Annotated in this window: 49 protein-coding genes, 2 tRNA genes, 3 rRNA genes and 1 pseudogene (2 of these 55 only partly in view); 19 read left to right on the top strand and 36 right to left on the bottom strand. The window is 43.5% G+C overall.

Annotation, left to right across the window (positions count from 1 at the left end; genetic code table 11):
* The 3 genes and pseudogenes from rfaC to waaF form a co-directional block, all read right to left on the bottom strand.
* On the bottom strand, positions 1–479 hold the 5' portion of the coding sequence (gene rfaC / locus A4G13_RS08295) for a lipopolysaccharide heptosyltransferase RfaC (RefSeq protein ID WP_090655831.1). Its footprint begins 478 nt before the window's first position; the window shows 479 of its 957 coding nt (coding positions 1–479); the start codon lies at positions 477–479; its stop codon lies off the left edge, out of view.
* Positions 480–487: 8 nt separating this feature from the next.
* Positions 488–577 (bottom strand): annotated as a pseudogene (locus A4G13_RS08300) (phosphate-starvation-inducible protein PsiE); the annotation flags it as partial.
* Positions 578–587: 10 nt separating this feature from the next.
* Positions 588–1628, bottom strand: coding sequence for a lipopolysaccharide heptosyltransferase II (gene waaF / locus A4G13_RS08305; protein WP_090655764.1), 1041 nt, complete (start codon positions 1626–1628; stop codon positions 588–590).
* 156 nt (positions 1629–1784) lie between these two features.
* On the opposite strand from waaF, the gene A4G13_RS08310 reads away from it, so the two are divergent.
* The gene (locus tag A4G13_RS08310; protein ID WP_041640095.1) at positions 1785–2075 is read left to right on the top strand and encodes a YfcZ/YiiS family protein; all 291 of its coding nucleotides are present in this window, start codon (positions 1785–1787) and stop codon (positions 2073–2075) included.
* Positions 2076–2138: 63 nt separating this feature from the next.
* Here A4G13_RS08310 and hslO read toward each other — a convergent pair whose 3' ends face one another.
* The 18 genes from hslO to napF all read right to left on the bottom strand — a co-directional run bounded on the left by hslO (position 2139) and on the right by napF (position 17830).
* A complete protein-coding gene (gene hslO / locus A4G13_RS08315) occupies positions 2139–3026 on the bottom strand; it encodes an Hsp33 family molecular chaperone HslO (protein WP_090655766.1) in 888 nt (295 codons plus the stop codon).
* 119 nt (positions 3027–3145) lie between these two features.
* Entirely contained in the window at positions 3146–3556 is a 411-nt protein-coding gene (hslR, locus tag A4G13_RS08320; protein ID WP_090655769.1) for a ribosome-associated heat shock protein Hsp15, read from the bottom strand.
* 114 nt (positions 3557–3670) lie between these two features.
* Positions 3671–5392, bottom strand: coding sequence for an AMP-dependent synthetase/ligase (locus tag A4G13_RS08325; RefSeq protein ID WP_424945109.1), 1722 nt, complete (start codon positions 5390–5392; stop codon positions 3671–3673).
* Between the two features lie 336 nt (positions 5393–5728).
* On the bottom strand, positions 5729–7024 hold the full coding sequence (gene nlpD / locus A4G13_RS08330) for a murein hydrolase activator NlpD (protein ID WP_041640096.1): 1296 nt from the start codon (positions 7022–7024) through the stop codon (positions 5729–5731).
* Between the two features lie 19 nt (positions 7025–7043).
* Positions 7044–7238 (bottom strand): putative periplasmic lipoprotein, encoded by a 195-nt coding sequence (locus tag A4G13_RS08335; protein WP_011201419.1) that lies wholly within the window; start codon positions 7236–7238, stop codon positions 7044–7046.
* A gap of 9 nt (positions 7239–7247) precedes the next feature.
* Positions 7248–7823 (bottom strand): YqaA family protein, encoded by a 576-nt coding sequence (locus tag A4G13_RS08340; protein WP_090655775.1) that lies wholly within the window; start codon positions 7821–7823, stop codon positions 7248–7250.
* Between the two features lie 39 nt (positions 7824–7862).
* Positions 7863–8603 (bottom strand): 5'/3'-nucleotidase SurE, encoded by a 741-nt coding sequence (surE, locus tag A4G13_RS08345; RefSeq protein ID WP_090655778.1) that lies wholly within the window; start codon positions 8601–8603, stop codon positions 7863–7865.
* A 119-nt stretch (positions 8604–8722) separates the two neighbouring features.
* The gene (gene truD / locus A4G13_RS08350; protein ID WP_090655781.1) at positions 8723–9736 is read right to left on the bottom strand and encodes a tRNA pseudouridine(13) synthase TruD; all 1014 of its coding nucleotides are present in this window, start codon (positions 9734–9736) and stop codon (positions 8723–8725) included.
* Positions 9730–10209, bottom strand: a complete 480-nt coding sequence (ispF, locus tag A4G13_RS08355) for a 2-C-methyl-D-erythritol 2,4-cyclodiphosphate synthase (RefSeq protein ID WP_090655784.1) — start codon at positions 10207–10209, stop codon at positions 9730–9732. Before ispF ends, truD begins: the two co-directional genes overlap by 7 nt.
* 56 nt (positions 10210–10265) lie before the next feature.
* A complete protein-coding gene (gene ispD / locus A4G13_RS08360) occupies positions 10266–10952 on the bottom strand; it encodes a 2-C-methyl-D-erythritol 4-phosphate cytidylyltransferase (RefSeq protein ID WP_090655787.1) in 687 nt (228 codons plus the stop codon).
* The gene (gene ftsB / locus A4G13_RS08365) at positions 10952–11239 is read right to left on the bottom strand and encodes a cell division protein FtsB (RefSeq protein ID WP_011201425.1); all 288 of its coding nucleotides are present in this window, start codon (positions 11237–11239) and stop codon (positions 10952–10954) included. Before ftsB ends, ispD begins: the two co-directional genes overlap by 1 nt.
* A gap of 116 nt (positions 11240–11355) precedes the next feature.
* Complete coding sequence (locus tag A4G13_RS08370) at positions 11356–11967, bottom strand: cytochrome c3 family protein (RefSeq protein ID WP_090655790.1); 612 nt, start codon at positions 11965–11967, stop codon at positions 11356–11358.
* A gap of 11 nt (positions 11968–11978) precedes the next feature.
* The gene (locus A4G13_RS08375; RefSeq protein ID WP_090655794.1) at positions 11979–12407 is read right to left on the bottom strand and encodes a nitrate reductase cytochrome c-type subunit; all 429 of its coding nucleotides are present in this window, start codon (positions 12405–12407) and stop codon (positions 11979–11981) included.
* Between the two features lie 63 nt (positions 12408–12470).
* On the bottom strand, positions 12471–13364 hold the full coding sequence (gene napH / locus A4G13_RS08380; protein ID WP_011201428.1) for a quinol dehydrogenase ferredoxin subunit NapH: 894 nt from the start codon (positions 13362–13364) through the stop codon (positions 12471–12473).
* Positions 13364–14269, bottom strand: a complete 906-nt coding sequence (napG, locus tag A4G13_RS08385) for a ferredoxin-type protein NapG (protein WP_090655798.1) — start codon at positions 14267–14269, stop codon at positions 13364–13366. The genes napH and napG overlap by 1 nt, the downstream gene beginning before the upstream one ends.
* Before the next feature lie 152 nt (positions 14270–14421).
* Complete coding sequence (gene napA, locus A4G13_RS08390) at positions 14422–16914, bottom strand: nitrate reductase catalytic subunit NapA (RefSeq protein ID WP_041640098.1); 2493 nt, start codon at positions 16912–16914, stop codon at positions 14422–14424.
* Positions 16915–16983: 69 nt separating this feature from the next.
* Positions 16984–17247 (bottom strand): chaperone NapD, encoded by a 264-nt coding sequence (locus A4G13_RS08395; RefSeq protein WP_090655803.1) that lies wholly within the window; start codon positions 17245–17247, stop codon positions 16984–16986.
* A gap of 52 nt (positions 17248–17299) precedes the next feature.
* Positions 17300–17830: a ferredoxin-type protein NapF gene (gene napF, locus A4G13_RS08400; RefSeq protein ID WP_090655808.1), complete on the bottom strand. Its 531-nt coding sequence runs from the start codon at positions 17828–17830 to the stop codon at positions 17300–17302.
* A 401-nt stretch (positions 17831–18231) separates the two neighbouring features.
* On the opposite strand from napF, the gene uhpT reads away from it, so the two are divergent.
* From uhpT to A4G13_RS08430, 6 genes are all read left to right on the top strand, one after another.
* Positions 18232–19611, top strand: a complete 1380-nt coding sequence (uhpT, locus tag A4G13_RS08405) for a hexose-6-phosphate:phosphate antiporter (protein WP_090655811.1) — start codon at positions 18232–18234, stop codon at positions 19609–19611.
* Positions 19612–19715: 104 nt separating this feature from the next.
* Positions 19716–20318: a response regulator gene (locus A4G13_RS08410; RefSeq protein ID WP_041640099.1), complete on the top strand. Its 603-nt coding sequence runs from the start codon at positions 19716–19718 to the stop codon at positions 20316–20318.
* Positions 20319–20328: 10 nt separating this feature from the next.
* Positions 20329–21840: a signal transduction histidine-protein kinase/phosphatase UhpB gene (uhpB, locus tag A4G13_RS08415; protein WP_011201435.1), complete on the top strand. Its 1512-nt coding sequence runs from the start codon at positions 20329–20331 to the stop codon at positions 21838–21840.
* Between the two features lie 2 nt (positions 21841–21842).
* Complete coding sequence (gene uhpC, locus A4G13_RS08420) at positions 21843–23117, top strand: MFS transporter (RefSeq protein WP_011201436.1); 1275 nt, start codon at positions 21843–21845, stop codon at positions 23115–23117.
* 29 nt (positions 23118–23146) lie between these two features.
* On the top strand, positions 23147–24874 hold the full coding sequence (gene narQ / locus A4G13_RS08425; RefSeq protein ID WP_090655836.1) for a nitrate/nitrite two-component system sensor histidine kinase NarQ: 1728 nt from the start codon (positions 23147–23149) through the stop codon (positions 24872–24874).
* A gap of 8 nt (positions 24875–24882) precedes the next feature.
* Entirely contained in the window at positions 24883–25413 is a 531-nt protein-coding gene (locus tag A4G13_RS08430) for a GNAT family N-acetyltransferase (RefSeq protein ID WP_011201438.1), read from the top strand.
* A gap of 100 nt (positions 25414–25513) precedes the next feature.
* Here the strand turns inward: A4G13_RS08430 and A4G13_RS08435 are convergent, their stop codons facing one another.
* A complete protein-coding gene (locus A4G13_RS08435) occupies positions 25514–26809 on the bottom strand; it encodes an NAD(P)/FAD-dependent oxidoreductase (protein WP_090655814.1) in 1296 nt (431 codons plus the stop codon).
* Between the two features lie 329 nt (positions 26810–27138).
* Between A4G13_RS08435 and A4G13_RS08440 the strand changes: the two genes are divergently transcribed.
* Positions 27139–28191 carry an ABC transporter substrate-binding protein gene (locus A4G13_RS08440; protein ID WP_041640100.1) on the top strand — a complete coding sequence of 351 codons (1053 nt, stop codon included), beginning with the start codon at positions 27139–27141 and terminating at the stop codon, positions 28189–28191.
* Positions 28192–28468: 277 nt separating this feature from the next.
* On the opposite strand, the gene pckA is transcribed toward A4G13_RS08440, so the two are convergent.
* Positions 28469–30085, bottom strand: coding sequence for a phosphoenolpyruvate carboxykinase (ATP) (gene pckA, locus A4G13_RS08445; protein ID WP_090655817.1), 1617 nt, complete (start codon positions 30083–30085; stop codon positions 28469–28471).
* Between the two features lie 227 nt (positions 30086–30312).
* Here pckA and A4G13_RS08450 point away from each other — a divergent pair, with 227 nt between their 5' ends.
* Positions 30313–30930, top strand: coding sequence for a TetR/AcrR family transcriptional regulator (locus A4G13_RS08450; protein WP_090655819.1), 618 nt, complete (start codon positions 30313–30315; stop codon positions 30928–30930).
* A gap of 14 nt (positions 30931–30944) precedes the next feature.
* The gene (locus tag A4G13_RS08455; protein ID WP_090655822.1) at positions 30945–32087 is read left to right on the top strand and encodes an NADH-dependent flavin oxidoreductase; all 1143 of its coding nucleotides are present in this window, start codon (positions 30945–30947) and stop codon (positions 32085–32087) included.
* A gap of 210 nt (positions 32088–32297) precedes the next feature.
* Here A4G13_RS08455 and A4G13_RS08460 read toward each other — a convergent pair whose 3' ends face one another.
* The 8 genes from A4G13_RS08460 to A4G13_RS08495 form a co-directional block, all read right to left on the bottom strand.
* Positions 32298–32951 (bottom strand): TfoX/Sxy family DNA transformation protein, encoded by a 654-nt coding sequence (locus A4G13_RS08460; protein WP_011201448.1) that lies wholly within the window; start codon positions 32949–32951, stop codon positions 32298–32300.
* 775 nt (positions 32952–33726) lie between these two features.
* A 5S ribosomal RNA gene (rrf, locus tag A4G13_RS08465) occupies positions 33727–33842 on the bottom strand.
* 162 nt (positions 33843–34004) lie between these two features.
* Positions 34005–36902: ribosomal RNA gene (locus tag A4G13_RS08470) — 23S ribosomal RNA — on the bottom strand.
* A gap of 249 nt (positions 36903–37151) precedes the next feature.
* A tRNA-Ala gene (locus tag A4G13_RS08475) sits at positions 37152–37227 on the bottom strand.
* 73 nt (positions 37228–37300) lie between these two features.
* Positions 37301–37377, bottom strand: a tRNA-Ile gene (locus tag A4G13_RS08480).
* Between the two features lie 70 nt (positions 37378–37447).
* Positions 37448–38990: ribosomal RNA gene (locus A4G13_RS08485) — 16S ribosomal RNA — on the bottom strand.
* Together the 16S, 23S and 5S rRNA genes with 2 tRNA genes alongside form the textbook arrangement of a ribosomal RNA operon.
* Positions 38991–39354: 364 nt before the next feature.
* Positions 39355–39447 (bottom strand): methionine/alanine import family NSS transporter small subunit, encoded by a 93-nt coding sequence (locus tag A4G13_RS08490; protein ID WP_011201528.1) that lies wholly within the window; start codon positions 39445–39447, stop codon positions 39355–39357.
* A gap of 1 nt (position 39448) precedes the next feature.
* Positions 39449–40951, bottom strand: coding sequence for a sodium-dependent transporter (locus A4G13_RS08495; RefSeq protein WP_090656136.1), 1503 nt, complete (start codon positions 40949–40951; stop codon positions 39449–39451).
* A gap of 307 nt (positions 40952–41258) precedes the next feature.
* Between A4G13_RS08495 and A4G13_RS08500 the strand changes: the two genes are divergently transcribed.
* The 5 genes from A4G13_RS08500 to A4G13_RS08520 all read left to right on the top strand — a co-directional run bounded on the left by A4G13_RS08500 (position 41259) and on the right by A4G13_RS08520 (position 45218).
* Positions 41259–41816: an RBBP9/YdeN family alpha/beta hydrolase gene (locus tag A4G13_RS08500; RefSeq protein WP_090656133.1), complete on the top strand. Its 558-nt coding sequence runs from the start codon at positions 41259–41261 to the stop codon at positions 41814–41816.
* 275 nt (positions 41817–42091) lie between these two features.
* A complete protein-coding gene (locus A4G13_RS08505) occupies positions 42092–43057 on the top strand; it encodes a mannose/fructose/sorbose PTS transporter subunit IIA (protein ID WP_090656130.1) in 966 nt (321 codons plus the stop codon).
* A 16-nt stretch (positions 43058–43073) separates the two neighbouring features.
* Positions 43074–43874, top strand: a complete 801-nt coding sequence (locus A4G13_RS08510; RefSeq protein ID WP_090656127.1) for a PTS mannose/fructose/sorbose transporter subunit IIC — start codon at positions 43074–43076, stop codon at positions 43872–43874.
* Positions 43875–43888: 14 nt separating this feature from the next.
* The gene (gene manZ / locus A4G13_RS08515) at positions 43889–44722 is read left to right on the top strand and encodes a PTS mannose transporter subunit IID (protein ID WP_011201522.1); all 834 of its coding nucleotides are present in this window, start codon (positions 43889–43891) and stop codon (positions 44720–44722) included.
* Positions 44723–44834: 112 nt separating this feature from the next.
* Complete coding sequence (locus A4G13_RS08520) at positions 44835–45218, top strand: hypothetical protein (RefSeq protein WP_011201521.1); 384 nt, start codon at positions 44835–44837, stop codon at positions 45216–45218.
* Between the two features lie 42 nt (positions 45219–45260).
* Here the strand turns inward: A4G13_RS08520 and A4G13_RS08525 are convergent, their stop codons facing one another.
* The 4 genes from A4G13_RS08525 to xylF form a co-directional block, all read right to left on the bottom strand.
* Positions 45261–46427, bottom strand: a complete 1167-nt coding sequence (locus tag A4G13_RS08525; RefSeq protein WP_090656124.1) for a XylR family transcriptional regulator — start codon at positions 46425–46427, stop codon at positions 45261–45263.
* A 144-nt stretch (positions 46428–46571) separates the two neighbouring features.
* Positions 46572–47699 carry a sugar ABC transporter permease gene (locus A4G13_RS08530; protein WP_090656123.1) on the bottom strand — a complete coding sequence of 376 codons (1128 nt, stop codon included), beginning with the start codon at positions 47697–47699 and terminating at the stop codon, positions 46572–46574.
* Positions 47700–47702: 3 nt separating this feature from the next.
* Entirely contained in the window at positions 47703–49217 is a 1515-nt protein-coding gene (gene xylG, locus A4G13_RS08535) for a D-xylose ABC transporter ATP-binding protein (RefSeq protein WP_090656120.1), read from the bottom strand.
* An 84-nt stretch (positions 49218–49301) separates the two neighbouring features.
* Positions 49302–50300: a D-xylose ABC transporter substrate-binding protein gene (gene xylF / locus A4G13_RS08540; protein WP_090656148.1), complete on the bottom strand. Its 999-nt coding sequence runs from the start codon at positions 50298–50300 to the stop codon at positions 49302–49304.
* A 257-nt stretch (positions 50301–50557) separates the two neighbouring features.
* On the opposite strand from xylF, the gene xylA reads away from it, so the two are divergent.
* Positions 50558–51871 (top strand): xylose isomerase, encoded by a 1314-nt coding sequence (xylA, locus tag A4G13_RS08545; protein ID WP_090656117.1) that lies wholly within the window; start codon positions 50558–50560, stop codon positions 51869–51871.
* 90 nt (positions 51872–51961) lie between these two features.
* The gene (xylB, locus tag A4G13_RS08550) at positions 51962–53407 is read left to right on the top strand and encodes a xylulokinase (RefSeq protein ID WP_090656114.1); all 1446 of its coding nucleotides are present in this window, start codon (positions 51962–51964) and stop codon (positions 53405–53407) included.
* A gap of 64 nt (positions 53408–53471) precedes the next feature.
* On the opposite strand, the gene A4G13_RS08555 is transcribed toward xylB, so the two are convergent.
* Positions 53472–54755, bottom strand: a complete 1284-nt coding sequence (locus A4G13_RS08555) for a citrate synthase (protein WP_011201516.1) — start codon at positions 54753–54755, stop codon at positions 53472–53474.
* A 279-nt stretch (positions 54756–55034) separates the two neighbouring features.
* Here A4G13_RS08555 and icd point away from each other — a divergent pair, with 279 nt between their 5' ends.
* Positions 55035–56282, top strand: a complete 1248-nt coding sequence (icd, locus tag A4G13_RS08560) for an NADP-dependent isocitrate dehydrogenase (RefSeq protein ID WP_090656111.1) — start codon at positions 55035–55037, stop codon at positions 56280–56282.
* A 29-nt stretch (positions 56283–56311) separates the two neighbouring features.
* Positions 56312–57671, top strand: partial view of a bifunctional aconitate hydratase 2/2-methylisocitrate dehydratase gene (acnB, locus tag A4G13_RS08565; protein ID WP_090656108.1) — the 5' portion only. Its footprint extends 1247 nt past the window's final position; only the first 1360 of its 2607 coding nucleotides appear in the window; it begins with the start codon at positions 56312–56314; its stop codon lies off the right edge, out of view.

Below are 57671 nucleotides of genomic sequence, written 5' to 3' on the forward strand. Positions count from 1 at the left end.
TTTTCATCCGGCAAAGCATAACTCAGACTCTGTGCAAACAGGCGGCGAATGCGTTCCACCGCATGCTGTTGGTAAGGAATATTAAATTTATGATCATAAAAAAAAGCGGCAAGCCCTTCTCTTGCACAGGAAAAACTATAACCGTATTTTTCACCCCGGGCCGGGCGGGTAACCAATAGCGCGCTTTTTAATAAACCCTGCGCATCAATCACCGCATCATATTGTTCCGTCTGTAAAAAAGTGCGGTAATTTTTCCATTGATTTTTTGTTTCTGCGGAAAAAGGCTGCTTGCGCCAACGACGAATCGCCACCGGAATCACTTTATCTACTGCGCAATGCCAATGGGGAATTTCGGCAAAATTTTCTTCCACCACCCAATCGAAGCGAACATCGGGCAATGCTTTCTGCGCGTCGGTGAGCGCCGGCAAAGTGTGGAGAACATCTCCCATGGAGGAGGTTTTTACAATGAGGACTTTCATTTTTACCATTAAAAATTCTTTAATTTATCCGAATAACGCACTAAACAAAGGGCGATTTCCATCAACAAAATAGCGCCGACAAATAAAATTCTGTTTACGAAAGTTATCTTAATTTAACAATTGGGCTAATTTTTCCATCACCATTTCCGGCTGAATATCAATCAGGCTTTGATGGTACCCTTCCGCGCTGTCGGCACCTTTACGGATTTTTATCAGCCCGCCTTCAATCAGACGGATAATTACCGCCTTATCCGACAACGGCGGTGTATATTGCGGGCTGGTCGGTCCGTAAAGAGCGACAAGCGGCCGCTTCAGTGCGGCGGCAATATGCATTAATCCGCTGTCATTCGTCACCATCGCCACACAATCGCTAATTAAATCCACCGCTTGGTTTAATTCCGTCTGACCGCTCAAATCCACACAATAGGCTTGCAGCAATTCCGGTAAACCGCCACGGATTTGTTGGCATACTTCATTATCTTTTGCCGATCCGAACAAACGAACGGAATAGCCTTTTTCAATTAACATTTCGGCAAGTTTCGCATAATGATAATGCGGGTATCTTTTAGCCGGCCCAAACTCTGCACCCGGGCAAAATCCGATAGCAGGCCGGTTTTCCGCTAAGGCAAGCTGTGCGCTGAATTTTTCTTTAGTTTTTTCCACCGCACTTTTTTCCACCGTTAAGTAAGGGGTCGGAATCGGTAAATTCTGTGCATCAGGCACCGCACTTTTCTCATAACCCAGGGCTGCGTAGCGTTGTACCATCATCGGATAATCATTTTTATTGGAACGCAAATCGTTCAAAAAGAAATAACGGCTTTCCCCTTTCCAGCCCCGGCGGACGGCAATTTTGGCAAACAACGGAATAAAGGCGGATTTCAGCGAATTAGGTAACACAATCGCCATATCATATTGATTACGCAAAGATTTTCCGATACGAAAACGCTCGGTAAGATTAAACGCACCATGACCGATAGGCATGGTTAACGCCCGGCGCACTTCCGGCATTCTCGCCAATAAAGGCTTGCACCAATTAGGGGCCAGCACATCAATTGCGCAATCGGGATATTGTTTTTTAAGGGTTTGATACAAACTGTGCGACATCATCATATCGCCGACCCAGGAAGGCCCAATAACTAGAATATTCATAATTTTCCTGATAAATATGCACGCAAAGTGCGGTGAAAATTTGTTTAATTTTAACTAAATTTTGTCCTTTTTACACGGGACTTTTCTCCTCAACATTGATCAAAAAGGCATTTAGTATTAAAGTAAAGCCAAATTCAATTAACTTGAGGAACTATGATGAAATCAGACAAACCCATTGAATGCGTAGGTTGCAACACTTTTGACGTCGGTTCAATTTTAAATAACGACGAACTTGAAGCAAAAATTGAAAAAGTATTTGCCGGCAAAGAAGAAGCCGAACAAGGTTTAGCTGCCTTAACCGCAAAAGCACGCGACATAGAAAGCGAACCTTGCAAAATCAGCAGTGAAATTACCCCTGTGGACGGCGGTTATAAATTAACGGCAAGCTTTGAATTCAGCTGCCAGGCTGAAGTGGTTATCTTCCAGTTAGGAACAAGAAGTTTCTAATATAGGTATAGGCAAGCAAAAAGCAAAAAAGTGGAATTAAAAAATTCCACTTTTTTATTACCATTAATGGGTGGTTACCGGTTCTTCGCCGCTTTTTTTCAGTTTTTCAATGGCTTCTTTATTGAAAAAATAATGGGTTCCGCAACATTCGCATTGCATATCAATGCTGCCGTTATGCTCTTCCAGAATCTCATCAATTTCATCGTCATTAATTAATAACAATGCCGAACCGGAACGTTCCTGCGAGCAACCGCAATGGAACTGTATAGCTTGCGGTTCATATAATTCAACGGTTTCTTCATGATATAGACGATAAAGCAGTTCTTCCGCCGGCAAACCGAAAATTTCTTCGTCTTTTACCGTCGCCGTTAAGGTTGCCAAATGGTCGAAATCATCCGGCGAACCTGAACCGTCCGGCATAATCTGCAATAACATACCGGCGGCTACGGGTTTTCCTTTATATTCGCCCACGCGAATTAATAATTGAGTTTGCAACTGTTCGGATCGTTGGAAATATTCTTCCAGGCATTCGGTGACGGTCGGCTTATCCAAAGCAATAATACCTTGATAACGTTCGCCTTCTTGCGGTGCGATAGTAATCACCAATACGCCTTTGCCGATCAATTGATGCAAACTCATATCATCGCGGATTTCGCCGTCGATACGCGCCAACGCACGAATTTGCTGCCGGTGATTGCCGTTTACCAACGCCAAGCGCAGCGGGCCGTCGCCCTGAATCTGTACGGTAATATCGCCGTTAAATTTTAGGGTTGCCGTCAGTAAATTGGTTGCCACCATCATTTCGCCTAACAGGTTACGCACCACATTCGGGTAATGATGCGTATTTAACGTATCGATAAAGGTTTGATTTAAACGAACCCACTCGCCGCGCACCGCTCTGTCCTGGAATAAATAGCGGTAGAGTTTGTCGTTATCTTGCATATAATTCATAATTTTCCTTGTTTGCTCAAGCGAACCGAATTGTCCGCCGTTCGACTATTGTTGCTATATTGGGATAATTATCGGAATTTCAATATATTGCAAAACTCCGAAAAAAATGACCGCACTTTTTAGCCTTGATTTTTAAATTTAATTAAATCCCGTCGCTCTTTTTTATTCGGCCGATGATCAGGATGAGGCATGGCGTTCATTTTCCGCGCTAATGCATTTTTTTCTCTGTTTTCAATGCTTTGTTCGGTTTCCGCATACAGCAATTGCGCCTGCGGCGCGCCCCGGCGTTGAGTGGAAAGTGCGGTCACTTTTATCTCTTTTTCATCATTGCCTTGGCGTAATTTAATGGTAGCGCCGATTTCTACGGTTTTATTCGGTTTGGTACGTTGCCCGTTATAATGCACTTTACCGCCGTCGATCATTTCTTTTGCGATAGTGCGGGTTTTATAAAAACGTGCCGCCCAAAGCCATTTGTCCAAACGGGTGACATCTTCGTCCTTTTCATCCGCTTTGATTGGTTTTTTTGCCATAATCCGTCCTTATGCTACTTGTTAGGTTATATTTTATGGCGAGCCGGTTAAAACGTCCACCGTCGATAATCAAACGCCCGAATATTTAAGCCCGCCAAGGCGGCGGGCTGCTAATTAACTATACATGGCTTCAATCTGCCGGCGATAACGCTCTAAAATCACTTTACGGCGCAATTTTAAGGTCGGCGTAATTTCTTCCATCTTGATACTGAAAGCCTGCGGCAAAAGGGTAAATTTTTTCACCTGCTCAAAATGAGCGAGTTCTTGCTGCAATTCCTCAAGACGTTTTTCAAACAGCTTAATAATTTCGGAATGTTTGATTAATTCCAAACGATCCTGATATTTAATATTCAACTGCTTCGCATAGTCTTCCAACGCTTCAAAAGAAGGGACGATTAACGCAGATACGTATTTTTTGGCATCGGCAATAACGGCGATTTGTTCGATAAATTTATCTTTGCCCAATTTGCCTTCAATATATTGAGGCGCAATATATTTGCCGTTGGAAGTTTTCATTAACTCTTTAATACGATCCGTAATATAAAGGTTGCCATTTTCATCAAATTCGCCGGCATCGCCCGTTTTGAAGAAACCGTCTTCGGTAAAGGCTTTAGCCGTTTCGGCAGAATTATTGTAATAACCTTTCATCACCATGCCGCCACGCACTAAAATCTCATTATTCTCTCCGATTTTTACCTCGGCATTCGGCATAAGTCGCCCGATTGAAGCGGCGTTGAAATGTTTATCCGCCCAGCAGGAAACCGTCGCCGTGGTTTCCGTCATACCGTAACCCAGTTTTACGTTGATGCCGATAGCATGGAAAAATTCCCCGATTTTGCCTTCAAGCTTCGCCCCGCCGCAAGGCATCATTTTTATATTGCCGCCTAACAGATTTCTTAATTTCGATAAGACCAATTTATCGGCAATTTTATGACGCCAAGTGGATTTTTGCGTATGTGCGAATTTTTGCCCCTGCTTGATTGCCCATTGGAACAGCATTCGGCGGTGCAAAGGCGCATGAATGACTTTATCCTGAATGGCGCTATACATTTTTTCATACAAGCGAGGCACCGCACACATTAACGAAGGTTTAAGCTCCGTTAAAGCATTGCGCACTTCATTGGTACTTTCCAGATAACACACCACCGCACCGCGATGCAGCACATAGGCGACCCACGCCCGTTCAAAAATATGCGAAAGCGGCAAAAACGATAGCGAGACGTCTTCACGCCCCACCACATCCGGCAGCGCCAAATCATGGGATTTCAACTGGTGGGCAAGGTTGGAAAAATCAAGCATCACACCTTTAGGATCGCCGGTAGTACCCGAGGTATAGATTAATGTAAATAAATCCGTTAACCGCGCGTCATTTAAACGTTCAAGTAACCGATTAGGATCCGTATCGGCGCTTTTTCCCATAAATGAGTGCCAACTTAATAGAGATTCATTAGGACTGAATTCCGCCGTAGATTTCATCAGGATGATTTTTTCAAGTGTCGGGCAATTATTCTTAATTTCTAAAATAGTATCTAATTGCTCTTGTTCTCCCACAAACAGAATTTTAATTTCCGCATTATTAATAATGAATTCAGCCTGATTAGCCGTATTTGTGGCATAAATAGGTACGGTGACGGCGCGAATTTGCAACGCGCCGAGATCGGCAATCGTCCATTGCGGCATATTGTGCGAAAAAATGCCGATTTTATCTTGTACATCAATACCATGGGCAAGCAAAGCAAGCGAAACCCGATCAATCTGAAATTGAAATTCTTCCCATGAAATATCAACCCAACCGCCATTAACTTTATGGCGCAAAGCAGTGGCTTGTTTCAGCATTTTTGCCTGCTGACGCACTCGATTCACAAAATGAAAGTCTAATTCTGACCGATTCATACAATCCCTTTATTCATTTTTATTTTAGTTTACATTTGTACGCTAATATAATAAAGCATGAGGAATAAAGCTAGATCTTGGCGGGCTAAATTAGCAAAATTTATACGGTATCAGGCTAATATTTTCAGCAAAACGGCTTCAGCTAAAAGGAATAAAAAAAAAAACGGTTTATAAAAATCGTATTTTTTTGACCGCACTTTTATAAAGCAGTGAAAATTTAATTAGTATTGCATTGATAAAAAAAGCCGATCATGTCGATCAGCTTTTTATCAAATTAAATTAACGCCGAGGCAAATAGCTTGTCGGATCGACGGATTTACCTTTGTAACGAATTTCAAAGTGGAGTTTAGTACTGTTTGTACCCGAACTACCCATTTTGGCAATTTGTTGACCGGCTTTGACTTCCTGTTGATCATTAACGGAAATACTGTCGTTATGCGCATAGGCGCTTAGGAAGTCGTCATTATGTTTAATAATGATTAAATTACCGTAACCCCGTAATGCGTTACCCGCATACACAACCCGACCGGCTGCCGCGGCATAAACAGGTTGCCCTTTGGAGCCGCTAATATCGATACCTTTATTACCGCCGTCGGAGTTAGAGAAGCCTTGTACGACTCTGCCCGATGTCGGCCATTTCCAAGAAATATTGGATGCCGGCGTTTGTACGGCTGAACTTGCCGTACCCGCTACAACGCCTGTTGTTGCCGGTGCAACCGTACCGACGCCCGCCGTTACACCGCTGTTATAAGCCGGGCTTGGCGCACTGGTCGCCGCACTCGCTACCACCGGTCCCGCAACTGCGGAGGCTGCCCCCGCTGTGCCGGCTCCCGCTTTCACCGGACCGGTAATTGTGCCGTCCGAGCCGTATTGCGTGCCGTTAGCACCGGCCGTATAGGTAACGGCAGGTTGTTCTACCGGTACTTCTGTACATTGTTGTTCGGTGATAGTTTCCGTTTCCGCTCCGCCGCCTACACGGTTAGCCACTTTTAGGGTTTGTCCGACTTTCAGATTATAAGGCTCGGAAGTCATACCGTTTAATGCGGCCAATTCTTTTACGTCCATACCGGAAATATAGGCAATCAGGAACATAGTATCGCCTTTATTTACCGTATAAGTGCTTCCTTTGTAGAAACCTTTATCGATTTTGCTGTAATCCGGCGCATTGGTGGTAGCATTGCGAGGAATATTGATATTCTGGCTGCCTTGTGCCGCGGTCGGTTTCGGTTTGGTTACCGTTTTACAAACAGTTTTAGTTTGCGGAGCCGCCGGCGTTTGGACTGCAGGCTGTGTATTTACCGCCGGTGTTGTCGCCGTATTTCCCACTGCAGTAGCCGGTGCGGTTGCCGCCGGCATAGTAGGCTGGCTTGCTACCGGATTATCCATCCCCGCAGGCATGGAACTTTGCTGGATTTCAGGCTGCCATGAACCGCTGCTGCCGGTATTATCCACAGGTTGCATAATTCCCGGACTTAACGTACCGTCCGCATTCTCTACCGGTGCGGGAGAAGTGCTTGAACTACAAGCCGATAATACGGCGACGGCAATAGGTAATAATAAAAATGACTTTTTCATTCTGAATTCTCTTAAAAAATTATTTCATACTATCCGGCATACTTTGTTGTTCGATTTCAGGCATAAAACTGCCGCCTGCAATCGCTCCGGTACCTTCCACAGGAATCATAATACCGTCCGCTAATTGGTTTTCATCACGGGGTGTTGGTGTGTCAGCCGATGAACAAGCCGTTAAGGTCGTTATGACGGCTAATAATAAGACAATTTTTTTCATGCCTTTATCCTACTTTAAAATTAAATATGCAATTATCGCCAGAACCACTACCGCCCAGCCGATAACCTCAATAGATTTCCGCAATTTCGCAGCAAATTTTTCGCCGCCCCAGGCCGCCAATTTCGCTACCAGCAGAAAACGTGCGGCACGGGAAATAAAGGCGGTGATGACAAACGGAATAAACGCCATTTGCATCACCCCTGCGGCAATAGTGAATACTTTATAAGGAATAGGAGAAAAACCGGCAACGAATACCACTAAAATTCCCCATTGTTGAAACCAGGAAATTGCCGTATCCCAATGCTGCTGATAACCCCATTGAGTAATATAACCCTGTACAAAATCAAAGGCATAATACCCGACGGCATAACCAATCATGCCGCCGACAACCGATGAAACCGCTGTATAAAGCGCCAATCTAACCGCACTTTTCGGTTTGGACATTGACATTGGAATCAACATTACATCCGGCGGGATTGGGAAGAAGATAGCCTCAATAAAGCTCACTAAACATAACCAAAACGCTGCAAAGCGGTGTTTTGACCACTGCATGGTTTTGTCATACATTGCCCCGAAAATTTTCAAAATACGTGTCCTTAAATAAATTCGAACAGAAATGCGTAATTATTCACTTTCTAACCAATCTTGTAAAGCACTCATTGAATTATAAGAGGTCATATCCACCTGAATCGGGGTAATCGCCACATAACCGTTATTCACCGCGTGAAAATCCGTGCCCTCTTCATCATCTTCCGGTAACGCGGCAGGACCAATCCAATAAATGCTTTCGCCCCGGGGGTCTTGCTGTTTTATCACTTCCGCCGAAGCGGCTCGATGCCCCAGCCGGCAAACCTTAATGCCTTTTATTTGATCATAAGGAATATCCGGCACATTGATATTGATAATTTCCCGCGGATTCAATAAACGGGTGTGCAATTTAGGAATTAAATCGCAAACCACCCGTGCCGCAGTTTCATAATATCGGCGCCCGTCTAATGAGACGGCAATTGAAGGCAGGCCTAAATGGCGCCCTTCCAGCGCCGCCGCAACGGTGCCGGAATAAAGAACATCGTCGCCTAAATTAACACCGGCATTAATGCCCGAAACCACAAGATCCATGCGCCCGGATAAAAAGCCGTTTAACGCCAAATGCACACAGTCCGCCGGCGTGCCGTTTACGCAATAATCGCCATCGTCCAGGTGGCGGGGTCGCAACGGTTCAACCAAAGTTAACGAGCCGGAGGCGGCGCTACGGTTACGATCGGGCGCCACAATGGTCACATCGGCGAATTTACGTAACTCTCTGGCGAGAATTTGAATACCTTCGGCATGATAACCGTCGTCGTTAGAAAGAAGAATGTTCATTATTTTCCTGTTTTTTCTTTTATAATTATTAGTATTTTATGCGGTATATTCTGCATAAACCCCATAAAAAACAGCATAAAATCGACCGCACTTTGAGCAATCGGGCGATTCGTTATTATTTATTCATTTTCATCAATATTTACTAATTCCCGCACCAATGCGGTAGCATAACTGCCGGCGGGTAAATAGAACTTGAGTTTTAAACCGTTTTCCACAAATTCCCAGTGAAAATCCCGTGCCTGCATCAGCAACGGACGCCGCGCCGGCTTCATACGTTCCCGTTTCATCAGGCTGATAAGCGACTGATGCCGCTCAACCAGTTTATTTTCCAGCTCGCAGGCAAGTTGCTGAGTTTCGCCGATTAAAGGGGCGGTAAGCTGTAAATCATGATTCTCTAAACGCGTCTGCAAAAGAGCTAAATCCTCTTTTTCATCCGCCGTAAACCAACTGTGTGTGCCCGCTAACTGAAGAATATCATGGGCTAATACTTGATTTGCCAGGCCTTGACGGATTCGCTCCGAAACCACCAGATTAAACACTTCACTGCGCGCCGCAGACAAATAAAAACTGCGCTTTTTGCGGTCTTTGACCTTAATCTCGCCGTTCGCCCAACGCATTGCCTGCGTAAGATTATGCACGTCTTTACCGAAGCGTTGTTCCATAAAATAATTCGGAAAACCAAAATTTTTGATATTTTCCAACCGCACTTTTAACTCGTCGGTTTCGACGGCATTACGCAATAAAATTTCAAAATGATTACCGTTCAAACTACCCGTGCGAATCTTTCTGCTGTGGCGGGTTACTTGTAAGATTTCTACGCCCGCCATATTAAAGCGGCTGAAATCCGGCATCGCTTTGCCCGGCATTTGCAAGCAGAACCATTGTTCCGTCACGGCTTTACGGTCTTTCAGACCGGCATAACCCATATTGCGAGGGGAAAGTCCGACAAATTTCGCCAACTGTTCACCGACAAACAACGTATTTGCATCGGTTTTGCGCACATATAGCGCAACAAATTCCCCTTCGCCGGTCATGGCATAACCTAAATCTTCTTTCACGATAAAATCGGCATAGTCGGCTTTTAACAGCGCGCGCTGTTGAGGCAACGTTTGCAAGTAAGCAAGTTCTAACATGATTTTACCAACAGAGCCACCGCTTCCGTGGCAATGCCTTCGCTTCGCCCGGTAAAGCCGAGTTTTTCCGTGGTGGTGGCCTTCACGTTCACCTGTTCCACAGAACATTGCAGATCTTCCGCGATTACTGCGCGCATGGCATCAATATGAGGGCGCATTTTGGGCGCCTGAGCGATAATGGTGACATCCACATTACCGATTTTATAACCCTTTTCCTGCACCCGGCGAAAAGCTTCGCGCAACAGAATACGGCTGTCGATATTTTTAAATTGCATATCCGTATCCGGGAACAGCTTGCCGATATCGCCCAACGCCAGGGCGCCTAATAAGGCATCTGTTAACGCATGGAGCGCCACATCACCGTCCGAATGAGCGATAAAGCCCGTATGATAAGGAACTTCAACCCCGCCGATAATCAGCGGGCGGGCTTCGCCAAAAGCATGCACGTCAAAACCATGACCAATACGAATCATATTATTATCCTGTTTATGTAAAAGACTTCGGGTCTGTTTATCTTTTATAAACGACCCTACTTTCGTGACAAATAAAATTCGGCTAATTTTAAGTCTTCCGGGCGGGTGACTTTCAGATTATCGCTTCTTCCGGCAACCAAGTGCGGTCGAAATCCGGCAAATTCCATGGCGGAGGCTTCATCGGTCACAGCTAAGCCGTGTTCAAACGCCTGCTGTAAGGCGCGATATAACAAATCCGCGCGGAAAAATTGCGGCGTTTGCGCCTGCCATAACTGGCTGCGATCTTCCGTTTGTATAATCTGTTTTTCCGCCGAGGCGCGCTTTATGGTATCTACCGCCGGAATAGCTAAAATGCCGCCGTTATCATCTTCAATTTGCAGTAATTTATCCAAATCTTCATGGGTCAGACAAGGACGCGCCGCATCGTGTACCATTACCCAGGCATGAGGCTGGGTAATGGCCTTAAGCCCGTTAAACACCGATCCTGCCCGGTCCTTGCCCCCTTGAACAATTTTGATTTTAGGTTGGCGAATTACATCCAGTCGGTCTAAATAAGGGTCGTTTTCCGCCACCGCCAGAATAATCTGCTGAATAGGCGTATAGCTCAATAAAACCTCTAAGGTATGTTCCAATAAGGTTTTACCCAACAAGGTTAAATATTGTTTCGGTTTATCGGCTTGCATACGGCTACCGACACCGGCTGCCGGCACGACCGCAATGATTGGGCGAGAGTGACGAGTCATTATCTGTTATCTTTATTTTCTTTCGCAATGCGGTAAAAGGTTTCGTTAGGCTTAACCAATTCATATTGTAAACGAGCCCGTTCCTGAATTGCTTCAACCCCGTCTTTTAAATCTCTGATTTCGGCGGCGACCACCTGATTACGCTGCGAAAGTTTTGTATTTTCGGCTTTATGCATGGCAATTTCTTCGGCGGTTTCTTTGTAGTCCAAATAACCGTTTTTACCGAACCATAAATCATATTGGAACAGTAAGAGAATTGCCGAGAGAATTAAAATAAATAAACGCATTTCATTGTTTTCGTTAAATTTGAGAAAGAATCTATAGTGTAGGGGAAAAAGCAGGATAAAAAAAGACCGCGCTTAAAAAAGTGCGGTCGGTTTTTTCATATTTTTCCATTTTACCCTTATTGGGCAGCTGGTTCTTGCGGTTTAATCATATCTTCGGGAATAAAGGTTTTTTGTACTTTTTCCATATGCGGCAGATTATGCGCGATACCTTTGTGACAGTCGATACAGGTTTTACCCTGTTGTTCTGCGGCGGCGTGCATTTCCTGCGCTACCGTTTTCTGTTGGGTAAAGTCCATATCTTCAAAATTATGGCAGTTACGGCATTCCTGTGAATTATTGGCTTTCATACGCGCCCATTCGCGTTCCGCCATTTCCAGGCGATGCGCTTCGAATTTTTCTTTGGTATCCACTTTACCGGTAAAATGGGCGAACACTTCGCGACTTGCCTGAATTTTACGGGTCCATTTCGGAATAAATTCATGAGGTAAGTGACAGTCCGCACAAATGGCTTTCACCCCGCTACGGTTTGAATAGTGAATGGTTTGACGGTATTCGGGCACCACGTCATTCATGTGACAGCTCGAACAGAACTCTTCCGTATTAGTATATTCCAATCCGGCGTTAAATCCGCCCCATGCCAAAATCCCGCCCAGAGCCGACAAAAGCACTACGGCGCCAATCGCAATTTTACTCGGGCTACGGAACCAGTTCCAGAATTTCTTAATCATTGCCTTGCTCCTTATTTACCTTGTCTTGCACGAATGGATTCAAATTTATTTTGAATAATCGGATTTACGTCGGTTTGCTGAACATGACATTGCAGACAGAAATAACGACGCGGCGACGTGCCTTCCGTCGGTTTTCCGTCACGATCTAAGAAATGGCTTTCCGGCACACGAGGCGCCCCCGTAGTCGGCGACACTTCCGGCGAATGGCAGCTTAAACACTGGTTAGCATTTTTTGTTACCTGTAATCCGCGCACGCTATGCGGCACCAATGGCGGTTGGAACGGAAAGGTAGTCGGAATATTGCCCGCATCCTTTTGCGGATTTGTATAAGCCGGCGCAATGTTTTCAGGAATTTGCTCCATCGTTAAGGATGAAGACGGCGCTTCGGCAACCGCAAATCCTGCAAAGGCGGCTAAAATCAGGGTGAGATATTTTCTCATCTTAAGTCACTCCATTAAATTTAGAATTTTTTATTTCCCGTTCTTCAAAGAAGCAAAGGATTTTTAAATATTTTTAACTTGCACCTGTTTCTCAAAACGAGAACCAAAGGCAAAAACATTTTCAGGGCAAACGTCAATACAACGACCGCAAGTTATACAATCTTTATCAAGCACAATCGGGCTGTCGGATTCCGAGCCGTGCAGCGGTAAACGCAATACCTGAGGTTCCGGGCACACATTGTAACAGTCCATACAACGGTCGCAACGTTCTCTATCTACAACATTGATTTTGATTAAACTTTTTGCACCGATTAACCCGTAAGCCGCACCGATCGGACAGAGATGTCCGCACCAGCCGTGTTCTACCACCAATAAATCAAACAAGAACACTACGGCGACTAACCAAAGCGTTGCGCCTAATCCGAATACAAAAACTCTGCCTAATGCGGCAACGGGGTTAATCCATTCCCATAATAAGGTACCGGAAACCGCGCTTCCCAACAGAATCATCACTAAAATCACATAGCGCAGATTACGCGGTAATTTCGCACTTTGACGGATACCTAATTTACGCCGCAACCAGGCCGCCGCATCGGTGACGATATTCATCGGGCAAACCCAGCTACAAAAAGCTTTGCTTGCAAAAACCGCATAAAAAGCAACAATAATTAATGCGCCGACAATCGTCGTCCATTCCGGCAAATAACCTGTTGCTAAACTTTCTGCGGTAATCAGCGGATCCGTCAACGGCACAACGTCAAACAACATACTGGAACTGTAATTGCCTTTTAAAATCCAGACGTTCCAAAGCGGGCCGCTCAGAAACATCAGAATAATGCTTAACTGGCTTAACCGACGTAAAATCAAAAAACGATAGGCATGCCACCAACCGAGTTTTTGACGGGCTTCCAAACCCGCATCTTTTGGTTTATTTGGGGTTGTTTTTACTGTTGCCATTATTTCACCCCTTTAATATTTAAATCCAAATTAGGATAATGTTCGGGCGCGTCCACCGTAGTCGGATTCGGCACATAATCATAAGTTGCGCGGTTCGGGGTCGCCACTTTCACATCCGGTTGAACCTTCATATGCTGATAAACCGGTTCCACCTGACCTTCCGGCATACGCGCGTCAAAGGCAGGACGTAATCCGTCCGGATGTTGTTCCTCAAGTAAGGCTTTACCGGCATTTTGTTTTTCCTGCCAGCCTAAACGATAATGACGTCCCAACAAGCCTTTTGCCAAATCCATCGGCAGCACTTTAATCGCCGCCTCCTCCAATACGCAGGCCTGTTCGCATTTACCGCACCCGGTACAAGCATCCGAATGTACGGTTGGAATAAGTTTTGCGTGAATGCCGGTCCGGTCGTTATGAATGCGGTCCAAGGTAATGGCTTTATCAATTAAAGGGCATACCCGATAACACACATCGCAACGCAAACCTTGCCAGTTCAGACAGGTTTCGTGATCTAATAAAACCGCCAGTCCCATTCTTGCGTCATTAATATCCGTTAATTCCTCACTTAATGCGCCACTCGGGCAGGCATTCATACAAGGAATATCGGGACACATTTCACAAGGTTTGTCACGCGCGACAAAATAAGGCGTACCAGCTTCCATCGGCGATAATAGCGAAGCCAAATGCAGCATATCGTAAGGACAAGCCTGCACGCACTGACCGCAACGGGTACAAGCGGCAAGAAAATCCTTCTCAGCTAGAGCGCCGGGCGGACGCAAAGCCACACCTTCTTTAGCGTTAGCCTGATGTTGCTGTAATCCCAGAATCACACCAATACCGCAAACACCCGCCGCAGTTCTTGTGGCGTTCTTTAAAAATTGACGACGATTCGGATCCAATTTCATGTTATTTTCCTCTATCCTTCGTTCCCTCCACTTGTGAGGGAATTGTCCGTAGGGCTGAGGGGGATAAATTTACAAATTTGGGGAAAAATTCGACCGCTTGCCCCCTCCACCTTCGACACCTCCCCCGCAAGCGGTGGGAGGGAAGGGTTAAATTATGCCTTAACCACTTTAACCGCACATTTTTTGTAATCGGTTTCGCCTGAAATCGGGTCTGTCGCGTCTAAAGTTAATTTATTGGCTAACTGACCGGCATCAAAGAAGGTTGTATAAATCAAACCTTCCGGACATTTGTTTCGACCACGGGTATCTAAGTGAGAAATCATTTCTCCGCGGCGGGTAATTAATTTCACTTTGTCACCGTGACGTAAGCCGCGTTTTTTCGCATCGGTCGGATGCATCCAGCAAAGGTTGTTCGGAAACGCTTTGTGTAACTCGGGAACGCGACGCGTCATGGTACCCGTATGCCAGTGTTCAAGTACACGACCGGTACATAACCATAAATCGTATTCTTCGTCCGGACTTTCCGCCGGCGCCTCATAAGGTACACCCAAGATAATCGCTTTTTTATCCGGATAACCGTAGAAAGACACTTCTTCGCCGGCTTTTACATACGGGTCGTAACCTTCGCGATAACGCCACAGGGTTTCTTTGCCGTCAACCACCGGCCAGCGTAAACCGCGAACCTGATGATAAGTATCGAAATCCGCTAAGTCATGACCATGGCCGCGACCAAAACTCGCATATTCTTCAAATAAACCTTTTTGTAAATAGAAACCGAAATCTTCCGCTTCATCATTGATGTAGCCAGGTACGTTAGTCGGAGTTTGGAATTTATTTACTTCGCCGTTCAGATAAAGCACTTCATATAGGGTTTTACCGCGGTATTCCGGCATTTGAGCCAATAATTCCTCACTCCAGACTTCTTCCGTTTTGAAATATTTAGAGAACTCGACAATCTGCCATAAGTCGGAACGGGACTGACCCGGGCCTTTCACCTGTTGGCGCCAGAATTGAGTGCGACGTTCCGCATTACCGTAAGCGCCTTCTTTTTCCACCCACATACAAGTCGGTAAAATTAAGTCCGCGGCAACCGCAGAAGCCGAAGGATACGGATCGGAAACAACGATTAAGTTGTCCGGATTACGCCAGCCCGGGAAAATTTCTTCATTAATATTCGGACCGCCTTGCATATTATTGGTACATAGTTGCCATAAGAAATTAAGCTTACCGTCTTTCAAGGCACGGCTTTGCTGAACCGCAGGGAATCCCGGTTTATTAGAAATAGTGCCTTTTGGCAATTTCCAGATGTTTTCCGCGATTTCAACGTGTTTCGGATTAGTCACCACCATATCCGCCGGTAAACGGTGGACGAAAGTACCTACTTCACGCGCCGTACCGCAAGCCGAAGGCTGACCGGTTAAGGAGAACGGCCCGCAACCCGGTTTAGAAATTTTACCCGTTAATAAATGCACGTTATAAACCATGTGGTTTACCCACACGCCGCGGGTATGCTGGTTAAAGCCCATAGTCCAGAAAGACACAAGATTTTGTTGTGGATCCGCATACATTTTTGCCAGCGTTTCCAACTGATCTTTCGGTACGCCGGAAATGCGATGCGCTTCTTCCAATGTGTAGGGCGCAACGATTTTCTTAAATTCCTCAAAATCGGAATCATACATTTTGCCAGCTGTTTTACGGTTTTTCGCCGCCACTTCCAGCGGATGCTCCGGACGTAAACCGTAACCGATATCCGTTTCACCACGTTTAAATTTAGTGTGTTTATTAACAAAATCCCAGTTGACTTTATCGTTTTGGATAATGTAGTTAGCGATATAGTTTAAAATAGCCAAATCGGAATGCGGTTTAAAAATAATCGGCGTATCGGCAAGCTCAAAGGAACGGTGTTCAAATGTCGACATTACCACTACTTTTACTTTATCGCTTGAAAGACGCCGATCTGAAATACGGCTCCATAAAATCGGATGCATTTCCGCCATATTTGAGCCCCAAAGCACGAATGCGTCGGTTTTCTCAATATCGTTATAGCAGCCCATAGGTTCGTCCATACCGAAGGTACGTAAAAACGCAACGGCAGCGGACGCCATACAGTGGCGGGCATTCGGGTCGATGGTATTGGAACGAAGACCGGCTTTCCAAAGTTTTACTTTTGCATAACCTTCGAAAATCGTCGTTTGACCGGAAGAGAACATCCCGATTGCATTCGGATCTTTTTTCTCTTTTAAAATGGCTTTGATTTTATCCGCCATCACAGTGAAAGCCTGATCCCAGGAAACCGGCGTGAAATCCCCTTCTTTATGGAATTTACCGTCCTTCATACGCAATAACGGAGTTTGTACACGGTCGGCGCCGTACATAATTTTTGACAGGAAATAACCTTTGATACAATTCAAGCCGCGGTTTACTTCCGCATCCGGGTCGCCTTGGGTTGCCACCACACGGCCGTCTTTTGTACCGACCAGAACACTACAACCCGTACCGCAGTAACGACAAGGCGCTTTATCCCATCTGATACCCATGTCATCATCTGCAGCATGAACGTTTTTTACAGGAATCGTGATTCCTGCCGCCGCGGCTGCTGCAACCGCAGCGTTAGCTTTCATAAAATCTCTACGATTGAGTTCCATAATGTTTCCCACGTTTGAATTAAAAATAAAACCTATTGTTCCCCCCTCTCGGATAAGAGGTAAAACGCACTATTTTTCATCAAGATAATTTGAAATTAAAGACACCACGATCACTCCGCTTATATCTTTAACTTCATCGATTAAATCAGCTAAGGCAAGCTGTCTGCTACTTTCCAAGGTAACCACAAGTTTACCTTCTTCCGGCTTTTCACCGTGAATTTCAGCGGTCGGAATAGCTAAAATATCCGCTTTCACCTGTGAAAGTTTTTCCGGTCTGGCTTGAACTACAAGACTACACACATACCAGTTTTCGTTTAAATTAAAATTACTCATAAACTTCTTTAAATAAGGGGTTGATACGCCCGTTCTTTTGTTTTATCTCAACCTATTCGCCGGCTGACGTCATCAAAACCTTGATTGCCAGTACCGGACAAACACTTAAACAAGCGCCGCAGCCGTTACAAAGCTCTAAATCAATTTGCGGTTTGGCGACCGAGCCGATTTCCCGTTTGAACCGAATGGCGCGACGCTCGCAATTATCCTCACAACTACGGCATTCCACCTGATTATTCGCCAGACAACCGGTTTGAATCTCAACCTTATGCTGCCAGGCAGCTTCTTCCGTCGGCCTGAAAACGGGTTGCCGGCAAACCTCAACACATTTCATACAGAAGGTGCATTCACCGCGACTGAACCGTACTTCGGGAAAATCACCGACGCCTTTTACCAGAATCTGCGTTTCACAGACAGCGATGCAATCGCCGCATCTGGTACAATCCGCCACGAATTGGGCTTCTGCTACCGTCCAAGGCGGTCTCACGCCAAGAAACCCCTGCTGCTTTACCGTTTCGGACTGTAATGACTTTAAAAATCCTCCGCGCAAAAATTGGCGCCGCGGCAATTCCCGATCCATCATTGCATATTATCCTATTAAACTTGCAACACTACTTTTACAGTTTGGAATTATCGGCTCTTGCTTGTCAATTAAGAACAACCCGAAAGGGGTATTTCAGCAAATAAAGTAGAATATTTGACCTAAATCAATTTCAATATTTCCCTTTGCTTACAATCTGTTAACAATTAATGTGAGCCAAATCACATTTTGTGATATATCAGTACTTTCCCCGCAAATAAAATTCGCAAAAAAACAACCGCACTTTTTATTATTTTTTGTGATCAGGCTCACATTTTTATTCTAATTCAAACAGAATAAGAAATATTCCTATAGCTTTCCCGCCGGATTCGCAAGGGATTTAGTTTGTTTTGTTCTAATATTCCCGGCGTAAAATTAATAATCTAATTGGAGCGAAATAAACTATGCTTAGTTTTTTAAATGAAGTGAGAAAACCGACACTTGATTTGCCGGTGGAAGAACGTCGTAAAATGTGGTTTAAACCCTTTATGCAATCTTATTTGGTTGTGTTTTTCGGTTATATGGCGATGTATTTAGTGCGTAAAAATTTCAATATCGCGCAAAACGATATGATTGAAACCTACGGTTTGACCAAAACCCAACTTGGGATGATCGGTCTTGGATTTTCCATCACCTACGGCTTGGGTAAAACTATCGTTTCTTACTATGCCGACGGCAAAAACACCAAACAATTCGTGCCGTTTATGCTGATTCTTTCCGCACTTTGTATGCTTGGTTTTAGCGCAAGCATGGGTGGCAGTAGCATTGCCTTGTTCTTAATGGTGGCGTTCTATGCCTTGAGCGGTTTCTTCCAAAGTACCGGTGGTTCTTCAAGTTATTCCACCATTACCAAATGGACGCCGCGTAAAAAACGCGGTACTTTCCTCGGTTTCTGGAATCTGTCTCATAATGTAGGCGGAGCGGCGGCAGCCGGTGTAGCGCTATTCGGTGCGCACGTATTCTTTAACGGTCATGTTATCGGTATGTTTATTTTCCCTTCTATTATTGCCTTGATTATCGGCTTTATCGGTTTGCGTTACGGCAGCGATTCGCCCGAAGCTTACGGTTTAGGCAAAGCGGAAGAATTATTCGGTGAAGAAATTTCGGAAGAGGACAAAGACGCCGAACAAAATCAATTAACGAAAAAACAAATTTTTGTGCAATATGTTTTGAAAAACAAAGTAATCTGGTTGTTATGTTTTGCCAACATCTTCCTTTACATTGTGCGTATCGGTATCGACCAATGGTCGCCGGTTTATGCCTACCAAGAATTAGGCTTCTCTAAAGATGCGGCAATATCGGGCTTTGCCTTATTTGAAGTGGGCGCCTTAGTGGGAACTTTCCTGTGGGGTTATTTATCCGATCTGGCAAACGGCCGCCGCGGTTTATTAGCTTGTGTGGCATTAGTATTAATCGTCTTCACTCTTGAGTTTTATCAATTTGCCAACAACGAAACCATGTATTTAGTGGCGTTATTCGCTTTAGGTTTCTTAGTGTTCGGTCCGCAATTATTGATTGGTGTGGCGGCAGTAGGTTTCGTGCCAAAAAAAGCCATCGCCGTAGCGGACGGTGTGAAAGGCACCTTCGCTTACTTAATCGGTGACAGCTTTGCTAAACTCGGTTTAGGTATGATTGCTGACGGTACGCCGATTTTCGGTTTGACAGGTTGGGACGGCACCTTCGCGGCCTTAAACTCATCCGCCTTAATCTGCATGGGATTACTTGCTTTTGTTGCGATTGCCGAAGAGAAAAAAATCCGTCGCTTAAAAAAAGCGGAAGCTTAATAATTTAAAATTTAAAAGTGCGGTAGAAATTGCGAAAGTTTTACCGCGCTTTTTTTCAAAATGCTACAATTCGTCGTTCAAAAGCATATCCGGGAGAAATAACAATGATAAAAGTTGCTCTTATTGACGATCATGTAATTGTACGTTCGGGATTCGCACAATTACTCTCATTAGAAGAAGACATTGAAGTGGTGGGGGAATTCGGTTCCGCAAAAGAAACCCGTCAAAACCTGCCTCGCATAAAAGCGGATGTATGTATTATCGACATTTCCATGCCTGACGAAAGCGGTCTGGATTTGCTGAAAAGCATTCCTTCCGGCATTCATTGCATTATGCTAAGCGTAAATGACAGCGAAATGATTGTAAAAAAAGCGCTGGAACTTGGTGCAAAAGGCTATTTAAGCAAACGTTGCAGCCCGGAAGAACTGGTTCAGGCGGTGCGAACCGTCTATACAGGCGGCGTCTATTTAATGCCGGAATTAACCGTAAAACTGGTAACCAACAAAAACAACAATCCGATTCAACAATTAACTAAACGGGAGCTGGAAATCTGTGAATTGCTAATCCGGGGTTTGGGGGCGAAAGAAATCGGCGAACAGCTTGGCTTGAGTTTCAAAACCGTTCATGCCCACCGCGCGAATGCTATGAGTAAATTAGACGTCAAAAATAACGTAGAATTAGCCAATTTATTCCATCAATACAGCTAAATTAATCCTTATGAATGCGATAATCACGTTAATTTATAGCTGGTTTATCATGCTTTGCGCATATTTTTCCGTATGGGCGATTTCCGATTATCTGCTCGGTAATTCCTTACTCGCTTTGCTATTTCTCCCTTTTGCCCTAAGGTTAGGCATTAACCTTCATACGCCGAAGATTTTTTGGCTGGTGAGTTATTGCGCGGAATTCTGCATTCTAAGTTTGCTAATGTACGCCTCGCCCAACGAATATTATTTGCCGGCGATTATTTTGAGTATCGCAAGCCTTCCCGTTACCTTTATCGGGCAAAAATATTATCAGGGCAATGAAGCGAGAAAGCTTGCCGTTCAAGGTGTTATCGCCGTTTTTGTCAGTCTGCTTAACGGCATTGTCAGTTTTAGCTTATCCATTTCGTTTTTTTATACGTTTTTAACCAGCTTAACGGGTATGTTGCTTATTATGCCTGCCTGTTTTTTGGGCTACGATTATCTTTTCAAACGTAAATGGATTCCCCTTACCGCAAGTTTGGTACACAAACCCATTTCGTTGCGGGCAAAACACATTTTAATTTATATCCTATTGTTTTTATTGAATATTTTTATTCAAGTTGATATTCCCGAGGAATTCCACCGCTTTGCCTTATTCTTTTTAGCAATTCCCATCATTCTGCTCGCTTACCATTACGGCTGGCAAGGGGCTTTATTGGGCACTTTACTAAACAGTATCGCCTTAATCGCTTCTACCGGCAGTTTCTCACGGGGCGAATTAACCGACCTGTTTCTTTCTATTTCCGCCCAAACAGTCACCGGAATTTTCCTAGGGCTTGCCATTCAGCGGCAACGGGATTTAAACAACAGTTTAATGGTGGAATTAAACCGCAACCGCACGCTAACCCGACAATTAATTAATACGGAGGAATCGATCCGTAAAGAAATTTCCCGTGAATTGCATGACGAAATCGGGCAAAACATTACCGCAATCCGTACTCAGGCTTCAATAATGAAAAGGTTGGAAACTTCGCCTAAGATCGAGAAAGTCGGCAGTATGATTGAGCAATTGTCGTTAAATATTTACGATACCACCAAAGGGCTGCTAAACCGGATCCGCCCTAAAATGCTGGATGATTTAGAGCTTCAGCAGGCATTACAGAATCTGTTTCTTGAACTGGATTTAGAAAATCACGGAATTTCCACCGCACTTTTTTGGGAAAACAAACAAAACGAGCCCCTGGATCATATTCAGGAAATCACCCTTTATCGTCTATGTCAGGAAGGATTAAACAATATTGTCAAATACTCTCATGCAAGCCAAGTGATTATTTCCGTTTTAATTCGTAAAGACATTGAGCTTATTATTCAGGACAACGGTGACGGATTTAATCCGGAAACGGTGAAAAGCGGATTTGGCTTGCAGGGAATGAAAGAACGCGTCGATATTCTGTGCGGTAAATTTCAACTGATTTCCAAAGAGCGGTCGGTTTCGCCGCAACAACACGGCACAACCATCAAAATCACTTTACCTAGATTATAATTATGAATACAACATTTTCGCCCGAAATTAACCGCACTTATCGCTATTGGCGTATTCACCTGATGATCGCTATGTATATCGGCTATGCCGGTTTTTACTTAACCCGTAAAAGCTTTAACTTTGCCGTGCCGGAAATGATCAATAATCTCGGCATTGATAAAAATGACATCGGTATGATGGCGACGCTGTTTTATATCACCTATGGAGTGTCAAAATTCTTTTCGGGAATTTTTTCCGACAAATCCAATCCGCGCCATTTTATGGCTGTCGGGCTGATTATGACCGGGGTGGCGAATATTTTCTTCGGTTTATCCAGCTCCGTATTGATATTTACCGCCGTGTGGATTATCAATGCCTGGTTCCAAGGTTGGGGCTGGCCCGCTTGTTCAAAATTATTAACCACCTGGTATTCCCGTAACGAGCGCGGACGTTGGTGGTCTATTTGGAACACCGCCCATAATGCGGGCGGGGCGCTGATTCCGCTGCTTATAGGTTATGTAACTATTCATTACAGCTGGCGTTACGGCTTTGCTATTGCCGGCATTGTGGCCATTTCTATCGGTTTGTTTTTATTCTGGCGATTGCGTAATACGCCCGAATCCCTCGGTTTACCCAGCATCGGGCATTGGCGAAATGACGAATTAGAGCTTGCTCAAGAGGCGGAAGCACCAAATTTAAGCTGGCGTGAAACCTTAAACCGTTATGTATTCTTAAATAAATATATCTGGTTACTCGCATTAAGCTATACCTTGGTTTATATTGTACGTACCGCCATTAATGACTGGGGTAATATTTATCTCACCGAAAAATATCATTATGATTTGGTGTCCGCCAACAGTGCTTTAGCGGTTTTTGAAATCGGCGGTTTCTTTGGCTCTCTGGTTGCGGGTTGGGGCTCCGATCGTCTTTTCTCCAGCAATCGCGGGCCGATGGCGCTAATTTTCGCTATTGGGATTTTCTTTTCAATTACCGCTCTTTGGCTGTTACCGACAGAAAATTACATTTTGCAGACCGCACTTTTTTTCGTAGTCGGTTTTTTCGTATTCGGTCCGCAAATGTTAATAGGTATGGCGGCGGCAGAATGTTCCCATAAAAAAACACCGGGTTCAGCAACCGGCTTTGTTGGTCTGTTCGCCTATTTAGGCGCTGCCATTGCAGGCTATCCGCTGGCGCTTATTATGCAGCATTTCCACTGGACGGGCTTTTTTGTCTTCATTGCCTGTTCGGCTTCCGGTATTGCTCTGTTGCTGCTTCCGTTTTTAAAGGCGCAAAACTAATGAAAAGCTCAAGCAAGAAAGGTTTACTCATGAAAAGTTTACTGAGTTTTAAACGACTGACAAAACATTCGGTAACCACATTTATCGCCCATTATCTCTCGTTGATCATTATCTTAGCGGGCATTATTACGACCTTTTCTTTCGCTATTATGGGAAGCAACAAATCTGATGCGGAGCTAATTAATGTTGCCGGCTCCTTGCGTATGCAAAGTTACCGTTTAATCTATACGATGGAATATGAGCCGGAAAAAGTGGATATCGGTCTTCGCCAATATCGAATAAGTTTGCATTCCAATCCACTCGTGACCATTCACCATCATCTTTTAACTCCCGGCGATGTAAAACAGAGTTATTCGGATTTAGTGCGCCGTTGGCAGGAAATGGAAAATCTTGCCCGTACTAACCAACAGGAACAATATCGTAATCAAATTACCAGTTATGTGAATCAGCTGGATCAATTCGTTTACAGCCTGCAGCGTTTTGCCGAAAAGAAAGTGATTATTGCCGTGTTGGTAATTATTCTTTCTATGCTGCTGATTGTGGGGATCGCTTCTTATTTAATCTGGCATACCCATCAGGAAATTGTCAAACCGCTGAATCAACTTATGCGTGCCAGCACACAGATTGAAATGCGCCAGTTTCAGCATATTCTTTTAGATACCAAGCGTGACGACGAGCTAGGACGTCTGGCGAAATCCTTTACCCACATGTCTAACGAGTTACATAAACTCTATGCCAACTTAGAAGAAAAGGTTACGGAAAAAACGCAAAAAATCAATCAGGTCAATCGATCGCTAGCCATGCTTTATTATTGTTCGCAGGAATTAAGTGCCAGCGACCTTAACCGTAACAAACTGCTGCATGTTTTAAAACACGTAATGGCGACGGAACATTTGCGCGCTTTTGAGTTGGATCTGATTGAATTGCGCCAATGGAATATTACTTTAGGCGAACCTTCAGCGGCGCTAAGTTGGCAGGAACAAACCATTGGTTCGGAAGATAACAAGCTAGGCAGTCTTCGTTGGCAGGCAGGCTTGCCTTGTCCGGATACGAGAACCATGGAAAACATCGCACAACTTTTAGGCAGAACCCTTTATTTCAACCAAACACAACGCCAGCAACAACAATTATTACTGATGGAAGAACGTTCCATTATTGCCCGGGAACTGCATGATTCGCTGGCGCAAGTATTGGCTTTTTTACAAATTCAGCTGACCCTGTTAAAACACAACTTAAATAAAGACGACGATAAAGCAAAACGGCAAAGCTTACTGATTATTAAAGACTTCGAACAGGCGTTAAGCGACGGTTACATTCAGTTACGCGAATTATTAGCCACTTTTCGCTTGACGGTACAAGAAGCTAATTTAAAATTAGCTCTTGAGCAAGTTGTTGACTCTTTACGTAATCAAACCGATATTCAAATGACCGTCGATTGTTCATTACCGTCGCAGACCTTTAATCCTCAGCAACTCATTCATGCATTGCAAATTGTTCGCGAATCAACCCTCAATGCAATTAAACACTCAAAAGCCGATTTGATTGAAGTGATCGCCCATACAAATGAAGAAGGGGAGCAGGAATTAATAGTGCGTGATAACGGCGTGGGTATCGCCAGTCTGAACGAACCGGACGGCCATTACGGTTTGAATATCATGCAAGAACGCAGCCAGCAATTAAATGCCAAATTAACCATTAGTAACCGGGCGACCGGTGGTACTGAAGTCAAAATTACACTACCAAATACTTTAGCCTAACGAATAACATGATTATCAGAATAGCAAAAAAACAGGATTATCCGCAAATCATTGATATTTATAACCAAGCCATCCCGAGTCGCAGAATTACGGCGGATTTAGAGCCGGTAACAATGGAAAGCCGCAAAGACTGGTTTGAATTTCATCTGCATAGCGAACGGCACCCGATTTGGGTACTGGAAAACAGCATTATTAAAAATAATCAGGAAGAAAAGCAAATTTTAGGCTGGTGCACGTTTTCGCCATTTTATCCCCGTGCGGCGTTCGATAACACGGTAGAAATCAGTATCTATTTAGATAATAAAGCGAAAGGAAACGGATACGGCTCCAAAATTCTACAATTCATGAAAGAGCAAATGATGTGCCGTGACATCAATACTTTAATGGCTTATGTGATCGAAGAAAACAATATAAGCAGAAAAGCTTTTGAAAAACAAGGGTTTAAACTTTGGGGGCGTTATCCTAATATTGCCAACATGGGCGATTGTTATCAAACCTTTTTGATGTATGGTTACCAAAGCGGAATTAAAAATTCATAACTTTTTTATGTTTAACCCGTATTCGGAAAAATTTTCCAAATTTTGACCACACTTTTAAGCCCGATACCCCCAAAGTAAAGGGCTTAAATTTTAAGGATAATTAACGGTATTTATCCAGCCATTTGTAATATTTTACGCCGATTTTGGTGGCGAGATTTTTCACAATTCGACCGCCATAAACCGACGGGCTTTTGAGACTCTCGAAAATGGCGAATCGTTCGTCATCGCCTTCAATGACTTCCGCAATCAAGCGACCCGCCAAACCGGTTAACGCCACTCCATGCCCCGAATAACCGTGGGCATAAAAAACATTGGAGGCAATACGCCCTAAACAAGGCTTCGCATTAATGGTCATGTCGATAGGCCCCGCCCAGCCATAATCAATTTTCACATTCTCCAATTGAGGAAAAACATGCAGCATATTGTTACGCATTACCTGCACCATATCTTTATTGGAACTCGAATCGCTACCGAATAACAGGCGGTTATCCGCACTTAAACGATAATAATCCAATAATAAATTGTTGTCGCAAACGGACATTCCATTGTTAATCACCGCATTTGCCGTTTCCTGATCCAAGGGTTCCGTGACGATAATAAAGCTGTCTATCGGCAAAATTTTACGCGCCGTGCCGCGCTGAATACGTTTAGGCAGACTCGTCACATAAGCATTGGTGGCTAATACCACATTTTCTGCAGTCACCGAACCTTCGGCGGTTTCCGCTATAACTTTGCTTTTTCCTACATCTAAATCTATTACCGGTGATTGTTCAAAAATCCGTACGCCTAAGTCCAGACAGGCTTTTGCCAAACCTAAACAATAGTTTAACGGGTGAAGATGGCCGGAATTACCGTCATATAAACCGCCTACATAAATATCACTACCTAGATATTGTTTGAGTTCCGCTTTATTCCATAATTGCATATAGTCGTAAGCAAAAATCTCGCGACTTGTTTGTTCAATTGTGACGAGATCATCCATGCGACGATGATTCAACGCAAGGGTAGCGTAACCTTTTCGCCAATCGCACTGAATATTGTATTTGGCTATACGCTGCTCAATGATATCAATGGCTTCCAGGGACATTTCCCATAATTTACGCGCCTTTTCCAACCCCATATCATCAATGTATGCGTCCATACCGTCTTCGAAACCGTTAATTGCCTGCCCGCCGTTACGCCCCGAGGCACCAAACCCAATTCGCGCTCCTTCCAGTACAATCACGCTTTTTCCCCGTTCAGCCAGTTCAAGCGCTGCGGAAAGACCGCCGAATCCGGCTCCCACCACACATACATCGGCGGATTGGCTGCCCGTTAGCGTCGGTTGGGTAAAATCCTGGTTTCGAGTGTCGTAATAATAAGTTTTGATATGTTCTTGATAAGAAAATTTCAGCATAACCGGTTCTTTTAATAACAGCCGCCGTTTATTTTCATCAACAACGGCAACGAAATTTAATTGAAGGAAATCTTACTCCGCCGTACTAAGATGTCAACGGATAAGCGGAAAACGGAACATAACCGGTTAAAATGTGATATAGTTTAAAGAGGTTTTACTCTGGGTCGGTAAAAATCCGATACATCCATGTTTTAGAGAACAGAGAGTAGGAGAAATTTTCGATTTTATTATGCTCAATCCCTAAAAAGATTGTTCTCCCTTTCGGGTTGTTGGAAAACGCCAACATTCAAAAAGTAGCACTTTTGTAACCGCACTTTTGAGGTATTTAAATGAAAAAACATTTCACCCGCTCCATCCAAACATTGCTTGTAACGGCAACCGCATTCTTCTCAACCGCTTCATTTGCAGCGCCCAAACAGTTGTATATCTACAACTGGACCGATTACATTCCTTCGGATTTAATTTCTAAATTTACTAGAGAAACCGGCATTAAGGTGAATTATTCCACCTTCGAAAGCAATGAAGAAATGTTTTCCAAATTGAAATTAACCATTAATAAACCGGGCTATGACCTTGTTTTTCCGTCGAGTTATTACATCAGCAAGATGGTGAAAGAAAATATGCTAACCCCCATCAATCACAGTAAATTGACGAATTTAAAACAAATCCCGTCTAATTTATTGAATAAAGATTTTGACCCGGCAAATAAATTTTCTTTGCCTTATGTTTACGGTTTAACAGGAATTGGCATTAATACCTCTTTCGTAAATCCTGACGAAGTCACCGGTTGGGGCGATTTATGGAAAGAAAAATTCAAAGGCAAAGTGTTATTAACCGCCGATTCCCGGGAAGTATTCCATATTGCACTATTATTAGACGGAAAATCACCAAACACTCAAAATGAAGAAGAAATCCGTAACGCCTACCAACGTTTAACAAAAATACTGCCAAATGTAGCGGCATTTAACTCCGATACACCGGAACTACCATACATTCAGGGCGAAGTAGAACTCGGTATGATTTGGAACGGTTCGGCTTATATGGCGGAAAAAGAAAATCCGGCTATTAAATTTATTTATCCGAAAGAAGGCGCCATTTTCTGGATGGATAATTATGCGATTCCTAAAAATGCCCGCAACATAGAGGGAGCCCATAAATTTATCGACTTTATGCTTCGTCCGGAACACGCCAAAATCATTATCGAACGCATGGGATTTTCCATGCCTAATGAAGGTGTGAAAGTATTGCTAAAACCTGAAGACCGCGTAAACCCATTACTGTTCCCGCCGGAAGATGAAGTGAAAAAAGGCGTATTTCAGGCAGACGTAGGCGATGCAACCGACATTTATGAAAAATATTGGAATAAACTGAAAACCAACTAAACGCTTACTCACTTTAAAGCCTGATAACTTCACCAACCTTCAAAAATAACTATTTTTTTACCGCACTTTTACTTTAAAAAGAGCGGTGAAAAACAACAAGTTTTTTATTTAAATCCGTATAAGTAAAAGGTGAAGTCAACCGTCCTAAAGTAGAAAACAATTTGTTATACAGATTAAATAATTTTTGCCGATTTTCCCACGGTCTTTTCGGCTATTATTTCCGACATAAAAATAAGCCCTCTGAAAAGAGGGCTTAGGATTGAATCAAATTAACCGATTATGCTTTAGGACCGGCAGCAACTAATGCCTGACCTTCCGCCGTACCGGTATATTTTTCAAAGTTTTTCACAAAGCGACCTGCAAGATCTTGAGCTTTTTCTTCCCATTGCGCTTTATCCGCATAAGTATCGCGCGGGTCTAAGATTGCAGGGTTAACACCAGGTAATGCTTTAGGAATTGAGAAATCGAAGATTGGTAATGAACCCATTTCCGCTTTATCAATTGAGCCGTCTAAAATTGCATCAATAATACCACGCGTATCTTTAATTGAAACACGTTTGCCGGTGCCGTTCCAACCTGTATTAACAAGATACGCTTCCGCACCTGATTCTTGCATACGTTTTACTAACACTTCGGCATATTGTGTCGGATGCAAGCTTAAGAAAGCCGCACCAAAACATGCAGAGAATGTTGGTGTAGGCTCTGTAATACCGCGTTCCGTACCCGCTAATTTCGCAGTGAAACCGGATAAGAAATAGTATTTGGTTTGTTCCGGAGTTAATTTAGACACCGGCGGTAATACACCGAATGCATCGGCAGACAAGAAGATAACTTTAGTTGCCGGACCAGCTTTAGAAACAGGTTTAACGATATTTTGAATGTGATAAATCGGATAAGAAACACGTGTATTTTCTGTTTTGGAACCGTCTGCATAGTCAACGTCACCGTTATCTAAAACAACCACGTTTTCCAATAATGCGTCACGTTTGATAGCGCCATAGATATCCGGCTCGTTTTCAGCGGATAAGTTAATGGTTTTCGCGTAGCAACCACCTTCGAAGTTAAATACGCCTTCATCGTCCCAACCGTGTTCGTCATCACCGATTAGTTGACGTTTAGGATCTGTTGATAATGTCGTTTTACCTGTGCCTGACAAACCGAAGAAAATTGCGGTATCGCCGTCTTTACCAACGTTTGCGGAACAGTGCATTGATGCAATACCACGAAGCGGTAAGAAGTAGTTCATCATTGAGAACATACCTTTTTTCATTTCACCGCCGTACCAAGTACCGCCGATTAATTGAACGCCTTCTGTAATGTTGAACGCAACGAAGTTTTCGGAATTTAACCCTTGTTCTTTCCAGTTAGGATTTGTACATTTTGCACCGTTCATTACCACGAAATCAGGTTTGAAACCTTTTAATTCTTCCGCTGAAGGACGGATAAACATATTTGTTACAAAATGCGCCTGCCATGCAACTTCAGTAACCACACGAACAGCTAAACGCGTATCTTTATTCGCGCCGCAGAATGCGTCAACAACAAATAAACGTTTACCGGAAAGTTGATCGGCAACCAAACCTTTCAAACTGTTCCAGGTATCTTGGCTCATTGGTTTGTTATCGTTTTTAACTTTTTCGCTGGTCCACCATACGGTATCTTTAGTTTTGTCGTCTAAAACGATATATTTATCTTTCGGAGAACGACCGGTGAAAATACCGGTATTTACAGCAACCGCTCCTTGATTAGTCACAGTACCTTTTTCATAACCTTCTAAACCTGGTTTGGTTTCTTCCGCAAAAAGAAGTTCATAACTCGGGTTATACACAACTTCTTGTACATCATGAATACCTAAAGCACCAAGTTCTTGAGTTAATTGATTAAGATCTGTCATACATCACCTCATAAAATAAATTAAAAATAATAAAAACTAATGTTTCGCATTATAGGACAAAAGATACCTAAAAAATGTTATCTAGATCAAATTATTGGAAAATATATGAAAATAATTTTTGTTTAAAAAGTGAACGATATTGGTATTTTTCATAAAAATCAATATATTGTTATCCGTCACTATTTATGTAATAATTAATACATAAATAATTAAGATAACTCTAAAACATGGAACAGAAATTATCACCGAAGCAAAAAGGTAGACCTAGAACTTTTGATAGAGAAAAAGCGTTAGAATCGGCGCTTTTTGTTTTTTGGAATCAAGGTTATACAAATACCTCGATTGCGGATTTATGTAATGCAATTAACATAAATCCGCCAAGTTTATATGCTGCCTTTGGTAATAAATCACAATTTTTTATTGAAATATTAGATTACTATCGTCGGGTTTATTGGGATGTTATCTATGCCAAAATGGATGTTGAAAAAGATATTCATCGGGCGATTCATATATTCTTCCGGGACTCTGTTAACGTAGTGACAGTAGCAAATACGCCCGGCGGCTGTTTAAGTGCTGTTGCTACATTAAATTTATCGGCGGAAGAAACTAAAATTCAACAACACATGAAACAGTTAAAGTCCGATATTTTAAAACGTTTTGAGAACCGCTTGAAACGAGCGATTGTGGATAAACAATTACCGTCGCAAACCGATATTCCAGCATTAGCGCTAGCTTTACAAACTTATTTATATGGTATTGCCATACAAGCTCAAGCCGGTACAAGTAAAGATGATTTATTAAAAGTGGCATCGAAAGCCGGCTTATTACTCCCTAAATTAATTTAACAAGGAAATCCTTTATGAATCCTATTTTCAGTCCATTATTTCAACCTTACACCTTAAATAACGGTGTAGAAATTAAAAACCGCTTAGTGGTTGCCCCGATGACCCACTTCGGTTCAAATACGGACGGTACATTGGGCGAGCAAGAACATCGCTTTATATCAAATCGTGCCGGTGACATGGGAATGTTTATTCTTGCCGCAACCTTAGTCCAAAATGGCGGTAAAGCATTCCACGGTCAACCGGAAGCTATTCACACAAGCCAATTACCAAGTTTGAAAGCCACTGCGGATATTATTAAAGCGCAAGGTGCAAAAGCAATTTTACAAATTCATCACGGTGGTAAACAGGCAATTACCGAATTATTAAACGGCAAAGATAAAATTTCAGCCAGCGCCGACGAAGAATCCGGTACTCGAGCCGCAACTATTGAAGAAATCCACACTTTAATTGACGCTTTCGGCAATGCTGCAGATCTTGCCATTCAAGCAGGTTTTGACGGTGTAGAAATTCACGGCGCAAACAATTACCTAATTCAGCAATTCTACTCGGGTCATTCAAATCGCCGTACCGATGAATGGGGCGGTTCGCGTGAAAATCGTATGCGTTTCCCGTTAGCGGTAATTGATGCGGTAATTGCGGCTAAAATAAAGCATCAACGTGACGATTTTATTATCGGCTATCGTTTTTCTCCGGAAGAACCTGAAGAATTAGGTTTAACTATGGAAGATACCCTTGCATTAGTTGATGTCTTAAAAGAAAAACCGTTACAATATTTACACATATCACTTTGGGATTTCTACAAAAAAGCCCGTCGAGGTGCAGATTCCAACACGGCTCGTTTACAGTTGGTACATGAACGTATCGGCGGAAAATTGCCGCTAATTGGTGTGGGTAACTTATTTACCGCCCAGCAAATTTTAGAAGCTTATCAAACCGGTTGGGCTGAATTCATTGCCTTGGGTAAAACCGTAATGGTTAACCCGAAAATCGCTACTATGATCTTAAACGGACAGGAAAATCAATTAATTACAGAAGTGGATGAAAATCAAGTGGATCATTATGGTTTCCCGGACTTCCTATGGAATGCAACCATGAGTGCCACACAGGCATGGTTGCCACCGGTAAAAGGAAAACCTTGGAGTCCATTAGATATTTAATTAAATAAAAGTGCGGTAAAATTTTCGGATTTTTCATCTGATCACAGATCTACAGGAATAAACTTGTATAAACGAGCATAGTTATATAATTACTGTATGCTAAACTTTATATCTGGTTGTAATAAAAATGAGAGTTCCCTAGCGGAAACTCTCATTTTTTACAACAAGTTGTTAGTTAGTTGTAACCAAATTTATGGTCTTATTAAATACTTAAATTAAACATTCATGTTTAATTTCTCTAAAACCGGCTTCAACTAATTTTCTGTTCAAAACTAATAAAGCACTCTTTTTTTCGGATTTAGTTAATAAACTTACATGCTTATTTTTCAATGCCGCTTGAAATAGCCAAAATAACTCAACATTAACCGAAAACCCGTGAACTTTTAATTTTACAAAACAATTAGAAATTCCTGCTGATTTAAATTCTTTGACATTATTAATCCCTATTTTTGCCAATAACCTTTCATGCTTAATGGATAAATTGGGTAACTCCTTTATTCTTTCTTTTTTAGCAATATTTAAATCTAAAATTTTTCTTTGCTGCTGTTTAATAGATAAAATTACTAAAGTTTTAAATTCTTCTTCATTATCAACCAAAGCTCTAGGTAAACGATAATAACTTGAAATTGCTAAATTGGTATTTTTGTTGAATATATCCCAGGATACAGCTCCAAGCTTCTCCACATATTCTACAAGCTGGTTTTCAGCTTTTAAAAAGAAATTGTCATCTATAACAATACCAAACATTACTTTTCTATAAAACAGACCATATCCTACAAACAGATGTTTAGCGGTCACTTCATTTTCAAGAAAACTATTCAGAATGGTTCTTATCCATTGTGTATCTTTGTTTGTTCTATTCATAACTCGATTATTTCCTTTAATCTGTTGATAAAAAAGATAAAAAAGATAGTGATTTTGATTTAGGTTTATTACCTGAATAGAGTTATACCATAAACTTATAAAAATAGTGTAGTTTTACGTTTAATTTTGCGATCCGTATCGCAAAATTAAAATTTATTTAGGTAAATCCTGAAAAAAATTGATCATAAAATGATCAATTAATACATTAAATTTTTTAGCGTTTTGGTATCTTGCATAAAAGGCAGGAAATATTTTTTATATTTTTTTAAACACATTGACTATTTTATAAAAATTCTGCGCGGAATATTAGTCTCCCGAGAAAATTTTAAACCGTTTGAAATAAGAGAAAAAGCAATATTTTATTGGTACTGTTATCTATCGGGAAATTTATGCGGGACTAGCAGAATTATTTGATGAAAAAGGGCTTATCACATAGCTCAACAAAAGTAATGCGAAAATTGCGGCATCATAAGTTAGAGAGAAGTGGAAAGATTTCGATTAATCACTACTTACGAATATCACTCATAAAGTGATGCTCAAGAACATTTAGATGATTGGAAAGCGGACAGGATAGCAGGTATACCTATTGCTTACCTTAATTAAGTTGTTTTTTGATAGCCAAAATTACATAAAAAGTGCGGTAAATTTTCCTACAGTTTTGCGCCTACGCGCGTCAATGGCGGTGATGACGCGCCGGTTCAGTTAGTAGGTATGGGTGTGAGCACAAGCACAAAAAAAAGCCCTCATCTCTCGATGGGGGCCTCTCTTCATAACAACCTGGCGGTGACCTACTCTCACATGGGGATACCCCACACTACCATCGGCATAACAGCGTTTCACTTCTGAGTTCGGCATGGATTCAGGTGGGACCACTGCACTATCGCCGCCAGGATAATTCCGTTTCAGATACTGACCGCGGATTCTTCTCTCCGCTATCACTAGCCTACTTCTAGTCTTCTACTCTTCTATTCTCTAAAATTAAAAACAAGCCGATTCCCTGACTACTTACTTATTCCGTAATAACTTTCACTACCAAAAACACTTGAGCGTTGTATGGCTAAGCCTCTCGGGCAATTAGTACCGGTTAGCTCAACGTCTCGCAACGCTTACACACCCGGCCTATCTACGTCGTCGTCTCCAACAACCCTTACAGTATTAAATACTGGGAGAACTCATCTCGAGGCAAGTTTCGTGCTTAGATGCTTTCAGCACTTATCTCTTCCGCATGTAGCTACCCGGCAATGCGTCTGGCGACACAACCGGAACACCAGTGATGCGTCCACTCCGGTCCTCTCGTACTAGGAGCAGTCCCTCTCAATTCTCCAACGCCCACGGCAGATAGGGACCAAACTGTCTCACGACGTTTTAAACCCAGCTCGCGTACCACTTTAAATGGCGAACAGCCATACCCTTGGGACCTACTTCAGCCCCAGGATGTGATGAGCCGACATCGAGGTGCCAAACACCGCCGTCGATATGAACTCTTGGGCGGTATCAGCCTGTTATCCCCGGAGTACCTTTTATCCGTTGAGCGATGGCCCTTCCATTCAGAACCACCGGATCACTATGACCTGCTTTCGCACCTGCTCGACTTGTCCGTCTCGCAGTTAAGCTTGCTTATACCATTGCACTAACCTGACGATGTCCGACCGTCATTAGCAAACCTTCGTGCTCCTCCGTTACTCTTTGGGAGGAGACCGCCCCAGTCAAACTACCCACCAGACACTGTCCGAGTACCCGTTCCAGGCACTTCGTTAGAACATCAAACGTTAAAGGGTGGTATTTCAAGGATGGCTCCACGATAACTGGCGTTACCGCTTCAAAGCCTCCCACCTATCCTACACATCAAAATTCAAGGTTCAGTGTCAAGCTATAGTAAAGGTTCACGGGGTCTTTCCGTCTAGCCGCGGGTACACCGCATCTTCACGGCGATTTCAATTTCACTGAGTCTCGGGTGGAGACAGCCTGGCCATCATTATGCCATTCGTGCAGGTCGGAACTTACCCGACAAGGAATTTCGCTACCTTAGGACCGTTATAGTTACGGCCGCCGTTTACTGGGGCTTCGATCAGGCGCTTCTCTTGCGATAACGCCATCAATTAACCTTCCAGCACCGGGCAGGCATCACACCCTATACGTCCACTTTCGTGTTTGCAGAGTGCTGTGTTTTTAATAAACAGTTGCAGCCAGCTGGTATCTTCGACCGGTTCAACCTTCAAGGGTATACCTCTACAATCTACGCCGGCGCACCTTCTCCCGAAGTTACGGTGCTATTTTGCCTAGTTCCTTCACCCGAGTTCTCTCAAGCGCCTGAGTATTCTCTACCTGACCACCTGTGTCGGTTTATAGTACGGTTTATTATAATCTGACGCTTAGTGGCTTTTCCTGGAAGTGTGGTATCGGTTACTTCGGCACCTTAGCGCCTCGTCATCATCTCTCGGTGTTGATAAGCGTCCGGATTTGCCTAAACGCTCCACCTACCAACTTAAACGACCATTTCCAACAGGTCGATAACCTAACCTACTCCGTCCCCACATCGCAATTATAACAAGTACGGGAATATTAACCCGTTTCCCATCGACTACGCTCTTCAGCCTCGCCTTAGGGGCCGACTCACCCTGCCCCGATTAACGTTGGACAGGAACCCTTGGTCTTCCGGCGAACGGGTTTTTCACCCGTTTTATCGTTACTTATGTCAGCATTCGCACTCGTGATACGTCCAGCAGCCCTCTCGAACCACCTTCTTCCGCTTACACGACGCTCCCCTACCCAACAGTGTTTCCACTGATGCCGCAGCTTCGGTGCTATATTTGAGCCCCGTTACATCTTCCGCGCAGGCCGACTCGACTAGTGAGCTATTACGCTTTCTTTAAATGATGGCTGCTTCTAAGCCAACATCCTAGCTGTCTAAGCCTTCCCACTTCGTTTCCCACTTAATATAAACTTTGGGACCTTAGCTGGCGGTCTGGGTTGTTTCCCTCTCCACGACGAACGTTAGCACCCGCCGTGTGTCTCCTATGCATTACTCTTCGGTATTCGCAGTTTGCATCGGGTTGGTAAGCCGGGATGGCCCCCTAGCCGAAACAGTGCTCTACCCCCGAAGGTATTCACATAAGGCTCTACCTAAATAGATTTCGGGGAGAACCAGCTATCTCCCGGTTTGATTGGCCTTTCACCCCCAGCCACAGGTCATCCGCTAATTTTTCAACATTAGTCGGTTCGGTCCTCCAGTTAGTGTTACCCAACCTTCAACCTGCCCATGGCTAGATCACCGGGTTTCGGGTCTATATCATGCAACTCGACGCCCAGTTAAGACTCGGTTTCCCTTCGGCTCCCCTATTCGGTTAACCTCGCTACATAATATAAGTCGCTGACCCATTATACAAAAGGTACGCAGTCACCCTCGCGGGCTCCCACTGCTTGTACGTACAAGGTTTCAGGTTCTATTTCACTCCCCTCACCGGGGTTCTTTTCGCCTTTCCTTCACAGTACTGGTTCACTATCGGTCAATCAGGAGTATTTAGCCTTGGAGGATGGTCCCCCCTTCTTCAAACAGGATTTCTCGTGTCCCGCCCTACTTCTCGCAAGCTCAGTACCACACAATGATTTTCAAGTACGGGGCTATCACCCTGTGCCGCCCGGCTTCCCAGCCGGTTCCTCTAATCCTCATGCTATCACTTGCAGGCTCTTACGCTTTCGCTCGCCGCTACTTACGTAATCTCGGTTGATTTCTTTTCCTCGGGGTACTTAGATGTTTCAGTTCTCCCGGTTTGCCTCAATAACCTATGGATTCGGTTATTGATAGTAGATTCTTCATCTACTGGGTTTCCCCATTCGGATATCTTGGGTTAGACGCTTCTTATCAACTCACCCAAGCTTTTCGCAGATTAGCACGTCCTTCTTCGCCTCTGATTGCCAAGGCATCCACCTTGTACGCTTAGTCACTTAACCATACAACCTCAAGTATTCTTATACCTGTGTCGTTCGTTATTACTAAACACTTGACCGCTTTTGCTCGGCCAAGATTTTTTTATACTCAGACTTTCTTTTCAGAAAATCTCTCAGTTTTTCAGCTTGTTTCCAATTTTTTAAAGAACAAAAAGATAACGCCTTTCGGCTATCATCATGACTAAATAAACAAAGTCCGGTCAATTCCGGCAAGAACATTGCCTGACCCTCGATTCACTTAGTCATGATGATTGGTGGAGATAAGCGGGATCGAACCGCTGACCTCCTGCGTGCAAGGCAGGCGCTCTCCCAGCTGAGCTATATCCCCAATCCGTTTGCACCTTACAGTGCAACCTTTCCTTTTAGCTTTCACTCGTCCAGCCGGCCTCGCCGCGCTTGAGTGGTGGGTCTGAGTGGACTTGAACCACCGACCTCACCCTTATCAGGGGTGCGCTCTAACCACCTGAGCTACAGACCCAAAAGGATGTTGGTTTGTCTCTTTCTATCAAACAATCTGTGTGAACACTTGCCAGTCGCCTAAAACTTAGTAAGGAGGTGATCCAACCGCAGGTTCCCCTACGGTTACCTTGTTACGACTTCACCCCAGTCATGAATCATACCGTGGTAAACGCCCCCCCGAAGGTTAAGCTATCTACTTCTGGTACAACCCACTCCCATGGTGTGACGGGCGGTGTGTACAAGGCCCGGGAACGTATTCACCGCAACATTCTGATTTGCGATTACTAGCGATTCCGACTTCATGGAGTCGAGTTGCAGACTCCAATCCGGACTACGATGCACTTTCTGAGATTCGCTCTACCTCGCGGTATCGCCGCCCTCTGTATGCACCATTGTAGCACGTGTGTAGCCCTACTCGTAAGGGCCATGATGACTTGACGTCATCCCCACCTTCCTCCGGTTTGTCACCGGCAGTCTCCTTTGAGTTCCCATCTTTACATGCTGGCAACAAAGGATAAGGGTTGCGCTCGTTGCGGGACTTAACCCAACATTTCACAACACGAGCTGACGACAGCCATGCAGCACCTGTCTCAGAGCTCCCGAAGGCACTCCCGTATCTCTACAGGATTCTCTGGATGTCAAGAGTAGGTAAGGTTCTTCGCGTTGCATCGAATTAAACCACATGCTCCACCGCTTGTGCGGGCCCCCGTCAATTCATTTGAGTTTTAACCTTGCGGCCGTACTCCCCAGGCGGTCGATTTATCACGTTAGCTACGAGCACCAGGCCTAAAGCCCAATCCCCAAATCGACAGCGTTTACCGCGTGGACTACCAGGGTATCTAATCCTGTTTGCTCCCCACGCTTTCGCATATGAGCGTCAGTATCTTCCCAAGGGGCTGCCTTCGCCTTCGGTATTCCTCCACATCTCTACGCATTTCACCGCTACACGTGGAATTCTACCCCTCCCTAAAGTACTCTAGACTCCCAGTCTGAAATGCAATTCCCAGGTTAAGCCCGGGGCTTTCACATCTCACTTAAAAGTCCGCCTGCATGCCCTTTACGCCCAGTTATTCCGATTAACGCTCGCACCCTCCGTATTACCGCGGCTGCTGGCACGGAGTTAGCCGGTGCTTCTTCTGTGATTAACGTCAATTGCTTGTCCTATTAAAACAAACACCTTCCTCGTCACCGAAAGAACTTTACAACCCGAAGGCCTTCTTCATTCACGCGGCATGGCTGCATCAGGGTTCCCCCCATTGTGCAATATTCCCCACTGCTGCCTCCCGTAGGAGTCTGGACCGTGTCTCAGTTCCAGTGTGGCTGGTCATCCTCTCAGACCAGCTAGAGATCGTCGGCTTGGTAGGCCTTTACCCCACCAACTACCTAATCCCACTTGGGCTCATCTTATGGCGGGTGGCCCGAAAGTCCCACCCTTTAATCCGAAGATATTACGCGGTATTAGCGACAGTTTCCCGTCGTTATCCCCCTCCATAAGCCAGATCCCCAAGCATTACTCACCCGTCCGCCACTCGTCGGCAAAGAAAGCAAGCTTTCCTCCCGCTACCGTTCGACTTGCATGTGTTAAGCCTGCCGCCAGCGTTCAATCTGAGCCATGATCAAACTCTTCAATTTAAAAAGTTCAATCACTCAAAATACTGACTATAAATCATTAATTAAATTAACTTTGTTCAGCACTCTAAGTCTTGTTTAAATTTTTTGTTTAAACGAATCTTTCAAGTGCCCACACAGATTGTCTGATAAGTTGTTAAAGAGCAAAAAAGAACGACGCACCGGATTGTTGTTAGTTTTCACAACGGTGCGTCGTTGTGTGAGGCGTATTATAGGGATTTCGACTCCCTTTGCAAGCTTTTTTTGTCAAAAAATTTAAATTTTTAACTATTAGCTGAAAACTTCAGCAATTCTTTTATTTTTCAGTCAAAAAAACATCAAAAAACAAACCGCACTTTAAAAGTGCGGTCTGAATTTCCTGATTTTTTTATTCCTTTGGTAAACGCAAAACTGCAAGCGCAAGCCCGCCCCAGATAACGATTAAGGAAATAATCATCATAATAATTGCTGTCGTACTCATTTTATTCCCCCGAAACCTGAACTTCGTTTTTCCATTTTAAGCGTGAAAGCAGCACGGCGACGATAACCAGCATAACAGCCATTCCCCAACCAAAGCTGTTAACAAACCAACTAGGGTAGCCTTCATATCCTTCGGCGAATACTTTCGCGCCTTCGCTGAATAGCATAAATGCCAGAATACCCGTTGTGATAACGATACATAAGCGCCAAATAAAACCGACTTTAAAGGAAGAGGTTTCATTTAGGTGATCGCCCAGTAAACCTAATTTTTCATTGGCAACAATCGCAATTAACGAAACAAAGGCGACCGCGACAATACCGAAATAGTTGACGAATTTATCCATCACATCAAGCATCGGCAGACCTGTTGTTGTGCCGAATAATAGGGTTGAAACGATCATCATCGGTACACCCACAATAAATGTCACTTTAGCCCGACGAATTCGAAGTTTGTCCTGTACTGCCGAAATAATAACTTCGATTACCGAAATAAATGAAGTTAACGCGGCAAAAGTTAAAGAACCGAAGAATAACACGCCAAGAATCTGACCGAACGGCGCTTCGTTAATAATAGTAGGGAAAGCAAAGAACGCTAAACCGATACCGCCTTTCGCCACTTCGCTCACTTCGTGTCCGGATGCCGCAGCCATAAAACCAAGTGCCGCAAATACGCCAATGCCAGCCAATAATTCAAAGCTACTGTTAGCAAAACCGACTACTAAGCCCGAACCGGTCAAATCAAATTCTTTCTTTAAATAAGAAGCATAAGTGATCATAATCCCGAAACAGATTGATAACGAGAAGAAGATTTGCCCGTAAGCCGCAATCCAAACGCTCGGGTTGGAGAGTTTTGACCAGTCCGGTGTAAATAGCGCATCTAAACCTTTTGCCGCGCCCGGTAAAAATAAGGATGAGATCACTAAAATTAAGAACATAATGACTAAAACAGGCATTAAAATCGAGGATGTTCTGGCAATTCCTTTTTGCACGCCTAAAGCCAGCACGCCAAGCGCTACCAGCCATACGGCGATTAACGGACCGACTACCATTCCCACGAATTCTAAACTAACACCTTGTGTAATATCGCCCATTTTCAGAAATTCGCCGATAAAGAAATCGATAGGCTTGTCACCCCACGCCATAGTAAATGAGAAATAGGTGTAAGTTGCCGCCCAACCTAAAACTACTGCGTAATACAGGCCAATGATAACATTCACCATCACCTGCCACCAACCGAAAGCTTCAAAATGTTTACTGAAACGGCGGTAAGATAAAGGCGCACCGCCGCGATGGCGATGACCAATAGCATAATCAAGGAATAATAATGGAATACCCGCTGTTAATAAGGCGATTAAGTAAGGAATAATAAAGGCGCCGCCGCCGTTTTCATAAGTGGTATATGGAAAACGCCAAATGTTTCCAAGACCGACAGCCGAACCGATTGCGGCAAAAATAAAGGCGCGACGCCCCGAAAATGTTTCACGTGTAGAATTTGACTTTGTCATTCTCACAGCCCTTTTAATTTAAAATTTGAATAATATGAAAATGGAAATATAAACCAATCTATCATCTAGTCAATAGCATAATCGGGCTAATTTTTTATAAAATGAATTATTTTTATTTATTTTTTATAATTTTTATAGTTTTTTATTTTAAATAAAACAAAAAATGTAGAGATTAAATCTAATTTAATAAAAACTTTAATTTATAGCTCTAAATCGAACAATAATTACGGAATAAAATACTGGAAAGAAATTTTATTGGAATTTCACCGTCCTCCGCCTAAAATAACAGCAAAAAAGGAACATTTTTATGCGGAAACAACTTTATATTACCCATGGTTACACGGCAAATTCGCAGTCCCACTGGTTTCAATGGTTAAAAAATCAGCTTATTCCTCATCAAATCCATACGAATATTTTTGATATGCCAGATTCATCTAAGCCGAATCTGCAAATTTGGTTGGCTCACCATCAAACGTATATCAACCAATGTGATGAAAATACGGTGTTTATCGGGCACAGCTTAGGCTGTATCGCTACCTTGCGCTATTTGCAGCGGCAAAAAAAGAAAATTAAAGGTTTGATCCTGGTGGCCGGTTTTGATGAGCCTTTAGACAATCTGCCCGAGCTCACATCTTTTACCCTGCAACGGATTTATTACCCGGAATTAATCGCCAATATTCCGCAACGTATTGTGATTGGCTCCTCCAATGATGAAGTGGTCGCCCCCAAATACACGCAAAAATTAGCGGCAAATTTACAAGCCTCTTATTTAACTGTAGAAAATGCCGGGCATTTTCTGGCCCGCCAGGGTTTTACAGAATTTCCTTTGCTATTAAAAGAATGCTTAAATATATTTAACGGCTAATTTTTACAAAGTGCGGTCGAAAATCGGGAATTTTTATTAAGAATATCAGGCAATCTTCCTCATTATAAAAATTTTCATTTTTTAACCGCACTTTTTTGCTTAATTTTCTACCTCAAAAGCGTGATCAAGATCATGTTTTTATATTATTCCAATTGCTAATAATTTTAATCAGAATAAACTTAGTTCTACCAGCAAACGTTTGCTTTTTTTTGAAATGCAAGCTGAAACGTTTTACCTAAAAAATTCCTCATGATTAATCGAATGGAGATGCAAAAATGACCCATCTTATCGTTGCGACGCATGGTAAATTTTCACAAGAAATCGTCAACTCAGCGGCGATGGTTTTCGGTGAAGATGAAAACACCCATGTCGTTACTTTCCTTCCCGGTGAAGGCGGTGACGATTTAGTCGCGAAATATAAAGCTATTATCGCTACTTTGCCTGAAAACGAACCCGTACTATTCCTTGTGGATTTATTCGGCGGCAGCCCTTATAACGCCGCCGCCCGCGTTGCCGCAGAATATGAAAATTCGGATATCGTAACCGGTATCAGCTTACCGATGTTATTAGAAGTATTGGATGCTAAAGACGGCGCAAGCCTGCCGGAATTAGTCGAAACGGCGAAAGAAGTGGGCTTGGCTGCGGTAAAATCTTTTCGTCAGCCAAAAGAAGAGACGAAACCGGCGGTAAAAGCCGAAGTCGCACCGGCGGCGGCACCCGCACCTCGAGATCCGAACTTAAAAGGCAATATGAATATTTCATTATTGCGTATCGACAGCCGTCTGATCCACGGACAGGTAATGACCTCATGGGCGAAAGCGGTGAAATGCGAGGCTATTTTTGCCATTAGCGACGAAGTTGCCAATGACGCTATCCGCCGCGAATTACTGCTGCAAATCGTGCCTGAACATTTGAAAGGCTATGTCATCACCGTAGATAAAGCGATCAAAGTATGGCACAACCCAAAATATGCGGGCAAAAACATCATTTGGTTGGTTACCAATCCTTCCGATATCGTGCGCTTGATTGAAGGCGGTGTAAAAATTCGAAATGTGAATGTGGGCGGGATGACCTTTAATGAAGGGGATCAATTAATCTCACAAGCCGTCGCAATTAACCAAACCGACCTGGCTGCATTCTACAAATTATTGGAGTTAGGCGTGGATATGTCGCTTCAACAAGTTGCGGCGAATAAAAAGGAACCACTTGATAAAAAACGTCTTGATGAAATTAAGTTCTAATTAAAAGGAAAACACTATGACTACAATGGAAATTATCCTTGTAACCCTTGTCGCCGCAATTTGCGGTATGGGTTCCGTTCTTGACGAACGTCAAACGCACCGTCCGTTAGTGGCTTGTACATTAATCGGTTTGGTTTTAGGCGACCTGCAAACCGGTATTATTGTAGGCGGTACGCTTGAAATGCTGGCGCTGGGCTGGATGAACGTAGGTGCGGCAATGGCACCTGATGCGGCACTTGCCTCCGTTATCGCTGCAATTCTTGTAATTAAAGGTGGTCAGGATAAAGGTACGGCGATTGCCATCGCGATTCCTGTTGCGGCAGCCGGTCAGGTATTGACCATTTTCGTCCGTACATTAACCATCTTCCTACAACACAAAGCCGATGATTATGCCGCACAGGCAAACTTCCGCGGCATTGAACTTTGCCATTTTGCCGGTCTTTCATTACAAGCGCTACGTGTTGCCATTCCGACTTTAGCCGTAGCTTTAGTTGCAGGTACGGATACGGTTACCGCCGCATTACATGCTATTCCGGAAGTGGTTACCCGCGGTTTACAAATTGCCGGTGGTTTCATCGTTGTTGTTGGTTATGCGATGGTTATCAATATGATGCGTGCGGGTGCGTTAATGCCGTTCTTCTTTATCGGTTTCGTTATCGCTTCATTCTCTAACTACAACTTAGTGGGTCTTGGTATGCTAGGTGCGTGTCTCGCCTTAATTTATATCCAATTAAATCCGCGTTTCAACCAAGCGCAATTGCCGGCTTCAAGCACCTCACAAAAACAGCTTGCCGATGATGAACTTGAAGGTCTATAAGAAGGAATAACATTATGTCAGAAAATAAAAAACAATTAACCGCACGTGATATTCGCGCAACTTACTGGCGTTCAACCTTCTTATTAGGTTCATTTAACTTCGAACGTATGCAAGCTATGGGTTTCTGCGTATCCATGATCCCGACAATCAAACGTTTATACAGCCAAAAAGAAGACCAGGCGGCGGCATTAAAACGCCATCTGGAATTCTTCAATACTCAACCTTGGGTGGGTTCCGCCATTATGGGTGTGACCGCCGCTATGGAACAGGAACGAGCCAACGGTGCCACAGACATTGACGATGCGGCAATCAGCGGGGTTAAAGTCGGTCTTATGGGGCCGTTAGCCGGTGTGGGCGACCCGATTTTCTGGGGTACGTTACGTCCGGTTCTTGCCGCTCTTGGTGCGGGTCTTGCTATTAGCGGCAGCCTTCTCGGTCCATTATTATTCTTTATCGGTATCAATATCTGCCGTGCATTAACCCGTTGGTACGGTTTTAAATACGGCTACGCAAAAGGGACTGAAATTGTTTCCGATATGGGCGGCGGTCGTTTACAAAAACTGACTCAGGGAGCGTCAATCCTCGGTCTCTTTGTTATGGGGTCTTTAGTTTCCAAATGGACGAGTATTAATATTCCGTTGGAATTGTCCCGTTACCACAATGCCATGGGCGAAGAAGTAGTCACTACCGTACAAAGCGTATTAAACGATTTGTTGCCGGGCCTTGCCGCTTTGCTTCTCACTTTCTTCTGTATGTATCTATTACGTAAAAAAGTGAACGCTATGTACATTATCTTCGCGTTATTCGGCGTAGGTATTTTAGGTTATTGGTTAGGCATTTTAGCTTAATCGCAAACAACCGCATTATTAAGGGCAATCTATTCTCCAAAGATTGCCCTGTTTTTTGCCTATACTTTTTGTTAAAGTGCGGTCAAATTTTGTTAAATTTTAAGGAATATTTATGAACTTCAAAGATTTCATCAAAGCGCCGCCGGCGGAAGGCTACCTCAAAAATTCGTCTAAATTAGTGACCGCACTTTTTATTATCGCCGGCCTTTGTTATTACTTTTCCAAACAATACGGTGGTTATGCCGCGGTGATTTGTTTAGTAATTGCGTTCATGGTAATGTTCGGGCAAAAGCTTATGCTTTCTCAAATTACCAAAGATTTCAATGAGATGTATTTCGCCAAAAAGCAATTTGAAGAAACGCAAAATTTAGATTACATTCGATTCATCCAAGCTCGCGCCACACAGATTTTAGTGGATAACAAAGTATTGTCGGAAAAAGCTAAAAGGGAATTAGGTTTTTTATTGCAATATGCGGAAGGAAAGTTAAAAAAATAAAAATTCAATAAAATTTGACCGCACTTTTTCTCTAAACAGACCTTAGCGTTCCCTGAATTCTTTGGGGGTTTGACCGTATTCTTTTTTGAATACCGCATAAAAATATTGCAATGAGGGATAACCGCAAATATCCGAAATCTCCTGGATCGGCACATCTGTAAATTTCAGCATATTTTTTGCTCGATCCAGTTTCTCCTCATGAATAACCTGATGAATGGTTTTATTCATCTCGGCTTTAAAATGTTGCTCAAGGTTAGAACGGGAAATACGTAAGTGATCCAGCACCTGTTCCGTTTTTATACCCTGGGTCGCATAATGACGAATATAGTGCATAGCTTGAATAACCAATGGGTCATGAAGAGAACGGTAATCCGTGGAACGGCGTTGTTCCACCCGCAACGGCGGTACTAAAATCGGGGTTTGGCTGACCGGGCGCCCTTTTAGTAACTGATCTAATAATTTTGCCGCCTGATAACCGATTTGGTTGGTACCCTGTACCACCGAAGAAAGCGAAACCCGGGATAAATACTGGATAAGCTCCTCATTATCAATGCCGATAATACAAAGCTCGTCGGGAACCGCAATGTTAAGGTACTCGCAAGCCTGCAATAAGTGTCTGGCTCGCGCATCGGTGACCGCAATAATTCCCGTATGGGGCGGCAAACGGCTAATCCAGTCACAAAGTTTGGATTGCACTTCAAGCCAATTATCGGAATGCGCCTGTTCGCCTAAATAAATATAGGTTTGGTGTCCGTAATCCGCCATTAACTGCATAAAAGCGTTTTTGCGCTCTTCCGACCAATGCTTCGGCATTTCATTCGGCAAACCGTAAAACGCAAATTGATTAATGCCTTTTTGTTTTAAATGCAAAAATGCGGTTTCTACCAGAGCATAATTATCGGTAGCCACATAGGGATAATGAGGATAAAACGCAGGGTTTTGATAAGAACCGCCCACGGCAATCACCGGAATTTCCGTATGTTCCAGCATGGCGACCGTTTCCGGATCGTCAAAATCCGCAATAATGCCGTCAATATCCAGGTTATGTAAACTTTCCTTCCGATAGACGAAATCGTCCTCAATAAAAATATTCCACAAACATTGCGATGCCTGAATATACTGCCCGACGCCTTCAATCACTTCCCTGTCATAGACTTTGTTGGCGTTAAAAAGCAGTGCGATACGATGATACTTATGCTCGTTTGTCATTTGTATTCCCTGAACTAAAACAAGTTAATATCATAGCAAATTAATTTGCAAAAAAACGGGTTTGTTGCCGGGATGTGATTTAGTTCAAAAAAATAACCGCACTTTGGTAAAAGTGCGGTGGAAAAATCAGGATTTTTTTAAACGTTACATTTTTTTCTTACTCATGGTATCCATCCATACGGCGAGTAATAAAATGGTACCTTTTACGATATATTGCCAGAAAGTCGGTACATCCAGCATACTCATACCGTTATCTAATAATGCGATAATCAATGCGCCGATTACCACGCCGAAAACACTACCGACGCCGCCGGCTAAACTTGCACCGCCGATTACACAGGCGGCAATGGCGTCAAGTTCTGCGTTTTGACCCGCTGAAGGGGCGCCGGCGCCTAAACGAGCGCTTAAAATTAAGCCGGCGATAGCCACCATAAAGCCATTGATAGAGAAAATGATTAGTTTTACTTTTTCTACATTAATACCGGATAATCTTGCCGCATCAATGTTGCCGCCGATAGCGTAAATATGGCGACCGAATGCCGTTTTACGGGCAATAAACATGCCCACAACGGCAAGAATGGCGAGCAGCAACACAGGGAAAGGAATACCGCGATAATCATTTAACAGGTAAATTGCGCCTAACACACAAATTGCGAATAAGCCGTATTTCATAGTTTCTTTCCCCATATTCGGCACGGCTAAATTAAGGTTTTGGCGGGCTTTGCGTTGATAAGCGCCCCATAAGAAGAAACAAATCACCGCGACAATACCTAAAATCATACCCGTTGTATCGGATAAATAACCTTGTCCGATGGTAGTCATTTCTTTACTGATTGGTGAAACCGTTGTACCGTTGGTCGCACCGACCAGCATTCCGCGGAAAATCAACATTCCTGCCAAAGTGACAATAAAAGACGGTACTTTGCGGTAAGCTACCCACCAACCGGTGCAAGTACCGAATACCACGCCAGCGGTCAATGTCACGACGATGGTTAAAGGTAACGGCCAGCCCCACCACACATCGGCGATTGCAGCAAAACCGCCCAATAATCCCATCATGGAACCCACGGATAAATCAATTTCAGCGGAGATAATAACGAAAATCATACCGATGGCTAAAATTCCCGTAATGGAAGTTTGCCGCAATAAATTAGAAATATTACGCGCACTAAGATAGGCGCCGTCGGTTGCAACAAAGAAGAATGCCATAATCACCACAATGGCAATAAACATAATATAAACTTGTAAATTTATGGATTTCAACTTAGACATAGATTACTCCTTAAGCGCCGCTTCCATTACTTGTTCCTGGGTCAAATTATCATTGATTAAATCCGCTTTAATCTGTCCTTGATGCATTACCAATACTCGGTCACTAATCCCCAATACTTCAGGTAATTCGGACGAAATCACAATCACTGCCATTCCCTCTTGTGCCAACCTATTGATTAATTTGTAGATTTCATATTTTGCCCCCACATCAATACCCCGGGTCGGCTCGTCTAAAATTAAAATTTTCGGATTTAATAATAATGATTTCGCTAAAATGGCTTTTTGTTGGTTGCCGCCGCTCAAACGGCCAATAGCCAATTCCGGTGAAGAGGTTTTAACTTTTAATTTATCAATTGATTGGTTAATAACGGTTTCTTCCAAAGCTTCATTAATCACCTTTCCGCTAAAACAAAATTGTCTGAGAGAAGATAACGTAATGTTTTTACCCACTCCCATAATAGGCACGATACCGTGTTTTTTACGATCCTCCGGTACCATCACTATTTGATTTTTTATAGCTTCCGCGCAATTGCGAATCTTCACTTTTTGATTATGAATAAAAATATCACCTTGGAATTTGCCTTGATAAGAGCCGAAAATACATTGCGCCATTTCGGTACGCCCGGACCCGACAAGCCCGGCAACGCCTAGAATTTCTCCGCCATGTAATTTAAAATTCGCATTATCGACCCGTTTAATATGGGTATTAATGGGGTGCCAGGCGGATAAGTTTTCAACCCGCAGGATTTCTTCGCCGATTTGATGTTCTTCATGAGGATAAAGCGAGGTAATTTCACGCCCAACCATCATAGTGATAATGTCATCTTCCGACATACCGGCGGCGGGGCGGGTGCCAATATGTTCGCCGTCCCGAATTACACAAATTTTATCCGAGATGGCTTTCACTTCATTTAATTTATGGGAAATATAAACACAAGCGATATTATGTGCGCTTAAATCTTTCACTAAATTCAATAAAATAGCGGTTTCTTTTTCCGTTAAAGAGGCGGTGGGTTCGTCTAAAATTAAAAGACGGACTTGCTTATTAAGGGCTTTAGCAATTTCCACCAACTGTTGCTGACCTAATCCCAGCTCGCCCACTTTTGTGTTCGGGTCGATATCCAACTGTACTTGTTGCAACATGGTTTTGCAGCGTAAATACATTTCGTTGTCATCGGTAATACCGGATTTCACCATTTCATTGCCTAAAAACATATTTTCAAGCACAGTCATATTTTTTACTAAGGTTAATTCCTGGTGAATAATGGAAATACCTTTTTCTTCCGTATCTTTAATTCCTTTAGCGATTAACGGTTCGCCTGAAAAATAAATTTCTCCGCTAAAATCGCCGTGAGGATAAATTCCGCATAATACTTTCATTAAAGTGGATTTGCCAGAACCGTTCTCACCGCATAGAGAAAGAATTTCCCCTGTCTCTAATGAAATTGAAATATTATGTAATGCAGTCACATCACCGAATTTTTTGGTGATATTTTTCATTTCTAATAATTGAGCCATAAAAACATCCTCTGATTTTTTGTTGGAAGTGCGGTCAAAAATTCGCAAATTTTGACCGCACTTTTGAGAAGTTAAATTGCCGAATTATTTATAAACCGCCTCTTTTGTGTGGAAACCGTCTTTAATAACGGTGCTGTCTATATTGTCTTTAGTGACTACAATCGGATCTAACAAATAAGAGTCAACCTCTTTCAAACCGTTGTTTAATTTTGCGTTGGATTCAAGTTTGCTTTCTTTACCTAACGCCACCGCAATTTCAGCCGCTTTATCCGCAAGATTTGTAATAGGTTTGTATACGGTCATGGTTTGAGTACCTTCCACAATACGCTTGATCGCCGCTAAATCGGCATCTTGACCGGAAATCGCCACTTTGCCGGATAACCCTTGTGCGCTTAATGCCTGAATAGCACCGCCTGCTGTGGCATCGTTAGAAGCGACAACCGCATCAATGTTATTTTTGTTTGCGGTTAAGGCATTTTCCATAATTTGTAAAGCTTTTTCCGCAAGCCAGCTGTCAACCCATTGGTCACCCACCACTTTTATTTTGCCGCTGTCGATTAACGGTTGCAGCACTTTCATTTGACCTTTACGGAACAATTTTGCATTGTTATCCACGGGCGAGCCGCCCATTAGGAAATAATTTCCCTCCGGTTTTTTCTCAATAATTGCGCCGGCTTGTAATTCCCCCACTTTTTCATTATCGAAGGAAACATAAAAGTCCAAATCCGCATTATTAATTAAGCGGTCATAAGCTAATACTTTAACCCCTTCTTTTTTGGCTTCTGCAATAACATTGCTTAATACATCGCCGTTATGAGGAATGATTACTAAAACATCGACATTTTTATTCAACATATTTTCAATTTGTGAAATTTGTGCCGCATCATCACCGTTTGCCGACTGAACCAACACTTTCGCACCTAAGGCTTCCGCTTTTTTAGTGAAGATATCCCGATCTTTTTGCCATCTTTCCAAACGTAAATCATCAATAGACATGCCAATGGTTAAATCTTTCGCCAAAGCCGGATTGCAACAGATTGAAACCGCCGCAACAAGAGATAATAAAGCTGTTTTCATTTTCATAATGACACCTCGAATATTTAGGTTAATAATGGTCAGAGCAACAACCAACTTAGCTCTGAACGAAGTTTGAGCATCTTGTTCGTTAAATTCAATTATCAGATTTAATAATGTCATTACGTTTTTTCACTTCTGTGATCCCCCACACAATTACTAATTATCGAAATTAAAAAACCAAATAACGTAATTGCGGGAAACCTTATTTTTTCCGATTATGCTTGCGAAAGTTATTCACTCATATCCATTTAGGAGAAACCATTATGACAAACTACTTCGATAAAATTGAAAAAGTAAAATATGAAGGTGCGGATTCGACTAATCCCTTCGCATACAAACACTATAATGCGAATGAAGTGATTTTAGGTAAAACCATGGCGGAACATTTACGTTTAGCCGTGTGTTATTGGCATACGTTCTGCTGGAACGGCAACGATATGTTCGGGGTAGGTTCCCTTGATCGCAGTTGGCAAAAAATGTCGGATCCGCTTGCGGCGGCAAAACAAAAAGCGGATATCGCCTTTGAATTTCTAACCAAATTAGGTGTGCCTTATTACTGTTTCCACGATGTGGATATCGCGCCGGAAGGCAATTCGTATCAAGAATATGTAAGCAATTTCAATACTATTGTGGATATCCTGGAACAAAAACAAGCGGAAAGCGGGGTGAAATTATTATGGGGTACGGCAAACTGCTTCAGTAATCCGCGTTATATGTCCGGTGCGGCAACCAATCCGAATCCTGAAATTTTCACTCGTGCCGCAGCACAAGTGTTTAATGCTATGAACGCAACCAAACGCTTAGGCGGCGAAAACTATGTATTATGGGGCGGTCGCGAAGGTTATGAAACCTTATTAAATACGGATTTACGCCGTGAACGCGAGCAAATCGGTCGTTTTATGCAAATGGTGGTGGAACACAAACACAAAATCGGTTTCAGCGGCACCTTATTAATCGAGCCGAAACCTCAGGAACCAACCAAACATCAATACGATTATGACGTGGCGACGGTTTACGGCTTCTTAAAACAATTCGGTTTAGAAAAAGAAATCAAAGTCAACATTGAAGCGAATCATGCAACTTTAGCGGGACACACCTTCCAACATGAGATCGCAACCGCCGCCGCACTGGATATTTTAGGTTCTATCGACGCCAATCGCGGTGATCCGCAATTAGGATGGGATACCGATCAATTCCCGAACAGCGTGGAAGAAAACACCTTAGCTATTTATGAAATCTTAAAAGCCGGCGGTTTAACTACGGGAGGTTTCAACTTCGATGCCAAAATCCGCCGTCAAAGTATTGATCCTTATGACTTATTCCACGGTCATATCGGCGCGATTGATGTATTGGCGTTGTCTTTAAAACGCGCCGCTAAAATGGTTGAAGATCACACTTTACAAAATATCGTCGATCAACGTTATGCGGGTTGGAACGGCGAATTAGGCCAACAAATATTAGCCGGTAAATCTTCACTGGAAGCGCTGGCTCAAGCGGCGCAAAACCTTGACCCTAAACCGGTTTCAGGTCAGCAGGAATATATTGAAAACTTGGTGAACGGTTACATTTATCGTTAATGTCGTAGATACAAGGAGCGGGGAGTTATCCCTGCCCTTTTTCTATTTATATAAGGGCGCAAATAAATCCCCGCCCAGCGGAGAACAATTATGTACATTGGTATCGACTTAGGCACTTCAGGAGTGAAAGCGGTTTTGCTTGATGAATCGCAAAAAATTATAGCCACAACTCAACATCCTCTCCCAATTTCCCGTCCGCATCCCCTCTGGTCGGAGCAAAATCCCAAAGACTGGTGGTATGCCACCAATCTCGCCATGTTAGCGCTTGCTCAGCAGCAGAATTTATCTGCGGTAAAAGCCATCGGTTTAACCGGACAAATGCACGGTGCCACCCTGTTAGATAAACAAAACAACGTGCTTCGTCCGGCAATACTATGGAATGACGGACGCAGTTCCGCCGAATGCGAAGAATTGGAAAAACTCGTTCCCCGTTCCCGCAAAATTACCGGCAACTTAATGATGCCGGGATTCACGGCACCTAAACTCAAGTGGGTAGATAAGCATGAATCCGCTATTGCGGAAAAAATCAGTAAAGTGTTGCTGCCGAAAGATTATTTACGTTTAATGATGACCGGCGAATACGCCTCCGATATGTCCGATGCCTCAGGCACCATGTGGCTGGATGTGGCAAAACGAGATTGGGATAAATCTCTGCTCAACGCCTGCGGGCTGGATGAAAATAATATGCCGAAACTATTTGAAGGTAATCAAATCACGGGTTATCTTCATGCTGATCTTGCTAAAAACTGGAAAATGAATGCGGTACCGGTGGTTGCCGGCGGCGGCGATAATGCAGCCGGCGCTATCGGTATCGGCTTATATCAGACGGGACAGGCCATGCTGTCACTGGGTACTTCCGGCGTATATTTTGTGGTCACCGATAAATTCACCGCAAACCCGCAAAAAGCGGTACACAGTTTCTGCCACGCGCTGCCGGATCGCTGGCATTTAATGTCGGTTATTTTAAGTGCCGCCTCCGCCGTAGATTGGGTGAAAAAAGCCACGGGCATTGCGGATATTCAAACTCTGTTTCAAAAAGCGGAAAAAAGTGCGGTCAATTCCGAGGCGATTTTTTTGCCTTATCTTTCGGGCGAACGCACTCCCCATAACGATGCTTACGCTAAAGGCGTATTCTGGGGACTAAGCCATAACGACGATCAAACCACAATGGCAAAAGCCGTGATCGAAGGCGTGAGCTTCGCTCTGGCGGACGGTATCGACGTATTGCATGAAACCGGCGTCACAGCGGATAACATCGCCTTAATAGGCGGCGGTGCAAAAAGCGCTTACTGGCGCCAATTACTTGCGGATATTTCGGGCAGAACCATGGAATATCGCACAGGTGGTGACGTAGGACCGGCTCTTGGTGCGGCTAAACTGGCACAAATCGCGCTAAATCCCCATGAAGATATAGCGGATTTCTGCCACCCCTTACCGTTGGAAGCAGTTTATCACCCGAATGCCGAACGCACCGCATATTACGCTGAAAAACGGGCGAAATATGCAGAGTTGTATCAGCGGGTAAAAGGACTTTAAAAAGTAAAATAAAAGTGCGGTGAAATTTTTAAAATTTTCACCGCACTTTTTATGTTATTAAGAATTAATCCTTATCAATCGCAGGAAAATCGCGTTCCGTGTAACCCGTGTAAATTTGACGAGGGCGGGCAATTTTAAAGTTGCCTTGTTTATACATTTCTTTCCAGTGAGCAATCCAACCCACAGTTCTCGCCAAGGCGAACATCACGGTAAACATGGAAGTCGGAATACCGATGGCTTTTAAGACGATACCGGAATAAAAATCCACATTCGGATACAATTTATGATCGATAAAATACGGATCGCTTAAAGCAATGCGTTCCAACTCGCTGGCAACATCGAACAACGGATTTTTAATATTCAGTTCTTTCAATACTTCATGGCAGGTTTCACGCATGACTTTCGCTCGCGGATCGTAGTTTTTATATACGCGGTGACCAAAACCCATTAAGCGGAACGGGTCGTTTTTATCTTTTGCCCGGGCAATAAATTCCGGAATTCTATCCACCGTACCTATTTCTTCCAGCATATTAATACAGGCTTCGTTAGCGCCGCCATGAGACGGACCCCAAAGCGAAGCGATACCGGCGGCGATACAGGCAAACGGGTTAGCGCCTGAAGATGCGGCAATCCGCACCGTTGAAGTTGAGGCGTTTTGCTCGTGATCCGCGTGCAAAATAAAGATTTTATCCAATGCGCGTTCCAATACCGGATTCACCACATAAGGCTCGCAAGGGGTGGCAAACATCATATACAGAAAGTTTCCCGCATAAGACAGGTTATTTTGCGGGAACATAAACGGCTGACCGATCGAATATTTATAACACATCGCCGCCAGGGTCGGAATTTTTGCCAATAAACGAATTGCCGTCAATTCCCGGTGTTCTTCTTTTTTAACATCAATAGAATCGTGATAGAATGCCGCCAATGCGCCGCTTACCCCGCACATTACCGCCATCGGATGTGAATCTCGACGGAATCCTTGGAAGAATTTGGTCAATTGTTCGTGCACCAGAGTGTGACGTTTAACCAATTTGGAAAAATCCTGATATTGCTGCTTGGTAGGTCGTTCACCAAACAGTAATAAATAACTGACTTCAAGATAATCGGCGTTAGAGGCCAGCTGATCGATAGGATAACCACGATAAAGCAGCATCCCCTCATCGCCGTCCACATAAGTGATAGCGGATTCACATACGGCAGTCGAAACAAGTCCCGGGTCGTACATAAAAAGTTTGTTTTGGCTTAAACCGTGAATATCAATGGATTCATATCCTAATGAACCTTTAACAATATCAAATTCATAATTTTTTCCATCCACCGTCAGTGTTGCTTTTTTGTCGGCCATATTTATACTCCTATATAATTCCTGAAAAATTCTTTTTAAAATTTATTCTCTAATTTTGCGAATATACTGAACATCCCAAAGTATGAAGCGTTTAAATTTAAAACAATTTAATTAATACCTGAATTTATAAAAAAAACAAGCCCGTTTATTAAAAAATTTCTAACCCAATTAGAAATTTTTTAAATAATCCTATTTACATTGAATAAATTACTGATATTGTTTCTAATATCTGATTAAATTTGAAAATGTTTTTACGGCTCGCCCTAAGCAGGAGGCAATATGCAATCAAAAGTTAAAATTCCACAAGGTGAAAAAATTCAACTCGCCGATAACGGCGCACTTATCGTCCCTCATAATCCTATTATTCCTTTTATTGAAGGCGACGGTATTGGCGTTGATGTGACGCCGGCGATGAAAGCGGTGATTGATGCGGCGGTGGAAAAAGCATACGGAGGTACGCGTAAAATATCATGGATGGAAATCTATGCCGGCGGTAAAGCAAATCAGGTTTATGGCGAAAATACCTGGCTGCCTGCAGAAACGCTGGAGTTGATCCGTCAATATCATGTGGCGATTAAAGGTCCGTTAATGACACCGGTAGGCGGCGGCATTCGTTCTTTAAACGTGGCGATGCGCCAAGGTTTGGATTTGTATAACTGCTTACGTCCGATTCGTTATTATGAAGGTACGCCAAGTCCGGTTAAACACCCGGAATTTGTCAATATGGTTATTTTCCGTGAAAACTCCGAAGATATTTATGCGGGCGTTGAATGGGTAGCCGGCTCCCCGGGGGCGGATAAACTGATTAACTTCCTGCAACGGGAAATGGGTGTGACTAAAATCCGCTTTACCGAAGATTGCGGAATCGGCATTAAACCGGTTTCCAAGCAGGGATCGCAACGTTTGGTGCGGGCTGCTTTACAATATGTAATAGATAATGACCGCAGTTCGCTTACCTTAGTACATAAAGGCAATATCATGAAATTTACCGAAGGCGCTTTCAAAGAATGGGGCTATCAGGTTGCAAAAGAATTCGGTGCGGAACTTATTGATCAAGGTCCGTGGATGAAATTGAAAAATCCTAATACGGGCACCGAAATTATCATTAAAGATTGCATTGCCGACGCCTTTTTACAAGAAGTGTTATTGCATCCTAAAGATTACGATGTGATTGCCACCTTAAACCTTAACGGCGATTACATTTCCGACGCATTAGCCGCGCAGGTTGGCGGTATCGGTATTTCACCGGGCGCCAATATCGGTGACGATGCGGCAATTTTTGAGGCTACTCACGGCACGGCACCGAAAATTGCCGGCCAAAATAAAGGCAACCCGGGTTCATTAATTCTTAGCGGAGAAATGATGCTGCGCCATTTAGGCTGGTTGGAAGCCGCCGATTTAGTAGTAAACGCCGTTGCCAAAACTATTGCGGACAAAACCGTAACATTTGATTTTGCCGAAATGCTCGAAGGAGCGACCTTGCGCTCAACTTCCGAGTTTGCCGAAGACATTATTGCCAATATGTAGCCGACTTAACGAATTTAAGGGAGATAACCATGGCTAACTTTCTACAAGAATATCAACAACAGGTTGACGAGCGGGCAAAAGAAGGTGTGGTCGCCAAGCCGCTTAATGCCGATCAAACGGCTCAACTTATTGAATTACTAAAAAACCCGCCTCAGGATAAAGCGAAATTTTTATTAGATCTGTTTAAAAACCGCATTCCGGCCGGCGTTGACGAAGCGGCTTATGTAAAAGCCTCCTTCCTTTCGGCAGTGACTAAAGGCGATGTAGCTTGCCCGCTTATTTCAGCAAAAAGTGCGGTAGAAATTTTAGGAAAAATGCAAGGCGGTTATAATATTGAACCGCTTCTTAGCGCGCTTGATAACCCGGAACTAGCGCCGACGGCGGCGAAAGAATTATCCGGCATTTTATTAATGTTTGATAATTTCCATGACGTACGGGAACGTGCCGAACAAGGCAATCCTTATGCAAAACAAGTGCTGCAATCCTGGGCGAATGCCGAATGGTTTACCAATCGCCCTAAATTAGCGGAAAAAATCACCGTTACCGTGTTTAAAGTTTCCGGCGAAACCAATACCGATGACTTATCACCGGCGCAGGATGCGTGGTCACGCCCGGATATTCCGTTACATGCCAACGCTATGCTAAAAATGCCGCGAGAAGGTATTATTCCCGATCAACCAACTCTTGTCGGTCCGATTAAACAACTTGAATCATTAAAACAAAAAGGCTTTCCTCTTGCTTATGTAGGCGATGTGGTGGGTACCGGCTCTTCCCGTAAATCCGCCACCAATTCGGTATTATGGTTCATGGGTGAAGATATTCCCTATATTCCCAATAAACGAGCCGGCGGGATTGTATTGGGCGGTAAAATCGCGCCTATTTTCTTTAACACCTTAGAAGATGCGGGCGCATTGCCTATTGAAGTGGATGTCAGCGCCTTAAATATGGGTGATGTAATTGATATTTACCCTTATGCGGGAAAAATCTGCGTTCATAATACGGATCAGGTACTGGCGGAATTTAGTTTAAAAACCGACGTATTGTTGGATGAAGTCCAGGCTGGCGGGCGTATTCCGTTAATTATCGGCAGAAGTTTAACCCATAAAGCGCGTCTTGCTTTAGGTTTAAACGAATCCGAAATATTCAAAAAACCGCAAGCCGTCCAGGCAAGCGAGAAAGGTTATACCCTTGCTCAAAAAATGGTCGGACGAGCCTGCGGAGTCGAAGGCATTCGCCCGGGGCAATATTGCGAACCGCGAATGACCTCGGTGGGTTCACAGGATACGACCGGCCCAATGACCCGCGACGAATTAAAAGATCTTGCCTGTTTAGGTTTCTCGGCGGATTTGGTTATGCAATCTTTCTGCCATACGGCGGCTTATCCGAAAC

Origin of the sequence: Basfia succiniciproducens, assembly GCF_011455875.1 — a bacterium.
Classification (GTDB): domain Bacteria; phylum Pseudomonadota; class Gammaproteobacteria; order Enterobacterales; family Pasteurellaceae; genus Basfia; species Basfia succiniciproducens.

Coding starts and splice junctions, on each gene's coding strand:
- waaF (WP_090655764.1), bottom strand. CDS start 1,628: ATGAATATTCTAGTTATTGGGCCTTCCTGGGTCGGCGATATGATGATG.
- A4G13_RS08310 (WP_041640095.1), top strand. CDS start 1,785: ATGAAATCAGACAAACCCATTGAATGCGTAGGTTGCAACACTTTTGAC.
- hslO (WP_090655766.1), bottom strand. CDS start 3,026: ATGAATTATATGCAAGATAACGACAAACTCTACCGCTATTTATTCCAG.
- hslR (WP_090655769.1), bottom strand. CDS start 3,556: ATGGCAAAAAAACCAATCAAAGCGGATGAAAAGGACGAAGATGTCACC.
- A4G13_RS08325 (WP_424945109.1), bottom strand. CDS start 5,392: ATGCTGAAACAAGCCACTGCTTTGCGCCATAAAGTTAATGGCGGTTGG.
- nlpD (WP_041640096.1), bottom strand. CDS start 7,024: ATGAAAAAGTCATTTTTATTATTACCTATTGCCGTCGCCGTATTATCG.
- A4G13_RS08335 (WP_011201419.1), bottom strand. CDS start 7,238: ATGAAAAAAATTGTCTTATTATTAGCCGTCATAACGACCTTAACGGCT.
- surE (WP_090655778.1), bottom strand. CDS start 8,603: ATGAACATTCTTCTTTCTAACGACGACGGTTATCATGCCGAAGGTATT.
- truD (WP_090655781.1), bottom strand. CDS start 9,736: ATGTTAGAACTTGCTTACTTGCAAACGTTGCCTCAACAGCGCGCGCTG.
- ispF (WP_090655784.1), bottom strand. CDS start 10,209: ATGATTCGTATTGGTCATGGTTTTGACGTGCATGCTTTTGGCGAAGCC.
- ispD (WP_090655787.1), bottom strand. CDS start 10,952: ATGACTCGTCACTCTCGCCCAATCATTGCGGTCGTGCCGGCAGCCGGT.
- ftsB (WP_011201425.1), bottom strand. CDS start 11,239: ATGCGTTTATTTATTTTAATTCTCTCGGCAATTCTCTTACTGTTCCAA.
- A4G13_RS08370 (WP_090655790.1), bottom strand. CDS start 11,967: ATGATTAAGAAATTCTGGAACTGGTTCCGTAGCCCGAGTAAAATTGCG.
- A4G13_RS08375 (WP_090655794.1), bottom strand. CDS start 12,407: ATGAGAAAATATCTCACCCTGATTTTAGCCGCCTTTGCAGGATTTGCG.
- napH (WP_011201428.1), bottom strand. CDS start 13,364: ATGGCAACAGTAAAAACAACCCCAAATAAACCAAAAGATGCGGGTTTG.
- napG (WP_090655798.1), bottom strand. CDS start 14,269: ATGAAATTGGATCCGAATCGTCGTCAATTTTTAAAGAACGCCACAAGA.
- napA (WP_041640098.1), bottom strand. CDS start 16,914: ATGGAACTCAATCGTAGAGATTTTATGAAAGCTAACGCTGCGGTTGCA.
- A4G13_RS08395 (WP_090655803.1), bottom strand. CDS start 17,247: ATGAGTAATTTTAATTTAAACGAAAACTGGTATGTGTGTAGTCTTGTA.
- napF (WP_090655808.1), bottom strand. CDS start 17,830: ATGATGGATCGGGAATTGCCGCGGCGCCAATTTTTGCGCGGAGGATTT.
- uhpT (WP_090655811.1), top strand. CDS start 18,232: ATGCTTAGTTTTTTAAATGAAGTGAGAAAACCGACACTTGATTTGCCG.
- A4G13_RS08410 (WP_041640099.1), top strand. CDS start 19,716: ATGATAAAAGTTGCTCTTATTGACGATCATGTAATTGTACGTTCGGGA.
- uhpB (WP_011201435.1), top strand. CDS start 20,329: ATGAATGCGATAATCACGTTAATTTATAGCTGGTTTATCATGCTTTGC.
- uhpC (WP_011201436.1), top strand. CDS start 21,843: ATGAATACAACATTTTCGCCCGAAATTAACCGCACTTATCGCTATTGG.
- narQ (WP_090655836.1), top strand. CDS start 23,147: ATGAAAAGTTTACTGAGTTTTAAACGACTGACAAAACATTCGGTAACC.
- A4G13_RS08430 (WP_011201438.1), top strand. CDS start 24,883: ATGATTATCAGAATAGCAAAAAAACAGGATTATCCGCAAATCATTGAT.
- A4G13_RS08435 (WP_090655814.1), bottom strand. CDS start 26,809: ATGCTGAAATTTTCTTATCAAGAACATATCAAAACTTATTATTACGAC.
- A4G13_RS08440 (WP_041640100.1), top strand. CDS start 27,139: ATGAAAAAACATTTCACCCGCTCCATCCAAACATTGCTTGTAACGGCA.
- pckA (WP_090655817.1), bottom strand. CDS start 30,085: ATGACAGATCTTAATCAATTAACTCAAGAACTTGGTGCTTTAGGTATT.
- A4G13_RS08450 (WP_090655819.1), top strand. CDS start 30,313: ATGGAACAGAAATTATCACCGAAGCAAAAAGGTAGACCTAGAACTTTT.
- A4G13_RS08455 (WP_090655822.1), top strand. CDS start 30,945: ATGAATCCTATTTTCAGTCCATTATTTCAACCTTACACCTTAAATAAC.
- A4G13_RS08460 (WP_011201448.1), bottom strand. CDS start 32,951: ATGAATAGAACAAACAAAGATACACAATGGATAAGAACCATTCTGAAT.
- A4G13_RS08490 (WP_011201528.1), bottom strand. CDS start 39,447: ATGAGTACGACAGCAATTATTATGATGATTATTTCCTTAATCGTTATC.
- A4G13_RS08495 (WP_090656136.1), bottom strand. CDS start 40,951: ATGACAAAGTCAAATTCTACACGTGAAACATTTTCGGGGCGTCGCGCC.
- A4G13_RS08500 (WP_090656133.1), top strand. CDS start 41,259: ATGCGGAAACAACTTTATATTACCCATGGTTACACGGCAAATTCGCAG.
- A4G13_RS08505 (WP_090656130.1), top strand. CDS start 42,092: ATGACCCATCTTATCGTTGCGACGCATGGTAAATTTTCACAAGAAATC.
- A4G13_RS08510 (WP_090656127.1), top strand. CDS start 43,074: ATGACTACAATGGAAATTATCCTTGTAACCCTTGTCGCCGCAATTTGC.
- manZ (WP_011201522.1), top strand. CDS start 43,889: ATGTCAGAAAATAAAAAACAATTAACCGCACGTGATATTCGCGCAACT.
- A4G13_RS08520 (WP_011201521.1), top strand. CDS start 44,835: ATGAACTTCAAAGATTTCATCAAAGCGCCGCCGGCGGAAGGCTACCTC.
- A4G13_RS08525 (WP_090656124.1), bottom strand. CDS start 46,427: ATGACAAACGAGCATAAGTATCATCGTATCGCACTGCTTTTTAACGCC.
- A4G13_RS08530 (WP_090656123.1), bottom strand. CDS start 47,699: ATGTCTAAGTTGAAATCCATAAATTTACAAGTTTATATTATGTTTATT.
- xylG (WP_090656120.1), bottom strand. CDS start 49,217: ATGGCTCAATTATTAGAAATGAAAAATATCACCAAAAAATTCGGTGAT.
- xylF (WP_090656148.1), bottom strand. CDS start 50,300: ATGAAAATGAAAACAGCTTTATTATCTCTTGTTGCGGCGGTTTCAATC.
- xylA (WP_090656117.1), top strand. CDS start 50,558: ATGACAAACTACTTCGATAAAATTGAAAAAGTAAAATATGAAGGTGCG.
- xylB (WP_090656114.1), top strand. CDS start 51,962: ATGTACATTGGTATCGACTTAGGCACTTCAGGAGTGAAAGCGGTTTTG.
- A4G13_RS08555 (WP_011201516.1), bottom strand. CDS start 54,755: ATGGCCGACAAAAAAGCAACACTGACGGTGGATGGAAAAAATTATGAA.
- icd (WP_090656111.1), top strand. CDS start 55,035: ATGCAATCAAAAGTTAAAATTCCACAAGGTGAAAAAATTCAACTCGCC.